The organism is Collinsella sp. AF28-5AC (assembly GCF_003457875.1).
Lineage (GTDB): Bacteria > Actinomycetota > Coriobacteriia > Coriobacteriales > Coriobacteriaceae > Collinsella.
In genome coordinates this window covers 1-57671 of the sequence record NZ_QRTA01000011.1, presented here as the reverse complement: position 1 = coordinate 57671, position 57671 = coordinate 1, and the positions used below count along the sequence as shown (strand labels likewise).

48 protein-coding genes, 1 tRNA gene, 1 other RNA gene and 1 pseudogene (1 of these 51 running past the window's edge) are annotated in these 57671 nt (G+C 59.3%); 36 read left to right on the top strand and 15 right to left on the bottom strand.

What is annotated here, in order from left to right; all coding sequences use genetic code 11:
* Window positions 1-353, bottom strand: partial view of an MBL fold metallo-hydrolase gene (locus DWZ01_RS07965; RefSeq protein WP_117848587.1) — the start only. It extends 457 nt beyond the left edge of the window; only the first 353 of its 810 coding nucleotides appear in the window; it begins with the start codon at window positions 351-353; the stop codon falls past the left edge of the window.
* Window positions 354-401: 48 nt separating this feature from the next.
* Between DWZ01_RS07965 and tilS the strand changes: the two genes are divergently transcribed.
* The 5 genes from tilS (at window position 402) to DWZ01_RS07940 (ending at window position 7140) form a co-directional block, all read left to right on the top strand.
* Window positions 402-1940, top strand: coding sequence for a tRNA lysidine(34) synthetase TilS (gene tilS, locus DWZ01_RS07960; RefSeq protein ID WP_199412419.1), 1539 nt, complete (start codon window positions 402-404; stop codon window positions 1938-1940).
* Between the two features lie 147 nt (window positions 1941-2087).
* Complete coding sequence (gene hpt, locus DWZ01_RS07955) at window positions 2088-2636, top strand: hypoxanthine phosphoribosyltransferase (protein WP_022093938.1); 549 nt, start codon at window positions 2088-2090, stop codon at window positions 2634-2636.
* 61 nt (window positions 2637-2697) lie between these two features.
* Window positions 2698-4779: an ATP-dependent zinc metalloprotease FtsH gene (ftsH, locus tag DWZ01_RS07950; RefSeq protein ID WP_226790708.1), complete on the top strand. Its 2082-nt coding sequence runs from the start codon at window positions 2698-2700 to the stop codon at window positions 4777-4779.
* Between the two features lie 189 nt (window positions 4780-4968).
* Window positions 4969-6153: a pyridoxal phosphate-dependent aminotransferase gene (locus tag DWZ01_RS07945; protein WP_117848583.1), complete on the top strand. Its 1185-nt coding sequence runs from the start codon at window positions 4969-4971 to the stop codon at window positions 6151-6153.
* Window positions 6154-6318: 165 nt separating this feature from the next.
* Window positions 6319-7140 carry a phosphatase gene (locus DWZ01_RS07940; RefSeq protein WP_117848582.1) on the top strand — a complete coding sequence of 274 codons (822 nt, stop codon included), beginning with the start codon at window positions 6319-6321 and terminating at the stop codon, window positions 7138-7140.
* Window positions 7141-7218: 78 nt separating this feature from the next.
* On the opposite strand, the gene rlmD is transcribed toward DWZ01_RS07940, so the two are convergent.
* Window positions 7219-8667 carry a 23S rRNA (uracil(1939)-C(5))-methyltransferase RlmD gene (rlmD, locus tag DWZ01_RS07935; RefSeq protein WP_117848581.1) on the bottom strand — a complete coding sequence of 483 codons (1449 nt, stop codon included), beginning with the start codon at window positions 8665-8667 and terminating at the stop codon, window positions 7219-7221.
* A gap of 338 nt (window positions 8668-9005) precedes the next feature.
* On the opposite strand from rlmD, the gene DWZ01_RS07930 reads away from it, so the two are divergent.
* The 12 genes from DWZ01_RS07930 (at window position 9006) to DWZ01_RS07875 (ending at window position 20396) form a co-directional block, all read left to right on the top strand.
* On the top strand, window positions 9006-9854 hold the full coding sequence (locus DWZ01_RS07930; RefSeq protein WP_199412418.1) for a transporter substrate-binding domain-containing protein: 849 nt from the start codon (window positions 9006-9008) through the stop codon (window positions 9852-9854).
* The gene (locus DWZ01_RS07925) at window positions 9854-10507 is read left to right on the top strand and encodes an amino acid ABC transporter permease (protein WP_117848580.1); all 654 of its coding nucleotides are present in this window, start codon (window positions 9854-9856) and stop codon (window positions 10505-10507) included. Before DWZ01_RS07930 ends, DWZ01_RS07925 begins: the two co-directional genes overlap by 1 nt.
* A complete protein-coding gene (locus tag DWZ01_RS07920) occupies window positions 10500-11264 on the top strand; it encodes an amino acid ABC transporter ATP-binding protein (RefSeq protein WP_117848579.1) in 765 nt (254 codons plus the stop codon). Before DWZ01_RS07925 ends, DWZ01_RS07920 begins: the two co-directional genes overlap by 8 nt.
* Before the next feature lie 310 nt (window positions 11265-11574).
* The gene (locus DWZ01_RS07915; protein WP_035138729.1) at window positions 11575-13650 is read left to right on the top strand and encodes a translation factor GTPase family protein; all 2076 of its coding nucleotides are present in this window, start codon (window positions 11575-11577) and stop codon (window positions 13648-13650) included.
* A 269-nt stretch (window positions 13651-13919) separates the two neighbouring features.
* Complete coding sequence (locus DWZ01_RS07910; protein ID WP_158557019.1) at window positions 13920-14576, top strand: HAD family phosphatase; 657 nt, start codon at window positions 13920-13922, stop codon at window positions 14574-14576.
* Between the two features lie 184 nt (window positions 14577-14760).
* Window positions 14761-15603 (top strand): class II aldolase, encoded by an 843-nt coding sequence (locus tag DWZ01_RS07905; protein ID WP_117848577.1) that lies wholly within the window; start codon window positions 14761-14763, stop codon window positions 15601-15603.
* A 15-nt stretch (window positions 15604-15618) separates the two neighbouring features.
* Window positions 15619-17109: a xylulokinase gene (locus DWZ01_RS07900; protein WP_117848576.1), complete on the top strand. Its 1491-nt coding sequence runs from the start codon at window positions 15619-15621 to the stop codon at window positions 17107-17109.
* A gap of 183 nt (window positions 17110-17292) precedes the next feature.
* A complete protein-coding gene (locus DWZ01_RS07895; RefSeq protein ID WP_117640464.1) occupies window positions 17293-17838 on the top strand; it encodes a PTS glucitol/sorbitol transporter subunit IIC in 546 nt (181 codons plus the stop codon).
* Between the two features lie 29 nt (window positions 17839-17867).
* The gene (locus DWZ01_RS07890) at window positions 17868-18887 is read left to right on the top strand and encodes a PTS glucitol/sorbitol transporter subunit IIB (RefSeq protein ID WP_117640463.1); all 1020 of its coding nucleotides are present in this window, start codon (window positions 17868-17870) and stop codon (window positions 18885-18887) included.
* A gap of 29 nt (window positions 18888-18916) precedes the next feature.
* Window positions 18917-19300: a transcriptional regulator GutM gene (locus DWZ01_RS07885; protein ID WP_117640462.1), complete on the top strand. Its 384-nt coding sequence runs from the start codon at window positions 18917-18919 to the stop codon at window positions 19298-19300.
* A gap of 19 nt (window positions 19301-19319) precedes the next feature.
* A complete protein-coding gene (locus tag DWZ01_RS07880) occupies window positions 19320-19673 on the top strand; it encodes a PTS glucitol/sorbitol transporter subunit IIA (protein ID WP_117640461.1) in 354 nt (117 codons plus the stop codon).
* Window positions 19674-19721: 48 nt separating this feature from the next.
* Window positions 19722-20396, top strand: coding sequence for a triose-phosphate isomerase (locus DWZ01_RS07875; RefSeq protein ID WP_117640460.1), 675 nt, complete (start codon window positions 19722-19724; stop codon window positions 20394-20396).
* Window positions 20397-20482: 86 nt separating this feature from the next.
* On the opposite strand, the gene DWZ01_RS07870 is transcribed toward DWZ01_RS07875, so the two are convergent.
* Together DWZ01_RS07870 and DWZ01_RS07865 are read right to left on the bottom strand one after the other, a co-directional pair.
* Window positions 20483-21241: a GntR family transcriptional regulator gene (locus tag DWZ01_RS07870; protein WP_199409608.1), complete on the bottom strand. Its 759-nt coding sequence runs from the start codon at window positions 21239-21241 to the stop codon at window positions 20483-20485.
* A 276-nt stretch (window positions 21242-21517) separates the two neighbouring features.
* Entirely contained in the window at window positions 21518-22486 is a 969-nt protein-coding gene (locus tag DWZ01_RS07865) for a DNA/RNA non-specific endonuclease (protein WP_117848575.1), read from the bottom strand.
* Window positions 22487-22956: 470 nt separating this feature from the next.
* On the opposite strand from DWZ01_RS07865, the gene DWZ01_RS07860 reads away from it, so the two are divergent.
* Window positions 22957-24657, top strand: coding sequence for an ATP-binding protein (locus DWZ01_RS07860; protein ID WP_117848574.1), 1701 nt, complete (start codon window positions 22957-22959; stop codon window positions 24655-24657).
* 119 nt (window positions 24658-24776) lie between these two features.
* Here DWZ01_RS07860 and DWZ01_RS07855 read toward each other — a convergent pair whose 3' ends face one another.
* Window positions 24777-25655: an ATP-dependent sacrificial sulfur transferase LarE gene (locus tag DWZ01_RS07855; protein WP_117848573.1), complete on the bottom strand. Its 879-nt coding sequence runs from the start codon at window positions 25653-25655 to the stop codon at window positions 24777-24779.
* 168 nt (window positions 25656-25823) lie between these two features.
* On the opposite strand from DWZ01_RS07855, the gene DWZ01_RS07850 reads away from it, so the two are divergent.
* A complete protein-coding gene (locus DWZ01_RS07850; RefSeq protein WP_158557018.1) occupies window positions 25824-26474 on the top strand; it encodes an HAD family phosphatase in 651 nt (216 codons plus the stop codon).
* A gap of 113 nt (window positions 26475-26587) precedes the next feature.
* Here the strand turns inward: DWZ01_RS07850 and DWZ01_RS07845 are convergent, their stop codons facing one another.
* Window positions 26588-27700, bottom strand: coding sequence for a LacI family DNA-binding transcriptional regulator (locus DWZ01_RS07845; RefSeq protein ID WP_233506196.1), 1113 nt, complete (start codon window positions 27698-27700; stop codon window positions 26588-26590).
* Between the two features lie 330 nt (window positions 27701-28030).
* Here DWZ01_RS07845 and glmS point away from each other — a divergent pair, with 330 nt between their 5' ends.
* Window positions 28031-29878: a glutamine--fructose-6-phosphate transaminase (isomerizing) gene (gene glmS / locus DWZ01_RS07840; RefSeq protein WP_117848571.1), complete on the top strand. Its 1848-nt coding sequence runs from the start codon at window positions 28031-28033 to the stop codon at window positions 29876-29878.
* Window positions 29879-29989: 111 nt separating this feature from the next.
* Here the strand turns inward: glmS and DWZ01_RS07835 are convergent, their stop codons facing one another.
* Window positions 29990-30691, bottom strand: coding sequence for a GntR family transcriptional regulator (locus DWZ01_RS07835; protein ID WP_117848570.1), 702 nt, complete (start codon window positions 30689-30691; stop codon window positions 29990-29992).
* A gap of 193 nt (window positions 30692-30884) precedes the next feature.
* On the opposite strand from DWZ01_RS07835, the gene DWZ01_RS07830 reads away from it, so the two are divergent.
* From DWZ01_RS07830 to DWZ01_RS07820, 3 genes are all read left to right on the top strand, one after another.
* Window positions 30885-31919, top strand: a complete 1035-nt coding sequence (locus tag DWZ01_RS07830) for a YeiH family protein (protein WP_117848569.1) — start codon at window positions 30885-30887, stop codon at window positions 31917-31919.
* 266 nt (window positions 31920-32185) lie between these two features.
* Complete coding sequence (locus DWZ01_RS07825; RefSeq protein ID WP_117848568.1) at window positions 32186-33403, top strand: helix-turn-helix domain-containing protein; 1218 nt, start codon at window positions 32186-32188, stop codon at window positions 33401-33403.
* A gap of 84 nt (window positions 33404-33487) precedes the next feature.
* Window positions 33488-34063, top strand: coding sequence for a hypothetical protein (locus DWZ01_RS07820; RefSeq protein WP_147332641.1), 576 nt, complete (start codon window positions 33488-33490; stop codon window positions 34061-34063).
* A 64-nt stretch (window positions 34064-34127) separates the two neighbouring features.
* Here the strand turns inward: DWZ01_RS07820 and DWZ01_RS07815 are convergent, their stop codons facing one another.
* Entirely contained in the window at window positions 34128-34649 is a 522-nt protein-coding gene (locus DWZ01_RS07815) for a nitroreductase family protein (protein WP_117848566.1), read from the bottom strand.
* A 294-nt stretch (window positions 34650-34943) separates the two neighbouring features.
* Between DWZ01_RS07815 and DWZ01_RS07810 the strand changes: the two genes are divergently transcribed.
* The 4 genes from DWZ01_RS07810 (at window position 34944) to DWZ01_RS07795 (ending at window position 39656) form a co-directional block, all read left to right on the top strand.
* Entirely contained in the window at window positions 34944-35234 is a 291-nt protein-coding gene (locus tag DWZ01_RS07810; protein ID WP_006235631.1) for a hypothetical protein, read from the top strand.
* A gap of 180 nt (window positions 35235-35414) precedes the next feature.
* Complete coding sequence (locus tag DWZ01_RS07805; protein WP_117848565.1) at window positions 35415-35915, top strand: MarR family winged helix-turn-helix transcriptional regulator; 501 nt, start codon at window positions 35415-35417, stop codon at window positions 35913-35915.
* Window positions 35915-37639 (top strand): ABC transporter ATP-binding protein, encoded by a 1725-nt coding sequence (locus DWZ01_RS07800; protein WP_117848564.1) that lies wholly within the window; start codon window positions 35915-35917, stop codon window positions 37637-37639. Before DWZ01_RS07805 ends, DWZ01_RS07800 begins: the two co-directional genes overlap by 1 nt.
* A gap of 1 nt (window position 37640) precedes the next feature.
* Complete coding sequence (locus DWZ01_RS07795; protein ID WP_117848563.1) at window positions 37641-39656, top strand: ABC transporter ATP-binding protein; 2016 nt, start codon at window positions 37641-37643, stop codon at window positions 39654-39656.
* A 110-nt stretch (window positions 39657-39766) separates the two neighbouring features.
* On the opposite strand, the gene cysE is transcribed toward DWZ01_RS07795, so the two are convergent.
* Window positions 39767-40471 carry a serine O-acetyltransferase gene (cysE, locus tag DWZ01_RS07790; RefSeq protein WP_035138740.1) on the bottom strand — a complete coding sequence of 235 codons (705 nt, stop codon included), beginning with the start codon at window positions 40469-40471 and terminating at the stop codon, window positions 39767-39769.
* A 223-nt stretch (window positions 40472-40694) separates the two neighbouring features.
* Here cysE and DWZ01_RS07785 point away from each other — a divergent pair, with 223 nt between their 5' ends.
* On the top strand, window positions 40695-41342 hold the full coding sequence (locus DWZ01_RS07785) for a DedA family protein (protein ID WP_117848562.1): 648 nt from the start codon (window positions 40695-40697) through the stop codon (window positions 41340-41342).
* Between the two features lie 289 nt (window positions 41343-41631).
* The gene (locus DWZ01_RS07780) at window positions 41632-42684 is read left to right on the top strand and encodes a branched-chain amino acid aminotransferase (protein WP_035138743.1); all 1053 of its coding nucleotides are present in this window, start codon (window positions 41632-41634) and stop codon (window positions 42682-42684) included.
* Between the two features lie 301 nt (window positions 42685-42985).
* On the opposite strand, the gene DWZ01_RS07775 is transcribed toward DWZ01_RS07780, so the two are convergent.
* Entirely contained in the window at window positions 42986-43537 is a 552-nt protein-coding gene (locus DWZ01_RS07775) for a LemA family protein (RefSeq protein ID WP_082421874.1), read from the bottom strand.
* Between the two features lie 211 nt (window positions 43538-43748).
* On the opposite strand from DWZ01_RS07775, the gene DWZ01_RS07770 reads away from it, so the two are divergent.
* Window positions 43749-44333, top strand: a complete 585-nt coding sequence (locus DWZ01_RS07770) for a TetR/AcrR family transcriptional regulator (protein ID WP_158557017.1) — start codon at window positions 43749-43751, stop codon at window positions 44331-44333.
* A gap of 3 nt (window positions 44334-44336) precedes the next feature.
* On the opposite strand, the gene DWZ01_RS07765 is transcribed toward DWZ01_RS07770, so the two are convergent.
* Window positions 44337-44426 (bottom strand) — tRNA-Ser (locus DWZ01_RS07765).
* A gap of 51 nt (window positions 44427-44477) precedes the next feature.
* Here DWZ01_RS07765 and tadA point away from each other — a divergent pair.
* Both tadA and ffs read left to right on the top strand, forming a co-directional pair.
* Window positions 44478-46259 carry a tRNA adenosine(34) deaminase TadA gene (gene tadA, locus DWZ01_RS07760; protein WP_117848561.1) on the top strand — a complete coding sequence of 594 codons (1782 nt, stop codon included), beginning with the start codon at window positions 44478-44480 and terminating at the stop codon, window positions 46257-46259.
* Between the two features lie 453 nt (window positions 46260-46712).
* An RNA gene (gene ffs, locus DWZ01_RS07755) (signal recognition particle sRNA small type) lies at window positions 46713-46808 on the top strand.
* Between the two features lie 350 nt (window positions 46809-47158).
* Here ffs and DWZ01_RS07750 read toward each other — a convergent pair.
* On the bottom strand, window positions 47159-48040 hold the full coding sequence (locus DWZ01_RS07750; RefSeq protein ID WP_147332640.1) for a hypothetical protein: 882 nt from the start codon (window positions 48038-48040) through the stop codon (window positions 47159-47161).
* Window positions 48041-48474: 434 nt separating this feature from the next.
* Complete coding sequence (locus tag DWZ01_RS07745; protein ID WP_199412416.1) at window positions 48475-49326, bottom strand: LPXTG cell wall anchor domain-containing protein; 852 nt, start codon at window positions 49324-49326, stop codon at window positions 48475-48477.
* A 433-nt stretch (window positions 49327-49759) separates the two neighbouring features.
* Between DWZ01_RS07745 and DWZ01_RS07740 the strand changes: the two genes are divergently transcribed.
* The 4 genes and pseudogenes from DWZ01_RS07740 to DWZ01_RS07725 form a co-directional block, all read left to right on the top strand.
* A complete protein-coding gene (locus DWZ01_RS07740) occupies window positions 49760-51604 on the top strand; it encodes an ABC transporter ATP-binding protein (RefSeq protein WP_117848558.1) in 1845 nt (614 codons plus the stop codon).
* Window positions 51605-53464, top strand: a complete 1860-nt coding sequence (locus DWZ01_RS07735; protein WP_117848557.1) for an ABC transporter ATP-binding protein — start codon at window positions 51605-51607, stop codon at window positions 53462-53464.
* Window positions 53465-53575: 111 nt separating this feature from the next.
* A complete protein-coding gene (bilS, locus tag DWZ01_RS07730; protein WP_117848556.1) occupies window positions 53576-54127 on the top strand; it encodes a flavodoxin family protein BilS in 552 nt (183 codons plus the stop codon).
* A gap of 534 nt (window positions 54128-54661) precedes the next feature.
* Window positions 54662-55366, top strand: a pseudogene (locus DWZ01_RS07725) (transposase); the annotation flags it as partial.
* A gap of 150 nt (window positions 55367-55516) precedes the next feature.
* Here DWZ01_RS07725 and istB read toward each other — a convergent pair.
* Both istB and istA read right to left on the bottom strand, forming a co-directional pair.
* Window positions 55517-56290, bottom strand: coding sequence for an IS21-like element helper ATPase IstB (gene istB, locus DWZ01_RS07720; protein WP_117821545.1), 774 nt, complete (start codon window positions 56288-56290; stop codon window positions 55517-55519).
* Window positions 56290-57522, bottom strand: coding sequence for an IS21 family transposase (istA, locus tag DWZ01_RS07715; protein WP_117848555.1), 1233 nt, complete (start codon window positions 57520-57522; stop codon window positions 56290-56292). The genes istB and istA overlap by 1 nt, the downstream gene beginning before the upstream one ends.
* Window positions 57523-57671: the final 149 nt, after the last annotated feature.

Below are 57671 nucleotides of genomic sequence, written 5' to 3'. Positions count from 1 at the left end.
GTTGAGTAGGTTTGCACGTGGATGCCGGCAATGGATAGGGTGTCACCGGGATCGAATTCCTCGACAGGCAGATGCGAAAGATTTTCTTTGTTCGAAAGAGTGCCCCTGCTGGCAAAGAGGGGGCCGTGCCAGTGCTTGCACCAGACATCGAGGCCCTTGATGTGATCGCTATGCTCATGAGTAATGAGAAGAGCCGAGACGTTGTCTGTCGAGAGCCCCAGTTCTGCCATGCGCTTTAATGTCTCGCGGCGAGACAGTCCGTCATCGACCATAATGAGCCCCTGCGGGCCCTCGATGAGTGCGCAGTTGCCTTTAGAACCACTGCCGAGGATATGAAGGTGCAGACGAGACATAAGATTCCAAAGGATACAATGGGTGCGGACGAATAGAGGAGGAAGCGAATGCCAACGGTATCACAGCATTATGGACACCATGCCGTGCCCGGGGCAGTCGATGAGACCCGAACGAGGCAGCAGGCTGCTCCTGTCGTGCTCATGGTATCAGGCGGCGCGGACTCGACGGCACTGCTTCTTATGGCGTGCACATCAAAGCTGGATATCCAAGACGGACGCGGTGTTGCCCCCATTGCTCGCGAGCGCCTGCATGTGCTGCATGTAAACCATCATCTGCGCGGCAAGGCGTCCGATGGCGACGAGGCCTTTGTGCGTGAGCTCTGCGCGAAATATGGTTTACCGCTGTGCGTGGAGCACGCTTATTTTGATGGGGAGTCGGGCAATATTGAGGCCGCGGCCCGCGAGGTGCGCTATGCCGCGGCGCGGAGGTATGTTCGCGAGCTCTGCGCCCAGACGGGGGCACCGCGAACGGCGGCTCGTATCTGCACCGCGCACACGTCTTCGGATCGCGCGGAAACGTTTTTGATGAACGCGATTAAGGGTTCAGGGCCCGCTGGCCTATCGAGCATTCCTCGCCGGAGGAATATCGTGGTGCGTCCCTTGCTCGACCTAACTCATGGCGAGCTCGTGGGCTATCTACAGGTACATGGTCAGCCGTGGCGTGAAGACGAGAGCAATGAGGATATCTCGTATCTGCGAAACTACGTGCGCCATCGAGTGATGCCGGTGGTGGCGCAGCGCAACGCGAGCGTCTGCAAGACGATTGGCGCCGCCTGCGAGATCTTAGGCGATGAGGACGCGTTTTTGTCTCAGCTTTCGGCACAGGCGTTTCGAAGCTGCCTGCGTAAGGAGGCGGCGGGCGCGCTGGTGCTCGATGCCAGGCGCCTTGCTGCGGCCGAGGTGGTAATCGCGCGGCGTATCGTGCGACTGGCAATTAAGCGCATCGATCCGGACGCTCGTCCAGAGATGCGACATGTGGAGCGAGTCCTTTCCTGCGTTGCCGAGGGCGCCGGCTCGGTCACGCTTCCGGCGGGGATTGACGCACGCATTGAGTTTGGCATGCTGGCGTTCAAGGCGCCGGCGGCTCGCGAGGGCCTGGTCGCGGACTGGGTTACCGTACCCGGTCGTTTGCCGTTGGGCGGGGGACGTATGCTGGTCACAGAACCGATGGCCGTTGAGCCGGGATGCGATATCGTGCGCCGCGCCCGTGAGCTTGCAGCTGCCGGGGAAGTGACAGCTTTGGTAGACGCGGCTGCTCTGGGTTTTGCCGACAGCGATAGTGAGCGGATCCTGGCGGGCTCGCGTGGCGAGATCCCTGCCGAGGCGCGATTGGCGCGCCTGTGGGTGGACGGTCCCGCACCGGGAGACGTGATGTGCCCGTTAGGGATGAGTGGTCGAAGCAAGAAAGTATCCGACTTGCTAGGTGAGGCTCGCATTCCCGTTTCCGAGCGCGCCGGCGTGCCCATGGTGAGGACGGCGCCGGGGGGCGCCGTGGTGTGGGTCGCCGGAGTTCGCGCGGACGAGCGTTTTAAGTGCACGGCCGCAACGCGCGTGGCATATCTGCTCCGCGTGGTCGATGCGGAATAGCGTCCCACGCCAGCTATTCTGTGCGACGTTGACGGTATTCCCGCGCTGATGGCGTACGGGCTGGAAAATATACCCCGTGCGCTGCTAAAATGTGAAGTTCGCGTCCATACGGCGGTGTGTGGGCGATAAGCACAAGAAAGGGTTGTCATGGCTTCTCAACATCCGGATATCGAGAAGGTTCTGTTCACGCAGGAGGATATCGACGGTATCGTCTCTCGCCTGGGCGAGGAGATTACTCGCGACTACGCGGGTAAGGATCTGGTGCTGATTGCGGTCCTGCGCGGCGCCGTGGTCTTTATGGGCGACCTGATGCGTAAGATCGAGCTGCCGACCAACATCGATTTCATGGCTGTTTCGAGCTATGGCGACGGTGTGAAGTCCTCGGGTATCGTGCGTATCATTAAGGACCTGGATATCGACATCCGCGGTCGCGACGTGCTGATCGTCGAGGACATTCTGGACTCGGGCCTGACGCTCAAGTATCTGATGAAGAACCTCGAGAGCCGCAAGCCCGCTTCTCTGGAGGTCGCCGCCTTCCTGTGGAAGGACGTTGAGGACCGCGTCTCGGCCATCACGCCCAAGTATGTTGGAACCCATTGCCCCGATGCCTTTGTGGTGGGCTACGGCCTCGACTATGCCGAGCGCTATCGTAACCTTCCGTATCTGGGCATTTTGAAACCGGAGGTTTATTCGTAAGATGCCCGACGACCGTAACGATAACAATTCCCAGACTCCCCGGGACCCAAAGATCCCGGGGATGCCCGGAGGCAAGAAGCCCACGCGTACGGGCTGGCTGTATTTTATTTTGGCTTGCGCGCTTCTGGGCTACGCCTTCTTTAACATGGGCTCCGGCTTTGCCAATTCCAGCAATACCGTTAAGCTCGCGACGAGCGAGATGGTGAGCGCCATCAAGCAGGATCGCGTCGAAGATCTGACCTATACGGTTCAAGACGGAAGCGTGACGGGTCATTACTGGAAGACGAAGAAGGACAAGGGCGATACGAGCGAGCTCAAGAGCTTCTCTTCGACCTATGTCGGCTCCGATTCGCTTGCCGAGCTCATGGCGGAGCACCCCGATACCAAGTACATCGTCAACACCAACGATCCCGATTTTTGGGGCGACTTGGCGATGAGTGTGCTTCCGACGATCGCCCTTATCGCCATCATGTTCTACTTTATGCGCCAGATGATGGGCGCCAACAACAGGAACATGCAGTTTGGCAAGACCAACGCCAAGACCAACGAGGCCACACGCCCCAAGGTCAAGTTTGAAGACGTTGCCGGCGTGGACGAGGCAGTCGAGGAGCTCGAGGAGATCCGTGACTTTTTGAGCGATCCGGATCGCTATCGCAAGCTGGGCGCCAAGATCCCGCGTGGCGTGTTGCTGGTTGGCCCTCCGGGCACCGGTAAAACGCTGCTGGCCAAGGCTGTTGCCGGCGAGGCGGGCGTGCCGTTCTTTAGCATCTCGGGTTCCGACTTTGTCGAGATGTTCGTAGGTGTCGGCGCCAGCCGTGTGCGTGACCTCTTTAAGGAGGCCAAGTCCCAGGCCCCGTCGATCATCTTCATCGATGAGATCGACGCCGTGGGACGTCAGCGCGGAGCCGGCTTGGGCGGCGGTCACGACGAGCGCGAGCAGACGCTCAACCAGCTGTTGGTCGAGATGGACGGTTTTGAGGAGAGCGAGTCGGTCATCCTGATCGCTGCGACCAACCGTCCTGACATCCTGGATCCGGCATTGCTGCGTCCCGGCCGTTTTGACCGTCAGGTTACGGTCGACCGTCCGGATGTGAAGGGCCGCGAGCAGATCTTGCGCGTGCATGCCGAGAACAAGCCGATGGACGAGGACGTTAAGTTTGAGAAGCTCGCCCAGATGACCGTTGGCTTTACCGGTGCCGATCTGGCAAATCTGCTCAACGAGTCTGCGCTGCTGGCTGCTCGCCGCCATCGTTCCGTGATCTCGATGGACGAGGTCGAGGAGTCGATGGAGCGCGTGATTGCCGGACCGCAGCGCAAGGGTCGCGTGATGACCGAAGCCGAGCGCACTACGATTGCCTACCACGAGAGCGGCCATGCCCTGGTGGGCCACATCCTGGAGCACTCCGATCCGGTTCACAAGATTTCGATTGTCAGCCGCGGCCAGGCTCTGGGTTACACGCTGCAGCTTCCGCAGGAGGATCACTTCCTCAAGACCAAGAACGAGATGCTCGACGAGCTTGCCGTGTTCTTGGGCGGTCGCGTTGCCGAGGAGCTCATGTGCGACGACATCACGTCGGGCGCGAGCAACGACCTGGAGCGCGCGACCAAGATGGCGCGCGAGATGGTCACGCGCCTGGGTATGAGCGAGGAGCTGGGCACGCAAGTGTTTGGCGAGGCGCAGCATCAGGTGTTCCTTGGTCGCGATTACGCCGATCACCAGGATTACTCCGAGGAGACGGCACGCCGCATCGATATCGAGGTTCAGCGCATCATGCGCGAAGCCCATCGTCGTGCGGTCGAGATTTTGGATGCCCGTCGCGATCAGCTCGATCTGATGGCGAAGGTGCTGCTTGAGCGCGAGACCGTCGAAGGCGACGCCGTGAACGCCCTGCTCGACAACGAGTGGGATGCGTACCTTGAGCGCGAGGGCGATATCCTGGCGGCCAAGGAGGAGCGCAATGCCAAGGCGGCCGGCATGCCGACCAAGAAGCGCGCGCCTCGCATGAGCGAGGAGGAGCTGGCGGCTGATGCCGCGGCCTTTGCGCAGGCGGCCATGCAGGAGGATGCCGAAGCCGCATCCGATGATGCTGACGATGACCATGCCGTCGTCGATGCCGATGCCGACACCGACGCCGACAAATAGTCTTTGTGGCGAAAGCCTCTGCGGGGAAACCTGCGGGGGCTTTTTCTTTTGAGCGATATGGGGCCGTCTGTTGATTGGGGACAGACTTAAATGAGCGTTTTCACGCATTTAAGTCTGTCCCCAATCAACATTGCTGCGGCACTTTGCTCGGCTAAAGCGTACAATAGCGCCTATGTGAAAGGGGAACAGATGATCAACGAAACTATGTATGCTCGCGGTGCGGAAAGCTCCATCATCCGTGAGATTTTTAGCTATGGCCTTGAGCGCAAGGCGCAGATCGGTGCGGAAAACGTATTCGATTTTTCGCTGGGCAACCCGAGTGTTCCGGCGCCCGCTGCCGTGGCTGAGTCGATTAAGAAGGCCCTGGAGCTGCCGAGCGACCAGCTGCACGGCTACACGCCCGCACCGGGCCTGCCGCAATGTCGTGCCGCTGTGGCCGAATCGCTCAACCGCCGCTTTGGCACGAGCTATGAGGGCAAAGACGTCTTTATGACGGTGGGTGCCGCGGCTTCGCTCACCTGCACGCTCAACGCCGTTACGAACCCGGGCGACGAGGTTATTGTTATCGCCCCGTACTTTCCGGAGTATCGCGTTTGGATTGAGAAGGCCGGCTGTACGTGTGTTGAGGCGCTCGCCGATGAAGATACGTTCCAGCTGAGCGTGGACAACGTGCTCAAGGCGATCAGCGATAAGACGGCGGCCGTCATCATCGACTCTCCCAACAATCCGACCGGTGCCGTATATACATGCGACACGCTGACGCGACTGGCCAACGTTCTGCGCGAGGCCAACGCTCAGCGCGATCCCGAGAATCCGATTATGCTCATCTCGGATGAGCCGTACCGCGAAATCGTGTACGGTGCCGAGGTGCCTTGGGTGCCCTCGATTTACGAGCACACCATCGTGTGCTACTCGTATTCCAAGTCGCTGTCGCTGCCGGGTGAGCGCGTGGGGTGGATCTTGGTTCCCAACACCAATCCGCAGGCCGCCCGTCTGATGCCGGCTGTTGCGGGTGCTGCCCGTACGCTGGGTTTTGTATGCGCACCGGCACTCTTCCAGCGCGTAATTATCGACTGCATCGATGAGCCGAGTGACGTTGAGGCCTATGCACGCAACCGCACCGCGCTTACCGACGCACTAGCGGAGTATGGCTACACCTATGTTGAGCCGGATGGCGCGTTCTACCTATGGGTGAAAGCGTTGGAGCCCGATGCGAATGCGTTTTGCGAGCGCGCAAAGAAGTATGAGTTGCTTGCGGTTCCCTCGGACAGCTTTGGTATGCCGGGTTGGTTCCGCCTGGGCTATTGCGTGAGTTACGAAACGATTGTCAATTCGCTACCCGCTTGGAAACAGTTGGCGGACGAGTATCGTTAAAAGCAAAGCGATCTGCCTACAATGTTTTACGTGAAACGGGGTTTGGTGTTAAGCCGGACCCCGTTGTCATGGACGTTGTGTCTTTGGGATGGAGTGGTTTTACGACTATCGAAGGCTATGCGTACAATGAATATAAGCGACGGCCGTGCCAGATAAGGAGACCTGATGCCCTACCTGCTTTCTTGTGACATTCATACCCATACGATGTTCTCTGCGCATGCATATTCGACCATTGAGGAGAATGTGTACTGGGCGGCAGAGCGTGGTCTGCAGGTGCTCGGATCTGCCGACCATTTGAGCTCTATGGTTACGGCTTGCCCCAATGACCTGCGCAGTTACCAGTTCTTTATCAACCAGGATATCTGGCCGCGCATTTGGAGCGGCGTGCTGGTGCTGCGTGGTGCCGAGGCCGATATCGTTTCGCTGGACGGAAGCCTGTTTGGCGAGGACACTCCTGTCACGCTCGATATTGCCGGCGATTCGTACAGCCGTCAGCATTCGCTGTTCGATTTGGTTACGCGTAATTTGGATTATTTGGTTGCGAGCGTGCATAATTCGCAGATTGCTGAAGGCGCGACGCTGGCCCAGACGACCGAGATGTATATCAATGCCCTGGAGCACCCCAAGGTGTTCATGCTGGGTCACACGGGGCGTTCGGGCGTGCCGTTCGATATCGACGAGGTGCTGTTGGCAGCTAAGGCCAAGCACAAGATTATCGAGATCAACAACCATAGTCTTGAACACGGTGTCGACACTGAGCATTGGGCCGTATGCCGCAAGATCGCCGAGCGCTGCGCCGAGCTGGGCGTGGGCATTGGCGTGTCAACCGATGCCCACATTGGCATGGCCATTGGCAAGCTCGATCACGCGCGCAAGATGCTCGACGAGATTCACTTCCCGCTGGATTTGATCGTGACGCGCGACCGCGAGACGCTGCTGCGCGAGATGGCGGCAGCCGGCGTGTGCGATCTGCGCAATGGGATGTAGCGGAGTTTATAAACCAAGCGAAGGGGGCGGCCCAGACGGGTCGCCCCCTTTCTTGTCCCAAAAATCTACTGAGGTTGGTTAGCGGCGTTCGAGGACCGCTACGGTTTCGGTGTGGTCGGTGTGAGGGAACATGTCGACGGGCGTGATCTTGAGCAGGCGATAGCCTCCGTCGAGGAGCTGGTGCAGGTCGCGCTCTTGGGTCACGGGGTTGCAGCTGATATAGGTGATGCGGCGCGGCTTAAGTGCGCAGGCAGCTTCGAGGAACTCGGGCGTGGAGCCGGCGCGCGGCGGGTCGATGGAAAGAACGTCGACGCGTTCGTTGTTGTCGGCGGCATCCAGGATGTAGTCGGTGGCGTCGTCGGCCATAAACCAAGCGCTGCGGGTGAGGCCGTTGAGCTCGGCATTGCGACGTGCGTCGGCAATGCCCGCCGGGTTGCGCTCAACGCCGAGCAGCATAATGCCGATACCCTTGTTCTGGGCATCTTTAGCTGCGCAAAGACCGATGGTACCGCTGCCACAGTAGGCGTCCATGAGCACATCGCCCTGGTGCAAATCCATGCCGTCGATAGCGAGCTGATAGAGCAGCTCGGTCTGTTGCGGGTTGGTCTGATAAAACGCGGTGGGGGAGATATCGAATTCGCAACCGAGCAGCTGGTCGCGCATGCACTCGGCGCCATATACAATGCGGGTTTCCTCGCCGAGGATGGCGTTGCCGGGACGTCCGTTGATGTTTTGGGCGACGGTGACGATGTGCGGATTGAGCGCGGCGACAGCCTCAAAGAACTCCTGCGCATGCGGTAAGTCACGCTGGGCGGTCACGAGCGTAACCATGACCTGGTCGGTACGCCAACCGCAGCGGACGACGGCATAGCGGAGCAAGCCCAGATGCTTGTCCTCATTAAAGGCGGGAATATGCAGCCGCTCAGCTTCGCGTGCGATGCCGTTGAGAATCTGACGGGCGCCCGGTGCCTCGACGGGGCATTCGGGTACGGCAACGATCTTGTGCGTGCCGCGCTCAAAGAAACCGCAACGGACGGCGTCCTCCTTACCGGGAGCAAAGGGAGTGGCAGCCTTATGACGAAAGCCACGCGGCGCAGGATATTTGCCCGGGTCGCCCAGGGTGACTCCCATACCGCGAATGGGGTCGACGCTGATACCCTCGCGCTCGCAAAGAGCAGCAAAAAGCTCCTCCATGGCGGCCTGCTTGGCGGCGAGCTGCTTCTTATAAGGACGATTGAGCGCCGTACACCCACCGCAATCTTTCATGATGGAACAAGGAGACTTGGAATCAACGGTCTTGCGCGCAGACGGAGCCGGATTCTTATACGGGCGCTTGGAGCGAGTCTGAGAAGCCTTATCCTCGCTCCGACGAGAGCCGGGACGCTTGGCCTTAGCCCTGTTCTTGGTCGATTTGCTTTTTGCAGCTTTAGAAGACTTGGATTTCGAAGAAGATTTCTCCTCCTTCGACCCCTCAACCGCCTCCACCAAAGCACGACGAGCCCTACGCTCCGCACGAGATTCTGCCATCAATAACTCCACTTATTCATGAATTAAAGCTGCAAGTATTGTACCGTGCCAAGCCAGCAGACGATATGCAAGCGGTTTATTCGTGTCAGTGATAAGCCCAACGACGGTTGCCCGCCGCGTGAGGGGTGTGGGGGTTAAGTTTATCGCGAGTTCCGCACGAACAGGAGGCCACTTAATGTGGCCTCCGTCGTGAGCAGGACTGTAGAGCAGGAAACTTAACCCCCACACCCCTCACGCGGCGGGCAAACTCGCCTTGTGCTCTATCACGCTAAAGTGTATGATTCTGAACGTTACATGACTCACTTTACCTAACTAAAGTGCTACCAAGGGGGAACACCATGAATACCGATATGTCTCGTCGTCAGTTTGTTGGTCTAGCCGGCTCGCTCGCCATGGTGCTTGGCCTTGGTCTTGTCGGTTGCGGCGGTGGTGCCGATAAGGGTTCCGCTGCAGCCAAGGACGTGAAGGGCGCTGCGGAGTCCAAGAAGCTCGTGGTGGGCTTTGATAAGTCCTATCCTCCGTACGGCTTTGTGGGCGACGATGGCGAGTACACCGGCTTTGATCTCGATCTGGCCAAGGCTGTTGCCGATAAGCAGGGCTGGGAGGTCAAATACGAGGCCATCGACTGGGACGCCAAGGATACGCTGCTTAACTCGGGCGCCATCAACTGCATCTGGAACGGCTTTACCATGGAGGGCCGTGAGGACGACTACACGTTCTCCGAGCCGTACATGCTCAACGAGCAGGTGCTGGTGGTAAAGAAAGATGCGGGCATCAAGGGCTGGGACGATCTTGCCGGCAAGACTGTGATTACCCAGACTGATTCCGCTGCGCAGGACGTGCTTGAGGGTGACCAGAAGGATCTGGCGGCGACGTTTGCCACGCTCGACACGATCGGCGAGTACAACACGGCCTTTATGCAGCTCGAGAGCGGCGCGGTCGATGCCGTGGCTTGCGACCTTTCGATTGCCCAGTATCAGCTTGCCGCCAAGCCCGATGCCTATACGCAGCTTGATGAGCCGCTGTCCAGCGAGCACTACGCCGTCGGCTTTAAGAAGGGCGACACCAAGTCGGCCGACGCCGTGACCGAGTCGCTCAAGGCGCTCTACGAGGACGGCACGGTTAAGGACCTGTGCGACAAGTATTCAAGCTATGGTCTATCTTTCGATAATTGGGTGCTCAAGTAATGTCTATTCAGGTCATGATACAGATGCTTGGCCAGGGTTTCTTGGTCAGTTTGCAGTTGTTTGTGCTGACGCTGTTGGGGTCGATTCCGCTGGGAATCCCCGTGGCGTTTATGCGCATGAGCAAAATCGCGCCGCTTCGCTGGATCGCGCGCATCTATATCTCGGTCATGCGCGGCACGCCGCTCATGCTGCAGATGTTTGCCATCTACTTTGCCCCGTACTACGTGTTTGGCATTTCGCTCACGCCCGATTCCAAGTGGACGGCGTGCGTCGTGGCGTTCATCATCAACTACGCCGGCTATTTTGCCGAGATCTATCGATCGGGCCTGCAGTCCATTCCGCGCGGTCAATATGAGGCCGCCGAGGTGCTGGGCTACTCGCGCATGCAGACGTTTCTGTATATCGTGATGCCGCAGGTCACCAAGCGTATTCTGCCGGCGATGGGCAACGAGATCATCACACTGGTCAAGGACACGTCGCTGGCGTTTGCCATTGGCGTGGGTGAGATGTTCTCGACGGCCAAGGCGCTGGTCGCCTCGCAGGTGAGCATGGTGCCGTTTGCAATCGCGGCGCTGATCTACTGGGTCTTTAACTTCGTCGTCGAGATGCTGCTGGGCGCTGCCGAGAAAAAATTGGATTACTACCATGATTAATTCGGTAATGAATATATCGAACGCGCGTAAGGCGTTTGGCGGCAATGAGGTGCTCAAGGATATCTCGCTTGAGGTGAAGCGTGGCGAGGTCGTGGCGATTATCGGACCTTCGGGTGGCGGCAAGTCCACGCTGCTGCGGTGTGCCACGCTGCTCGAGACACTCGACGGAGGCTCGCTCTCGTTTGGAGACCTTGCCGTTGCGACGGATGCGGGGCTGGGTGCGGTATATGCGAAAGGCGACGTGCCCAAACAGGCGCGCTCGCGATTTGGCCTGGTGTTTCAGAACTACAATCTGTTTCCGCACTATACCGTGATGAAAAACATCACCGATGCGCCGATTCGCGTGCTCAAGCGTCCGCGCGAGCAGGCGGAAGCCCGCGCCCACGAGCTGATTACGCAAATGGGGCTGACGGGCAACGAGAACAAGGTGCCGTGTGAGCTTTCGGGCGGTCAGCAGCAGCGCGTGAGTATTGCCCGCGCCCTAGCGCTCGACCCGGAGATCCTGTTCTTTGACGAGCCGACCTCGGCGCTCGACCCCGAGCTGACGGCCGAGGTGCTGCGTGTCATTAAGGACCTCGCTGCGCAGAATATGACGATGGTGATCGTGACCCACGCAATGCAGTTTGCGCGCGATGTTGCCGACCGCGTGGTCTTTATGGATGGCGGTCGTATTGTCGAGGAGGGTCCTGCCGAGCAGGTTATCGACCATCCGCGCGAGCAGCGCACGCGTGAGTTCTTGAGCCGTATCGAGGGATAGGCTCAGGTATTTACTCAACTATTAATTGAGGCGAAGCCGCCGCAGGTCTTACGGTCTGTGGCGGCTTTTTGTTTGCATCGACGGGGTTCAATAATCGCCTCACAAGCTTGTCTCTTCCTCTCGCCGCCTGTATTCATACGTGCGCCGAAAGGTATGCATGGACAGCCGCCCGTGAGGGTAGGGTGGTGGCATAGGACATTTGGAGGGTGAGTCGGCTCGGCTGCCGACCATGCTGCTCCCGGGATGGCACCGACCGCGAACTCTCCCCGTTGGCGTCGCGCATTGCGCGCGGCCCTGCAAGGAGGTCATCATGGGTGCTCCCAAGACCGGTAACGTAAGGAACGTGGTGCTCGTAGGCCAAGGCGGGGTGGGCAAGACTTCACTCGCCGAAGCCATGCTCCACCTTTCCGGCAAGACCGCCCGCCTGGGCGGCCACGACGGCACCAAGCCTACGCTCGACTATGACCCTGAAGAGGTCAAGCGTTCATTCTCCATCTCGACGACCATTGCGCCAATCGACTGGAAGGGCGCGCGCATCAATGTGCTCGATGCCCCGTGCTACCCCGATTTTATCGGCGACGCCTTTGCCGCGATGAGCGTCTGCGAGACGGCTCTGTTTGTGGTCGACGCCGAGGCCGGCCCGCAGCCTACGACGGTTAAGCTCTGGTATGCCGCCGAGGACCTGCGCCTGGCGCGTGCGGTGTTCGTAAACCGCCTGTCGCGCTCCGAGGCCAGCTTTGCGACCACGATGGACCTGCTGCAGGAGCGCTTTGGCACGCGCCTGGGCGCCGTGACCCTTCCCTGGGGCGAGGGCGAGGACTTTGACGGCATCATCGACCTGGTGCGCATGAAGGCGCGCCATTGCAACGGCACCGAAGCCGTTGAGTCGGAGATTCCCGAGGAGTATCGTGCCCAGGCCGAGGAGGCCCATGACCATCTGTGCGAGTTGGTGGCCGAGGCCGACGATGAGCTGATGATGAAGTACCTGGAAGGCGAGGAGACACTGACGCAGGAGGAGCTTGAGGGCTTGCTGTCGAAGGCGATTGCCGAGCGCATCTTTGTGCCGGTCTTTGCGGGCGATTGCATTAAGGAGCAGGGCGTCAACTCGCTGATGGACGACATCGCGACGTACTTCCCGGCGCCGACCGACTACGGCGAGATGCCGCTTATCGACGGCGATTCGCTCAAGATTTCGAGCGACGATGACCGTCCGGTGGCGTTTGTGTTTAAGACCCTGGCCGATCCGCAGCAGGGTCGCATCAGCTTTATCAAGGTGCTGACGGGTACGCTTGAGCCGGGTCTTGAGCTGATCAACGCGCGTACCCGCAAGGGCGACCGTCTGGCTCACCTGTATGTGATGTGCGGCCGCGACATGACCGAGGTCGGTCACGCCTATGCCGGCGACATTATCGTGGCACCCAAGCTGGCGGCCGAGACGGGCGATACGCTCTCGATTACCGGCAAGGTCGAGGCTGCGGCGTTTAAGTTCCCCAACTCGCAGTACCGCATTGCCATCGAGGCCGAGAATCGCGGCGACGAAGAGAAGCTCTACACGTTTATCGAGAAGGCCTGCAAGGCCGATCCGACCATGAGCATCGACCGCGACGAGGAGACCGGCCAGACCATTATCTCCGCCGTTGGTGAGGCGCAGGTTTCGGTGCTGCTCAATCGTTTGGAGGATCGCACCAAGGTCGTAGCCAAGAGCGTGCCGATCCGCATTCCGTATCGCGAGACCATTCGCCGTACGGCAAGTGCCCAGGGCCGCCATAAGAAGCAGACCGGCGGCGCCGGTCAGTACGGCGACTGCTGGCTGCGCGTGGAGCCGCTCATTGGGCCCGACGGCACGAGTGATGGCTATGAGTTTGTGGACGAGGTCGTGGGCGGCCGCATTCCGCGCTCGCTGATCCCCGCCGTGGACAAGGGCGTCCAGGAGACCATGAAGGACGGCATCATTGCCGGCTATCCGCTCACGGGCATTCGCGTGGCTGTGTACGACGGCTCGTATCACAGCGTCGACTCCAACGAGATGGCGTTCCGCGCGGCGGCTCGCATCGGCCTGCGCAAGGCATGTGCCGATGCCGACCCGGTGGTGCTGGAGCCCATCGAGGAAATCACGGTGACTATTCCCGAGAGCTACGCCGGCGCCGTGATGGGCGACATCTCGGCCTCGCGCGGTCGCGTGACAGGCATGGAGACCGATGAGCGCGGAGACACCGTGGTTATCGCGCAGGCACCTCTCGCCGAGCTGACGGATTACTCGACGCGCCTGCGCTCTATCACGCGCGGCACGGGTGACTTTACCATGAAGCCCGCCGGCTACGAGCAGGTGCCCTATGACGTTCAGGCCAAGCTGGTCGAGCGCTATGAGGAGGGTCGCGCCAAGTAGCGTGTGATTTTGCCTGCAATGTAGGTGCTGACGAAAAGGCCGCCCTGGGTAACCGGGGCGGCCCTTTTTGATCCCCGGGGCCGCGCTAAGTAAATCGACGTAAGGCAACCACCACGATGGGGACAGCCTCCATCGTGGTGTTTTTTGGCAGACGAGGCGCCTGTCGGCTTTTATTGGGACGGACTCCTTTTCATGCTGCCGTGAAAGAAAAAAAGACCTCCTTTGATAGAATATACGTATATAGACGTCTACTTGAACAAGGAGACAATATGTTCGAGGCGGTTATCTTCGATATGGACGGGCTCATGTTCGATACTGAGCCGATTTGGGCTTCCTGCTGGCCCAAAACCGCAATTGAGTTTGAGGTTGAATGCAAAGAGGGCCTTGCGGACGCCATGCGTGGCACCAATGGATCGGAAGCGGTGTCCATTATTCGCGAGTGGTATGGCGATGAGGTCGATTCTCAAGCGTTTGTTGACCGTTTTTACGAAATAGCGCATGAAGCGCTGGCTCAGGGCGCAGAGAAGAAACTCGGATTAGATCGGCTTCTCGACTATCTTCAGGCTGAGGGAATTCCGATGGCAGTTGCTTCATCATCGAGCAGAAAAATGATCGAGGCAAATTTGATAAGGGGAGGAATACTCCCTTATTTCGATTCGATCGTCTCTGGTGTTGAGGTCGAACACGCCAAGCCTTACCCAGACGTCTTTTTGAAAGCGGCGGATGAGCTAGGAGCTTCACCGCAGAAATCCCTCGTTTTAGAGGATTCCTATAACGGGGTGCGCGCGGGATTTGCAGGAGGATTTTGCACTGTCATGGTCCCCGATCTCTCTGAGCCAACAGATGAGATGGAAAGATTGGCCACGGCAATAGTTTCGAGCCTAAACGACGTTACCGATATGCTGGCAAATGGGGCGTTGGGGTAAGCATGCCAAATGAAAGGGGCTGTCGAGTGCTTCTCGGCAGCCCCTTTTTTCGATTCGAGGCATTTAGTGCTTTGCGCGTAAATCAAAAAGGTATATAGTCGTCTATAAACAGGTACATAGACGTCTATATAAGTATCTGGAACGAAAACTCAACTCGAATTGCCGTAACCCGGTTGGAGGAATCATGGCAGTTGTAACTTCGACTGAGCTGATCCAGATTGCACGCAAGAATGGATGGCTCCTTCCCGCATATAACACGACGAACATGGAGATGACCTTAGGTATCCTGGATGGATTGCAGAGGGCCGGCATGCCGGGCATCCTCCAGATCGCCCCTACCAACGTTAAGCTTTCCGATTACGGCATGATCGCCTCTATCGTTAAACGCGCGGCGGAGGACTATATCGTTCCCACGTGTCTGCATCTTGACCACGGCAAGACGCTCGAGGATGTTCGACAGGCGGTTCAGGCCGGCTTTACCTCCGTTATGATCGACGGTGCCGCGTTGCCCTTTGAGGAGAACATTCGCTTCTCGCGCCAGGCAGTTGACTACTGCCATTGCTACGGCGTGCCCGTTGAGGCTGAGCTCGGTGCCATCAAGGGCAAAGAAGACGATCATGTTTCCGAGGCGGATCTTAAGACCGACCCCGATCAGGTTTGCGAGTTTGTGGAGCGCACGGGCTGCGACCTGTTGGCCGTGTCTATCGGCAACGTTCACGGCCTTGAGGATACGCCGCGCATCGATTTGCCGCTGCTTGAGAAGCTTGCCGAGGTGTCTCCGTGTCCCCTCGTTCTTCATGGTGGCTCGGGCATTCCCTATGAGACCATCCACGCTATGCAGCCACACAAGATGTCCAAGATCAACATCGCAAGCGACCTGCGCAAGGCCTACATCACGACGGTTGGCAAGGCGTACGAGGCAAACAACAACGAGCATAATCTCGCCAAGGTACTGATTGATACACGTAAGGCAGTTGCGGACGTTGCTTACAAGACGACGCGCGCCATCAACGGCATCGCTGAGTAGCGCGGAATTACGAACATGGATGAGGCGATAATGGGTGCGCTCTACCTTGGTGTCGATGTGGGCACGTCATCGGTGAAGCTCACGTGCATTGATGAAGGCGGAAAAGTTGTCGCGACTGCGAGCGAGGCTTACGAGTGCTCTGAGCCTCATCCCGGTTGGCGGGAAATCAATCCCGAGACATGGTGGATCGCCATTTGCTCTGCATGCTCCCTGCTTGGAGAGAAAGTTGACCTGTCTCTAATAAAAGGCGTTGGCGCTACCGGGCAGATGCACACGACGGTCTTGATCGATGCCGATGGGGTGCCAACGTGTCCCGCCATAATGTGGAACGACCAGCGCACGATTGACGCCGTCTTTACCGAGAAGCAGTGGGCGCTGTCTGCGGGCTATCCTAGGGTCGCCAGCTTTCTTTCGACTGGGGTTCCGGCGATTAACCTTGCATGGATAGCTAAGAATAATCCTGAGGGCCTTTCAAAGAGCGAAGTGTTTCTTTCGGTTTCAGATTGGATTGCTCTCAAGTTTGGCGGGCGTGCTGGTACGGACTATTGCGGGGCTTCGACAACAGGGCTCTACGATAACGAGAGGCAAGCTTGGATCGGTGAGGTCTGCGAGCATTTCGGAATCCCCGAGTCGTTGCTTCCCGTTGTCGAGCCTTCTGATGCCGTAATTGGGACCGTGGTTGAGAGAGCTTCAAGCGAGACGGGAATTCCCGCAGGTGCCATGATCGTGAGGGGAACGGGCGACAATCCCGCGGCAGCGATCTGCACGGGATGCCTTTTGGAGGGCGTCCCCACCATCTCACTTGGAACAAGCGGCGTGCTGATGTATTCATCTGAGGGAGTTGACCTTCCGGCTGTTGGCAAGCCCGTGTTGTTCAAGTGGGGAAATACCCTTAAGACCCAAATTCAGCTGAGTATCAGATCGTGCGGCGGTGCCAAGGAATGGTGGTACGGGCAGATTCTAAGCAGTGAGTCCTACGATTTGGAGGACAAGGCCGTCGAGGACCCCTTCTACGACATGAGGGATCTCATGTTCTACCCCCATCTATCGGGAGAAAAAGTCCTGCACGGTTGCCCGTCGGTACGCGGTGCCTTTCTGGGGCTTGATCTTGACACGACTCGTTCCGAGCTCGAAAGGGCTCTGATGGAGGGCACGGCGTATGCCTTAAGGGAGCTCAAGGAGTCCGTGGACCATTCGGAAGAGTGGCGCAGCATCAGGCTCGTTGGAGGAGGGGCCAAGAACGATTTTTGGGCGCAAACGCTCTCCAACGTGTTGGGGGTCGATATGGTGCGGATGGAATCCTCCGGCGCCGGTCAGGGCACGGCGCTGCTGGCCCTCTCGGCTTCTTGCGGCCAAGACTTGACGGCGGTTGCCGCAGGGGTCTGCAGAAAACTCGATTCCATTGAAAAAAACGACAGGGCCCATGAGCTCTACGACGCGCGTTTTAGCAGGTATATGCGTATATTTGAGGCACTCCAAATTATCTATGAGCTAAATAGCGCGTAGCCGTTTGTCTTGTAAAATCTACCGTTCACCGAAAGGAATGCGAGAAGGTAACTCGAAGAGCGGTCCCTTTGTAAGATATAGACAACCGTAGACAACCATGAGCGTATATGGCTGATTGAAAAGGAGGAGGGGGCGCTCAGGTAGAACGATAGAAGTAGCGAACATTAACTAAGGAGAATGAAAATGGGAGCAGTAAACGATTTCCTTATCTTCCTTGCGGAGGGCTTTACCGGCCTGTTTAATGCGGCTGGTGATCAGTTTGCCTCGTTTATTACGGGCATGATCCCAATGCTGATCTGTCTGATCCTTACGATCAAGGCAGTCATCCAGCTGATCGGCGAGGAGCGTGTCTATGGGTTCATGAAGAAGTGCACCAAGTATGCAGTTCTCCGCTATACCCTCATCCCGTTCCTTTGCACTTTCTTCCTCTGCAATCCGATGGCATACACCTTTGGTGTGTTTGTCGAGGAGGACTACAAGCCCGCATTCTACGATGCGGTCGTGTCCATGATGCACCCCATCGTTGGCCTTTTCCCGCACGCTAACTCTTCCGAGCTCTTTGTTTGGCTTGGTATCTCGGCCGGCTACGAGGCACTGGGAAAGAACTCCTCCGAGCTTGCTATCCGCTTCCTCATTGTTGGTCTAATCGTCTGCCTGATCAAGGGCATTGTCACCGAGAAGCTGTACCTCATCATGAAGAAGCGCAACGAAGCTAAGCTTGCCGCCTAGTAGTTCAGCGCAAAAGGAGAGTCTAAATCATGAGTGAATTCAAAAGCGTAAAGGCGTCCCACGGCGGCAACGGTTGGGGCGGTCCCCTCATCATTACCCCCACGGCCGAGAAGCCTTATGTTCTGAGCGTGACCCTGGGTGGCATCAGCCCGGTCGCCCTTCGCATTGCGGAGCTTACCGGCGCCGAGGCGCACGACCAGTTTAAGGACCCGATCGAGACCGATCAGGCATGCGCCGTTGTCATCGACTGCGCCGGCGTGGCTCGCTGCGGCACCTATCCCAAGATGGGCCTTAAGACGCTGAACATCAAGCCCGGTTCTCCGTCTGGTCCTCTGGCCCAGTTCATCACCGAGGATCTCTTTGCATCTGACGTCAATCCCGATTGCATCGTCCTTGCCGATGCGGCCGATGTTCCCGCTGAGCCGGTAAAGGCCGAGAAGGCACACGAGGAGACGACGAAGGAAAACGTCCACGCCAAGATCGCTGAGGGACGTGCCGAGCTCGCATCCAAGGAGTCTAACGGCTTCATGGACGTTGTCTCCAAGATCGGCACCGGTGTCGGCCGCGTTATCAGCATCATCTACCAGGCTGCGCGCGATACCGTGAACGATGTTATCCGCAACATCATCCCCTTTATGGCGTTTGTCTCGGTGTTGATCGGCATTATTAACTACACGGGTTTCGCGAACGTTCTCGCCGGCGTTCTCACTCCGCTTGCGGGCTCGCTGCCCGGTATGCTGGCAATTGGCATGTTCTGCTCAATCCCGTTCCTTTCGCCTTTGATCTGCCCGGGCGCAATCATCGCTTCTGTGCTTTCTGTCCTTGTTGGCAACCAAATCGCCAACGGCACGATTCCCGCCAACTTTGCCCTTCCCGGCTTCTTTGCCGTCAACTGCCAGGTTGGTTCCGACTTTGCTCCCGTTGGCATGACTCTCATGGAGGCAAAGCCCGAGACGATCGAAATCGGTTACCCTGCATTCCTGTTTGGCAAGCTGATTACCACCCCGATTCAGATTATTCTTGCCTACGTACTGTCCTTTGGCCTGTAAACTGAAGCTTTAAGAGGGAAAGGCCCACTATGCTCAACGCGCTCATTACAATAGCCTTCTTTATTCTCGTATGGCTTGCAGGAACATTCACCCAGTATCGCTACTGGAAGAGGGTGCGCATTCTTATCCATGAGCGCGCTCGCGATCATGAGGGATACTTGGGCACGGGTATGTGCAAGGTGAGTTTTAGCCGAAAGGCGTTTGTGATGATTCTGACTGATCATGATGGCGTGATTAACGGTTGCTATGAGCTCAAAGGGCTTTCCCTCAAACCAGAGTTTTCGGAGATGAGCGAGATGCTGGGGCTGAATATCGAGACCGCCCTAGACCATCTGGCCAACGAAAGCTATCACGATGCTTTTGCCCAGGCTATTCGTGTTATCGACAGGTCAATGACTGCGCCTGCGGCGTAACAAAGATAGGAGAAATCAAATGTACAAGGTTAAGGTCACTGAGATCGGCTCGTTTGTTGAGGAACTTCTCAACGAGAAAATGGTGGTCCTGTTTGGCCCGACCGCTCCTGCAGAGTTGCGCGACATCTGCGTCGTTCACGATGGAACTCCCACGGAGGATAACGTGCTTGCTGAGGGCGGCACCATTTCCATCGGCGATCAGGTCTACACGATTAAGGAGTTTGGTGAAGCTGCGAACGAGAACATGGGAGGGCTCGGTCATCTAACCATTGCGTTCGATGACGAGCGAGAGCTGCTTCCTGGAACGGTTCTCGTGACACCAAGCGTGCTTCCCAAGCTGGAAACCGGCATCGAGATTAGCTTCAACGGCTAAATCGCTCGGTATGGCAGGCCATGTATTAGTCGGAAAGGACGTGTTCTCATGAAACGTTCCGATTTAAAACTGCCACTTTTCACGGTCAGTCCTAAGACCTATTTGCTTGCGGACGATTCAATTGCAGCGGCTCATCTTACGGATGAAATCGCAAAAGATCGAGATCATTCGATTTTTTGGACTGCTCCCGTTCCCGAGCTCTGCGCAGTTGCGAAGGATTTGAAATTTGCAATTCCCACAGCGCAGCATGCCGATCTTATCGGTGACGGAAAAGGAATGGGACTGACACCTCTTGAGTCGCTTAAGAGCGCGGGAGTTCAAGCTGTCTTTCTAAATCACACGGCACACCCCCTGACCGTTGATAAGTTGGCGGCAACGATCGATCGCGCTCGTGAGCTTGAGATTCTAACCATTGTTGCAGCCGATAGCGTGACTGAGTCCAAAGCGGTTGCGGCGATGGATCCGGACGTGATTCTTTGCGAGCCGAGCAGCCTTGTGGGAACCGGCCATACAAGCGGCGATGATTACATCGCAGAGACCATCGCTGCCGTACGGTCCATCAATCCCGACATCGTTATCATGGAGGGAGCGGGAATCAGGTGTGGAGGCGATGTTCGTCGCTTGATTGGACTTGGCGCGCAAGGCACCGGCATTTCGAGTGCCCTGGCGATTACGGATGACAGGGCAGCGTTGCTTACGGAGCTGTTTGACGCGCTGGACTAAAACCGTCTACAAAAAGGCGAACCCACGGGTTCGCCTTTTTGCGTTTTGGAATTATATTTGGCGTAATGCCGCCGCTCTCAAGAGCTTTAATGACGACGCTGAAAAACGGTGCCAAGCTGGAACCTGCTGGATTTAAGCCATACGCGCGCATATTCAATTGCAGAGTCATTGTCCAAGTAGACTGTTTGAAGCTGCTGAAGAAGCGGGGACTGCGTAGAGAGACCGAGCGCATCCGCGCGTTGGGTGTCCGCGAGCTTTGCCACAAAGGAGGTCTTTGAGTATTCGATCTGGTGGCCTGAGAGCCGCTCGATTATTGCAAAGAGACCTTCGTTAACAAAGTCGGCTGTTTCAATACCTGGGACAAGCGCCATATTGATGTTGTTTTCGATGAACATCACAGGTTCACCCTCAACGCTGCGCACTCGCTCGAGATGAAGGTAGTCAGAACCTTCGACAATACCGAGATGTCTGGAAATATCTTCGTCCGACTTACGAATTTCGCAATCGAGAATGTTTGTTTCGAAAGAAAGGCCTTGCTCGATTAGAGATTCGGAGAAAGAGATAAGACCCTCTGTAAGGGGGAAAGAGATGTCTTTTGACTTAACGTAAGTTCCCTTTCCCTGAATTTGCTCAAGCAGGCCCTCATCAACAAGCTTGGAAATGGCCTTTTTGATGCTGCCGCGGCTGACGCCGAGCGTACTCATGAGCTCGACTTCCGACGGGATTTTGGATGCTTGCTCCCAAGCTCCTGAGGCGATGTTCTCGCGCAGATAGTCGACCACCTGCATATAGATGGGGGTGGGACAATCCTTTTTAATATGTGAATTGTTGACGCGATTGGTCACAGTTTCTCCTGATTACTTTGAAGCAAAATTACCTTCATTTTACGTTGTTTTGCTTCGATTAACTTATCGAGATTGTGATTGCAAAGAATAAATCACGTATTTAATGTAGGGCTTCTGCTGCTTTGGCTGCCTGTCTGGCGTTTGCCTTCTACTCTTATCGACAATACGGGTATCTTGAAGAGATGGCCCCATGTCACTGAAATGCGCCGTAGGAGGCAAGAATTAGCCTCCCGTGCGCGTCGGTGACAAACGATGCGGGCGTGGCCCCGGTTGAACCTACTCTCCGGCGGCCTGGTTGCGGCCGGTGGCGTAGTCGATCTGCACATGCGGCTGCAGGTTGTAGCAGTATACGTGGAAGCACAGCGTCTTGCCGTGGTCCTCGACCGATTGCGCCTCAAGGCGCACGCCGCGGCAGACAAGTTCCTCTTCGTTATACATAGGCGTGACGCGGTAGAGCACGTGGTTGCCCGTTTCGCGGATGTAGTCGAGAATCTGCTCCTCAAACGGTAGCATGCCCGTCTCGTTGAGATAGCGCGTGCCGGTGAGGAGATCCTTGCGATTGGCGTTTTCGCCGCAGAGCGACCAGGCGATGAGGTGGCAGCGGTTGTAGAGGCTCTGGCCCGGAATAAAGTCGTAGCGCTGCTGATGCCATCCGGCGGGATGGATGCGCGAGATATCGCCGCGCTTGCCTTGACCGAGCGAGTCGGGGCCCACGCAGGCGAGCGCTTTGCGAGTGCGGCCCATACTGTCGAGCTTGGAGAATTTCTTAAAGCAGCCCTCTTCTGCAGCGCGTTCGTATTCATCGAGTGTGAATGACGGCATGCCGAGCGGGTGCGTGCTGTCGGCGCGAAGGGCGACGTAGGGATTGCCGGCGTAGTCTGGAATGCTGCTGAGATATACGCCGCGGGCGCGGTTGAGATCTGGGTTTTCCACTTCGTCGATGGGGGTGGCGGCACTGTCCGCGGAGGCAACGTTGCCGTTGGTGTTGGTCGCGGTGGATTCGGAGCCATCGCCGGAGTCCTCGGAGCTTGCTGTTCCCGATTCGAGCCGGGCAACCAGGTCTGCCTCGTCGTCGGTGCGGCTGGGACTCTCGTTTTGTTTTTCGGCCAGAGCCGTCGCCTGCTCATCGCTTTGCGGCGACAACAACTTGGGTGCTCCGTCGAGCGACCCTGTGAACAACGCAAACCCCAGCACCACGGCGGTGCCGATGGAAAGTACTTGCTTGTAGGCGGACTTGCGCGACATTGCGGCTCCTGGATGGACGGTTGGGAATCTACCAGTCTAGCAGGAGCCGGCAGGGGCCGTTCTGTCGAACAAATACTCAAGATTTGGGATAGACGTTACTGATTCATTTGCCTCATATGGAGCTGCGGCGGTTGTGTACATGGAATCAGTCGGCGTTTCTCCAGATAAAACCTGCCAAAATAAGCCTGTCCCTTTTTGGTAGGTTAATCGTGAGCTATTTCACCGCAACTTAGGGCACGGTTAGGATGTGTGCACTTTAAAAAGAAGAACCCATGATTAGAGAGGTCGCGCTCGTCTCTCTAAATGTCTCTATAAAGAGAAAGTCAGTTAAAGAGATAACATTGGGCAATCTAACAGTGAATTCGATACATCTCTCTAAATGTCTCTCTAAAATAAGGTGCTTATCTCTCTAAAGTTAGAGAGATATACTATACTTTAGAGAGATAAATCTATCGTTTTAGAGAGACGGAATGTCAATGCTGCTGGATGAACCCCTTGGCCTTATCGTTGAGCGCCTTCGCAGGCGAGGGACTGATGACGCATCGGTAGAAGTTAAAGCCTGCACGAATAAATTGAGCGCAGACGTATGGGAGACAGTGAGCGCTTTTGCGAACACTGCGGGTGGGCTCATTATTTTGGGCCTGAACGAAGCCGAAGGATTTGTTCCTTCGGCTAACTTTGCTATCGATAGGGTGCGCGATCAGTTTGTTTCGGGTATCGGAGACGGAGGCTCAGCGGCAGTGGTGACCCATGCGCCGCGGTACGAGCTTGATCGAGGCGAGGTCGACGGGCTCCAGGTGCTTCTGGTGCGCATCTTTGAACTTGAGCTTAAAGCGAAGCCTTGCTATATCGGCGCGCGCGGCGTGCAGAACGGTAGCTACAAGCGCGTGGATGATAAAGATATCAAGATGTCACCCGCTGAGCTATATGAGCTGCAGAGTGCGTTGCTTCCGAGCGATGCAGACGACACGGTGGTTTCGGAGGCAACGGTCGAGGATTTGGATCCAGATGTCGTGCGGTCTATTATCGCAAATCGCCGGCTGCAGACCCCGCGCGTTTTGCGCGGGGCCGATACGCTGGAAAAGCAGCTGGTCAGACTCAATATCACTACAAAGGATGGTGCCGTGAAGCTCGCGGGGCTTCTGTCGGCGGGAATTTACCCCCAGCAGTTCTATCCCAAACTGATGATCGATGTCGCCGTTCATTCCGATGTGGAAAAATCTGCACCCGGGCAACCCCGGTTTATTGACCGCCAGTTGTGCGATGGCCCGATTCCGGCTTGCATCGAAGATGCCCTTGCCGCGATTGGACGAAACTTGCGCAAAGCGGCGATAGTGCAAGGCGCTGGCAGAAGGGATGATTGGGAAGTTCCCCAGGAGGTTTTGCGCGAGGCCTTGGCAAATGCCTGCATCCATCGAGAATATTCGCCCATGTTTGTGGGGCAGGCCGTGAGTGTCGATATCTATCCAGACAGAATAGAGATCAAAAACCCTGGCGGGCTTTGGGGCGGAAAGACGGTGGACAATCTTGCAGACGGGGAATCGCGCTGCCGAAACTCAAAGCTCATGAGCCTAATGGGGGCGACGCCGTTAGAGCATGCCGAGGGGGCCGTTGCGGAAAGCCAGGGATCTGGTATCCCGGCTATGATTCGCGAGATGGAGTCTCGTTCGCTTGGCAGGCCGAAATTTATCGTTAAGGCCGATTCGTTTACGGTGCTGCTTTCCCGGCACGGGGCGGAGCTTGCTGAAAACCGCACGTGGATTCAGAGCCATGTGGGCACCGAGCTGACGGATCGCGAGGAAACACTGCTCATGTTTATGCGGGAGCATGGGTGCGTATGCGATGTTCAAAAAATACGAGAGGCCCTGAAGTGGGATTCGGATGACATTCGCCTGATCTGCGGGGACCTTGTGGATAAACATGTCCTGTCAAAATGCGGCAAAGACACGTATGAAATTATCGATATGAACAGAGAATCGTCAGCTTCGACGGCGGATAGGATCCTGGAGGCTCTCAGCGCCGAAGTGGATATGACGGCGCGAGAAATAGCGGTTGCATCGGGGGTCAGAATTTCGTCTGTCCGTTACCATCTGCCAAAAATGGCAGATAAAGGACTCATTGAGGTAATGGGTTCATCGACGAGCCACAATCGCCGATATCGGAAGAAGTAGATGCAGCCGGACCGCCCCTCTAGTGTCTCTCGAAGTTAGATGGGCGCTAGAGGGGCGACTGCCTCGCGATATTTCCCCAGATAAAACCTGCCAAAATAAACCTGTCCCTTTTTGGCAGGTTACTGATTCATGTTGCCGTGGATGTAGGGGGTGACCTCGGGGGAGATATGGTCGCAGCCCAGCTCGCGCAGCGCGGACTCGATGGCGGCGGGCAGCGGGGTCTTGCCCTCGGCATCGACGGTACTACCGCCTAGAGCGGCAATCTTGGTGATATCTGCGGGAACGGCCTCGATATGCATGCAGCCGCCGACCAAGCGCGCGCGAACCTGCGCCAGGTCAAGATCGTGCAGGTAGTCCTCGCAGGTACGGATTAAATCGATCTTATCGCGCGTAAGCTCCTCGCCCGTGGGGACGCGCGTGGCAAGACAGGCTCCCGCCGGCAGGTTCCAAACGGGATAGCCCCATACGCGCAGCAGCTCGCGCTCTTCGTCCTTGGTAAAGCCGACCTCCATGAGAGGGGAGCGTACGCCGAGCTCCTGGGCGGCGCGCATGCCGGGGCGATAATCGCCGCGGTCGCTTGCGTTGCTGCCATCGATGACGGTGAGAAAGCCGAGCGACTTGGCGTGGTTGACGATAGCGGTAAAGCCGGCATGCTTGCAGTGGTAGCAGCGATTGGCATCGTTGCAGGCTACTTGGGGGAGCTGCAGCTGATCGACCGAAAGATTGAGCACGGGGAGCTTAAAATGCGGCCCCTCATTGGCTTGTCCATCAACGGAGCGCTCAAACGAGGTCTGTTCGGGCGTGCCGATGAGCGGCGTGGTGAGGTGAACGAGAAGCGTGTCGGCGGGCATGATACGGGCGCAGACCGCGGCCAAAAAGCTGCTGTCGACGCCGCCGGAAAAGCCGATGGCGACGCGACCGTATGCCAAAAGCAGCTGCTCGAGCGCTGCGAGTTTGTCCTGAAGCTCCTTTGTGGACGCGGTGCTATCTGAAAACATGAAACGTTCCTTACCGTTGAGTACTCGGTCGAAAACTATAATCCTACCGAGCAGCTCGCCATAAGACTTCTATCTATGTAACGGAAGTTCAATATGCTATATACGTTATATACAAGTTTGTAAAGTGCGGTAGAGTGGCGGTAACGCAAGCCGATGAAGGGGACCGATATGATTAAGGCTGTTATTTTTGACATGGACGGAACGCTGGTCGATACCGAGCGTTTGGGCATTAAGGCATGGAAAGCGGGCGCTGCCGAGCTTGGGGTCGCGATTGATGATGCGCTGATCCATCAGTTTATCGGTCGCACGCTGCCCGATGTCATGGACATTCTTGAGGCGCATTACGGCAGCAGAGAAACCGCTGAGGCGATCTATCATCGCCACAAGGAGATTCGCGACGAGATAGTTAAGACCGATTTGGAGCTTAAGGCCGGTGCCGCCGAGTGCATAGACGAGCTGCTGGCTGCGGGCTATCACGTGGGCCTGGCGACGTCGTCGCGTCTCGTTACGGCCGAGCGCAACCTTAAGATGGTCGGTCTTTTTGACAAGTTTGAGACGGTGACCTGCGGCGAGGACGTCGTGCACGGTAAGCCCGACCCCGAGATGTATCTGCTCGCCTGCGAGCGCGCGGGCTTTGCTCCCGAGGAGTGTGCCGTGGTCGAGGATTCGCGCAACGGCTGCGTCTCGGGCATTACGGCCGGTTGCCACGTCTGTGTCGTCCCCGATATCGTGCCGCTGCCGCAGGACGTGGTGGACGGCTGCGAGGCCGTGCTCGATACGCTGTTCGATCTGACGGCGGTGGTCAAGGCCGTGCGCTAGACAATTGCGGTGTTGAAACGAGCAATTACCCACGTTTGCGCTTAAGCAAAAGGGGCCCGGCAATGGTCGGGCCCCTTTTGCTTAAGCGGCGACTTAGCATACTTGCGGGCGTGCTATAGATACGCGCCGAGGTTGATGGCCGTGGCGTCGGTCTGGGTGCTTGCCTGGGTGCTGGCGCGCTCCAGTAGGAACGGACGTACCAGTTCTTGGCGGTTGATATTCTCGGTGGCCGTGACTGCGGTGACGGTGCGCGCTGCAGAGCCGACGCGGATATGCTTGGTCTTTGCCGGGGCCTTGTTCTCGATTTGCTCCATCAGCAGTTGGACGCCCTTGCGGCCAATTTCGTAGCCCGGGGGCGCTACCGTAGTGAGCGGGACCGATCCGCTCCAAGCGAGCGGGTTACCATCGCAGCCTGCTACGCGTACTTGCCCGGGGACAGAGATGCCCTTGTCGACCAGTGCCGAAACGACGCCAGAGGCCAGCACGTCGGTTAGACCGACGACAAAATCGGGGCGTTCGTCGGCGGGACGCTCGGCGATTTGGTTGCCGATACCATAGCCGTCGGCCGCCGTGTTCCACTCGCCGGCGTCAATGACTTCGATCTTGATGTCGGGATGTAGGGCGAGCGCCTTGTGAATGCCAAGGACGCGCAGGGTGAGTTGCATAAATGCTGCTCGGCCGACGACGACAATATGGCGCGCGCCACGGGCGATGGCGAGTTCGGCAATGATGCGACCCTGGGCCTCGTTGTCGGCCGCTACGTAGTAGCCGGGCTCGGAGCAATGGATGTCCAGATGGACGATCGGCACGGGCATCTTGGTCATGGCGGGGTGCCAGTCGGGGGATGCCATGGGCTGAACCATAACGCCGGACATCTGGGTGCCCATAAAATAGCGCAGGTAATGGTCCTGGAGAATATCGTCGTTATCGGCGTTGGCGATGAGCAGGTCGTAGCCGTGCTTGCGGGCCTCGTTGTGGGCGCCGCTGGCGATTTGGAGCGAAAAACCGTGATCGAGACGGGGGAGCACCAGGCCAAAGGACTTGGTGGCACCGCCCGCGAGCTGACGAGCGCTTTGGTTGGGCAGGTAGCCCAGTCGATTGATGGTTTCGTTAATGAGCTTGAGGGTCTCGGGACGCAACTTTTCGGGATGGTTGAGCGCGTTGGAAACTGTGCCCAACGAAACCCCGGCTTCGCGCGCGACGTCGCTGATTTTAACCTTTGCCATAGCGGCCCCTTTGATGCGTTTCAAGTACAAGCCAGATTGTAGCATCGCCCGCCCCTGGGGTGGCAAAACCTGCCAATTAGGGACAGGTTTATTTTGGCAGGTTTTATCTGGGGAAACGATGCTGCCAGACCAAGCCACCACAAAGGTGCCTGTTCCCATTGTGGTGGTTTGGACCGGCTGGACGTGTGTGCATCGGGTGGTATCTAAGTTGGGATACCACTTCTGGTATATCAGCTTGCGTCTGCGTGAGTACAATACTCGAACGTTATACGTCTCAGCGCCCCATGTGCGTGGACGTTTTGCAGTCACGCGGACGAAGGGATTTATCCTATGTGCGGAATCGTCGGCTACACCGGCTCTGATATTGCAAAGAACATCCTGGTCACGGGTCTTAAACGTATGGAGTATCGCGGCTATGACTCCTCGGGCGTCGCACTCGAGGTGGGCGAGGGCGCCGCGGCGCACCTCGACGTCATCCGTCGCGTGGGCAAGGTCGCGGGCCTGGAGAGCGAGCTTTCCAACATCGACAGCGACGCTACCTGCGGCATCGGTCACACCCGCTGGGCTACCCACGGCAAGCCTTCCGTCGTTAACGCCCATCCCCACACCAGCTGCGATGGCCGTATCGCCATCGTCCACAACGGCATCATCGAGAACTTCGCCGAGCTGCGCGAAGAGCTGGAGGGCCGCGGCCATCACTTTAAGAGCGAGACCGATACCGAGGTCTTCGCGCATCTGATCGAAGAGGCCTATGCCGAGACGCACGACCTGATGGCTTCCGTGCGCGAGGCCTGCACCCACGTGGTGGGCGCCTATGGCTTGGCCGCCGTGTGCGCCGACGAGCCCGGCGTGATCGCCGTGGCCCGCAAGGATTCCCCGATCGTAGTCGGCGCGGGCGAAACCGGCTCTTATGTTGCTTCCGATGTCATCGCGCTCATCGACGCAACCCGCGACGTCGTGGTGCTCGAGGACGGCCAGTTTGCCAAGCTCACGCCCGCAGGCGTCGAGTATACCGACGAGGCCGGCAATGTGATTGAGCCTAAGGTTACCCATATCGACTGGGATCTGGACATGGCCGAAAAGGGCGGCTACCCCGACTTTATGCTCAAGGAGATTCACGAGCAGCCGCGCGTCGTGCGCGATACCCTGGTGGGCCGCATGACCCCCGCCGGTGAGCTTGATATCGATGAGCTGGGCCTTTCGCTCGAGGAACTCAACGATATCGACCGCGTCTACGTGATCGCTTGCGGCACCAGCTACCATGCCGGTCTCATTGCCAAGAACCTTATCGAGGGCTGGGCTCGCATCCCTACTGAGGTTGAGGCGGCCAGCGAGTTCCGCTATCGCAATCCCATCATTACGCCGACGACGCTTGTCGTTGCCGTGTCCCAGTCGGGCGAGACGGCCGATACCCTTGCCGCCATTCGTGACGCGCGCATCAAGGGCGCCAAGGTCTTCGGCATCACCAACGTGGTGGGCAGCCCGGTGGCGCGTGAGAGCGACGGCGTTATCTACACCAAGGCCAACAAGGAGATCGCGGTCGCCTCGACCAAGAGCTTTATCGGCCAGGTCGTGAGCCTGACGCTTTTGGCTCTGCTGTTGGCGCAGGTCAAGTACCGCTTGACCACCAAGCAGGCGCGTATGCTGTTCCGCGAGCTTTCCGATACGGCCGAGCAGATCCAGTGGATTTTGGATACCCAGACCGAGTCCGTGCATGAGGCCGCCCTGCTGTGCAAGGACGCGCAGTCGGCGCTGTTCGTGGGCCGTGGCATGGGTGCCGCTATCTCCTACGAGGGCGCGCTCAAGCTCAAAGAGGTCAGCTACCTGCACGCCGAGGCCTACGCCGCCGGTGAGATGAAGCACGGCCCCATCGCGCTGATTGACCCGGGCTTCCCTGTCATCGCTGTGGCCACCAAGAGCGCAACGTACGATAAGACGGTGTCGAACCTTATGGAGTGCAAGGCGCGCGGCGCCAAGGTTATCGTCGTTGCAACCAAGGGCGACGAGGAAATCAACAAGATCGCTGACTGCATCATTCGCGTGCCGGCCGTCCGCGACGTGTTCAGTCCCATCACGGCGAGCGTTCCGCTGCAGCTGCTCGCCCGCGAGGTGGCCATCCTGCGCGGTTGCGACGTCGACCAGCCCCGTAACCTGGCAAAGAGCGTCACGGTAGAGTAGTTGGTTCCGCCGTTCTAACGACCAAGGCCCGGCTCCACATCAAGCGGAGTCGGGCCTTTTGCGTTTGGCCAGATAAAGCCTGCCAAAATAAACCTGTCCCTTTTTGGCAGGTTAGCGGAGCTTGCTGGTCTCGAAGTACTTGGGATATTGGTCCAGGACCTCGGTCTGGTTGCGGAACATCATGTGCAGGTGCTTGCTGACTAAAAAGCTCGCTTCGATAGGGTCGCGACCGGCGATAGCGCGGCGAATCTGCTTGTGCTCGTTCACGATGTCCTGATTGTCGAGAACCTGCGTGGCAGCGCGCAGCCAGCGAAAGCGCTCAAGGTCGGCATTGGTCTCTTCGAGCCACGACCACACGGTGCTGCGACATGCGATGCTAAAAATCATGTGATGCATGAGGTTGTCGCTCAAAAAGAAGCCGATGCGGTCCTCTTCGGCCATGGCCTTTTCCTGCAGCGCGATGGCGCGGTCGAGCTGCTCGATGCCTGCCGAGGTGGCACGGGCGCAGCACTCTACAATCACCTGTTTTTCCAGGTGCTCGCGAATGTAGCAGGCACTCTCGGCAAGGGTGAGGTTGATGGGCGAGACATAGGTGCCGCTTTGGGGCACGGTGCGCACCAGGCCTTCCTGCGCCAAGCGAACCAAAGCCTCGCGCACGGGCGTGCGACCCATGTCCAGGTCGTCGCAAAGCTGTTTGACGCCGAGCTTTTCGCCCGGCTTGTAGTCCAGGTAGACGATTTTGCGCCGAATGGTGTGGTAGGACTGGTCCTGTAGGCTCGTCTCCTGCTCGCCAACGTGCATCGATTCTTCCATAGCGCCTCGCAACTGTTCTATCACACTCATATGTCAGTTGTTAATTATGCCGCGAATCAGCTTTCCGTGGTGGGTGATTCGGCTGTTGCCTGAGAACTATTGCGGCGTCTTAGTCGTTGTTTACGCAAGGTTGCACTCAATGTTGCCTTATCATAAACCGTCGCAAACGTGAAATAGAAAGAAGGAATCCCATATGCAACTGGCGAATATCGTACGCGAGCGCTGGAAGGGTGTCTTGTTCTGCCTGATCATCGCTATCCCCGCGACGCTGCTCGGCAAACAAATTGAGGTGGTCGGTGGACCGGTATTTGCCATCCTCTTTGGCATGGTCCTGGCGCTCGTCTTTCCCAAGAATCGTCGCGAACAGCTCGCCGCCGGCGTCACCTATACGTCCAAAAAAGTCTTGCAGTACGCGGTTATCCTGCTTGGCTTTGGCATGAACCTCTCCCAGATTTTGTCCAAGGGCGCCCAGTCGCTGCCGATTATCGTGGCGACGATCTCGACCTCGCTTGTCATCGCCTTTGTGCTCTGCCGCGTTATGAACGTGCCGAGCAAGATCGCGACGCTTGTGGGTGTGGGTTCGTCGATTTGCGGCGGTTCCGCCATCGCCGCGACCGCACCCGTCATCGATGCCGACGATCGCGAGATTGCCCAGGCTATTTCGGTCATCTTCCTGTTTAACGTCATCGCGGCGCTCGTGTTTCCGACGCTCGGTGGCATGCTTGGGCTGACCAACGAGGGCTTTGGCCTGTTTGCCGGCACCGCCATCAACGACACCTCGTCCGTAACGGCTGCGGCGAGCGCTTGGGACAGCATGCATCCCGGTGCCAATGTGCTCGAGAGCGCCACGGTGGTCAAGCTCACCAGGACGCTGGCCATCATTCCCATCACGTTGGTCCTAGCATGCTGGCAGATGCATCTGGCGCGGAAGGCCGGCGGCGACGCCAAAAGCACGTTCTCGCTTAAACGCGCGTTTCCCATGTTTGTGCTGTTCTTTGTGCTGGCGAGCGTGATCACCACGGTGCTTCAGCTTCCCGCGTCCTTTACGGCGCCCATCAAGGAACTGTCGAAGTTCTTTATTGTGATGGCCATGGCGGCTATTGGTTTTAATACCGATATCGTCGAGCTGGTCAAAAAGGGCGGCAAGCCCATCGCGCTGGGCTTTTGCTGCTGGATTGGCATTGCGTGCATGAGTTTGGGAATGCAGCACGTGCTGGGAATCTGGTAGAGAAGTAGCTTATTTGCGTGCTGCGTGCTGGTGAGCGCATTCTCACGGTGGAGCGATAGGAGCTCTTGCGGGTATGGCTTGTCCGCAGGTTTATAAGTCCCGAAGAGCTCTTATCGCCCCGCCAGGATGGCGATGCGGGGCAACACCTATACTCGCAGGACGGCGCTTTCTGCCCTATAGTGTTTGGTGAGCAATATCGTTCAATTTTGAAACACTCGGTCGTGCGACCGTCGGCGGCTGCATGTCGCCGCGGACAGGGGCAAATCATGGATAGCGATGCCAAGCTGAACATCTTGACCGAGGCCCTGGCTGCTGCCGGGGCCTCGGCATTGGCAATCGATGCGCGTGGGGACGTCGCGATCTCGACCATGAATGACGCGGCGCTTGAGCGGGATGTGGCGGCTTTTGTTGCTGAGCGCCTCGACCGTATAGGAGACGGCGCGCGTCTGGTTATGGGGCGTGCGGGTACGCGCCTGAGCCTGGCCGTTCGCCCCACCGACAAAGAGGGCGGGGGCCTTTGGGTCGTCGTGGTCCGCGAGGTGCGCGGCGCCGCGGCGCATGCGGGCATCGAATGGCTCAACGCCGACGAAGTTGAGGCCCGCTACGAATCGAGCGCGTACGGCATCGTTGAAGGCGCTGCTGCGGTAGCTGCACCGGTTGCCGAGAGCTATGCGCGCGGCGTGCCCCTTATGCTCGAGGGCGAGCTTGGCGCAGGTCAGGTCGAGATTGCCAAGCGCCTCTATCTGGACGGTCCTTTTGCCGATCAGCCCTTTGTTTCCGTCGCGCTCGATGAGCTCACCGAGCGCGGTTGGCGCCATGTGCTCAAAAGCGCCGAATCGCCGTTGTTCCAAACGGAGCTGACCCTTTGCATTGAGGGCTGGAACGCGGTTGGCCCCCAGCGCCTCCGCGAGCTGGTCTCCACGATGGCCGACACCGCGTTGGCGACGCGCTGCCATGTGGTGCTGACGGCGAATGACATGCCGGGCGGCAGCGAAAGTGATCAAGCCGCCTTTGTGACCGAGCGCTTCGCCTGTGCGGTGAGCGTGGCGCCGGCAATCGCCGAGCAGGGAGCCGCGTCGACGAAGGTTGCGCGCTATTTGGAATATCTCGCTGACGCATTTGGGACGGCAGCGCCCACGCTGTCTGCCGCGGCGACGAAGACGCTCGATGCTTACCGCTGGCCGCGCAATTATCTGCAGCTCCGCGAGGTCTCGGAACGACTGTATATATTGGTGGGGGCGGGCACGGTGGACCGCGCTGTGGCGGAGGAAGTGCTCGCCCAAGAGGACGTGATTAAGACCGCAACCTTTGGCGCCCCGACACTCGAAAGCGACCTGTATATCCTGCGACCGCTGGCCGATACCGAGCGAGATATCGCGCATCTGGTTGTAGATCATCTCCACGGCAATCGAACCCGTGCGGCGGAGGTGCTGGGCATAAGCCGTACAACGCTGTGGCGCTTGCTGAAGGACGATGACCGTTGAGCGAGGCGTCCGTGACCGCGCGCGACGCGTGTGCTACAGTCCAAAGCGTTATTGTTTCGATTTGGTTACGGCGTGCGAGGGCATATGGCTGAGACTTCAAAACCGAGCCGCAGAAGGCGGAGCGCCGCGCCGGTCAACCGACGCACGACATCGGTGACGTGGGGCAAACACGCCTCGGGGTTTGATGGCTCGTTCAAGCGCACTAAATATGGCTATCCTTCGGCAAGCGCCCGCTTGGCCATGCAGGCAGAGTCCTCGCTGTGGGGCCGCAAACGCGTGGTGGGCTCAAAGCTCAAGCACGACGGAACGCTCGGTTACATCAGCCGAGGGGCGGCTCGCCGCAGCGGACTCAATCCGGCTGGTTGGCATCGTTATGTTCCGATCGCGGTCGTCGTTGCGGTGATCGTCATCGCACTCGCTGCGCTTGGCTACGCCGGCGGTGGCGCCAACTTGGACGCAGTGTTTAAATCGCCCGAGCTCGCGCATGCAGGCACAGAAGTTGTCGAGGGCGCTCAGACCCAGACGGGCGTCGCACCCCAGCGCGGCATCGTTGCGGCGGCCTCCACCATCGCCGATGCTCAAAAGGACGAGGGCGAACAAGGCAGCGAAGCCGAAACGACTCACACGAACGAAACGACGACAACGGCGACGTCAATATAAGTTGCGAGTGGGGTAGCTAAAATAGCCCCGTCCAAAATTAGCTACCCCCGCTGACGCTCCTGGGTTACCTTACGTACACCACGTTGTCGCGGCGCGGCTTTGCCTCGGGTAGCGCGTCCTCGGCGTAGCCAAGAATGCAGTTACCGACACCGCGCAGGCTGCCGTCGGCGGGCAGGCCCCAGCTGGCCAGCAGCTCCAAGCCCTCGGGCGAGTCAAAGACCTCATGCGCGCGGTGAATCCAGCACGAATCGACACCCAGTGCATAGGCGGCGTTGAGCAAGTTGCCCATGGCGAGCGAGCCGTCTTCCAGATGTGTGGGCACGCTGCGGTCAACCAGCACCACCACAACGGTCTTGGCGCCATAGAAGGGGTCGCTGTTGCTGTCCATGACCTGGGCGTTGAGCTGTGAGAGACGCTTGACGGTCGCGGGGTCGGTGACGGCGACAAACGTCACCGGCTGGCGGCCCATGCCGCTCGGTGCATATTGGCCGGCTTCAATAATACGTGCAAGCTTTTCGGCCTCGACGGGACGATCGCTGTAGTTGCGGCAGCTGCGGCGGTGAATGAGTGCTTCGATAGTCTCCATGGTGTCTCCTTGCGGTGGCGTTGCAGATGCCCCGTTCATACCCGTCGGGCTTAAACGATAGACGGTCAATTGCCCGGCCAAAAGGATAGATTCCAATTGGGAAAGTAGGTTTGCATAAAAGTACCTTCAGAATGTGACAAACAAATGGGATGGTTAAACGTTTTATCCCGTCTACCCTGCGGTTTTTTACCACTTGCCTAAATGACGAACGCATAACCTCTGATAAAGGTTTTACTAAAGGAGTACCAACGTTTATCAATGCGCCGTGGTGGCGCCGGGCCAGGAGGTAACATCATGTTCCAGGCTGGAGATGTCGTCGAGACCGATTTCGAAGGATTTCTGAAGCTGCTGCGTTCCAAGACGCGCGCTTTCGTGTCGATCAACGATCACGAGTACTACATCACGCACACCGATGGCTATTGGCGTGTTCAGGATTGCGAGGCCCTCAACGACAAGGGCCACTTTACTGACTGCTCTGAGTTGGTCAACACGGTCTGCGAGGTCGTCGAGCTGCCGTGGATTGCCGGCAAGAGCCTGCATGACAGCTTCTCGGGCGCTACGGTCTATGAGGCCGTCGCCGCTTAACAGGCAATAAAACCCGATTTTCACGTGACCGCTGGCGCCGCCCCCGCGCCGGCGGTCTTTTTCTGCCGATAGGCCATAAAATGCGCGCATTTGCGGAGAGCCTGTTGACGATAGTCAAAACTCGGACTAATCTAGAGACACAAAATTGGTCAAAAATCGGACAATCGAATGGTGGGATAGATGAATAGTGCGGTTACGCTGGTCGACTTCGATCGGTTGCTCAATGGACTCGACCATATCTATTCGGAGTTCTCGCGCGCCTGCGGCCTTTCGGACTGCGCCTATTGGATGCTCGTCGACACCAGCACGGCGGGCGGCAGTATTGCCGTAAGCCGTCTGACAAGCGAATGGTTCTACAGCAAGCAGACCATCAACTCGGCAATTAAAACCTTGACGGCGCGGGGCTTCGCAACGTTGGAGTTTGCCGAAGGCAGTCGTAAGAGCAAGGTTGTGAGCCTGACCGAAGAGGGCAGGCGATTTGCCGAGCGTTATGCGTTGCCGGCACTCAAGGCCGAACAGCGAGCCTTTGGCGCGCTTGAGCCATGTGAGCAGCGCGAGATTATGCGCTTGATCGGCAAATTCTCTCAGGTGCTCGGCGATGAGTGCGATGCCTTTAAGCAGCATATCGCTGCCGAGAGCCAAGCCGAGAATCAAGGTGAGGGGGAGTCGTGCGACTGTTAATGAGGTTTCTAAAGCCATATCGAGGGCTTGTCGCAGTGACGCTGCTGGTGCTGCTGGTGGATAACGTCGGTACGCTGTTGGTTCCCACGATGCTGGCGAACATGGTCAACACCGGTATTACCACGGGCGATGTCGACTACATTTTACGCAACGGCCTATACATGTTTATCGCAACCAGCATGGCTAGCGGCGGCACGGTGCTGGGCTGCTATCTTTCGGCGCGCCTGGCCGCCAACGTGGCTTGCGATATTCGCAATGCCGTGTACGACAAATCGCTCGAGCTCGCGGCCAGCGATTTTGAGCGCTTTGGCACCGGATCGATGATCACGCGCTCGCTCAACGACATCAACGTGATTCAGCAGGCGATTCTGCAGACGATTCAGCTGGTGCTGCCCGTGCCGTTTTTGGCTGTGGCGGGCATCATCTTCGCCTGGTTTATCGATCCCGCCATGGGCACGCTTCTGGGCGTAGTCGTTGCGATTGTGCTGGTGGCGGCGGTCTTTACGGTTGCCAACGCGGCGCCGATTTTTATGCGCCTACAGGGCTTTATCGACCGCATGAACGTGGTGCTGCGCGAGAATATTGTGGGCGTGCGCGTCATCCGTGCGTTTAACAAGGAGCGCCACGAGGAACGGCGTCTGGACGAGGTGTTTAGCGAATACGCCGCCAACGCCATCAAAGTCAACCACCTGTTTGTGGGCCTCGACAGCTCAAGCTTCTTTTTGATGAACATCGCCGAGGTGGCGGTGCTGTGGGTGGGCGGCAACCGCGTAGGCGCCCACGCCATGCAGATTGCGAGTATCTCGGCGGTGCTGGAGTATGCAATTCTGATCCTGTTCTTTGTGATGATGGCCCAGATGGTGGTGCTGACGCTTCCGCGTGCTGCCGCGTGCCTGAACCGTGCGCAGCAGGTGTTGGAGATTGAGCCGAGCATCGTCGATGGCGAGCGCACGCTGGATGACGGGGCGCGCGAGCCCCAAGACGAAGCCGATGCGGTGGCCGTGTTCGACCACATGTCGTTTCGCTTTGACGATGCCGACGAGGACACCCTGTGCGACCTGAGCTTTGCCTGCCGTCGCGGTCAGACGACTGCGATCGTTGGCTCGACAGGCTCGGGCAAATCGACGGTGGCAAAGCTTCTGCTGCGCTTCCACGATGCCACCAAGGGCTCCATTCGCCTGAATGGTGTGGACCTGCGCGAGCTTACGCAAGACGAAATCCGCGGGCGCATTGCCTATGTGCCGCAGAAGGCGTGGCTGTTCTCGGGCACGGTAGCGAGCAACCTTCGCTTTGGTAACGAAGGCGCGACCGAGGGCGACATGCTTCACGCGCTTGAGGTTGCCCAGAGCACCTTTGTACTCGACCAACCGCAGGGGCTCGATACCCCGGTTGCCCAGGGCGGTACGAACTTTTCGGGCGGCCAGCGCCAGCGCCTGGCCATTGCTCGCGCGCTCATGAAGCAGGCCGATTTGTACATCTTCGATGACAGTTTTTCGGCCCTGGACTTTAAGACCGATGCGGCCCTGCGCCATGCATTGCAAGACGAGACGCGCGATGCCGCGGTGCTCATCATCGCGCAGCGCATCTCGACGATTCTGCATGCCGACCAGATTGTCGTGCTCAAGGATGGCGAGGTTGTGGGCTTGGGCACGCATGGCGAGCTTATGGAAACCTGCGAGGTGTACCGCGCCATCGCGGAATCGCAGATGAAGGGAGGTGAGTAGCATGACCGAGGAGCTCAAGAAGCAGGGCGGCCTTGTCGATGCCGCCGCTGCGGACGCTGCCGAGGAAGCGGTCGAGCGGGCTGCCATGTCGACCGAGCTGGATGACGCCGCCAAGGCTGCAGCCGAGCGCGAGGCTCGCCGCCAAGCGCTCTACGAGGAAAACGAGCGCGCCGAGGACGAGCGCGCCCGCGCTGAGGCAGAGCGCATGCGCGATGTGGACGACGAGGACGAGGACGAGAAACCCCGCGACACCTGGGCGACGGTGCGCCGCCTGTGGAGCGAGGCTGCCGGCGACCATTGGCGCTTCTATATCGTGTTCGCGAGCATTGTGTTCTATGCCATCTTTAACACCGCTGCGCCGGCATATAGCGCCCGTGTGATCGATGAGCTGTGGGGCCACATTCAGGTGGCGTTTGCCAACGATACCACCTTCAGCATCACCTGGGAGAACTGCGGCAGGACCATCTTCATCTACTTTATGATTTGGACGGCCGCCGCCTCGTTCTACGCACTCCAGAGCTTTTTGATGTCGAGCGTTGCCGAGCGCCTCAACCTGCGCCTACGCAACCGCATCGCACAAAAGCTCAACCGTCTGCCGCTTGCCTTTTTTGACGCACATCGTCCCGGTGAGGTCGTCAGCCGTGCGACCAACGACTTGGACAAGATGTCCGAGAGCATGCAGCGCGGCTTGCTGCAGCTTCTGGTGTCGATCGGTACCGTGGTGGGTGCCGTGAGCGTGATGTTCGTGTTTAGCGTGCCGCTCACGCTCGTCTTTTTGTTCTTTACGGCGCTTTCGCTGCTGGTGACGAAGGTCGTTTCGCGCCGCACGCACGATGTGACGGGCGAGCGCCAGGAGTGGGTGTCCAAGATTACGAGCGCGGTCGAGGAAGGCTACTCGGGCCGTCTGGTAATCCGTGCGTTCAACCGCGAGCGCCAGAGCTCTGCCGAGGTGCACGAGGCTTCGAAGGAGCTGGCGCGCGTGAGCACCAAGGCCGACTTTATGATCAATGCCGTCGGCCCTGCGGTGCGCTTTATCGGCCGTTTGGCGCAAATCGTGATTGCGCTTGTGGGCTGCAGCATGTTGGTTGCCGGACATATGACCGTCGGCGTGTTCCAGGCGTTCTTCCAGTTTATCTACGAGGCATCCGAGCCCATGACGCAGCTGTCGTTTACCTTTAACTCGCTGCAGAGCGCGCTGGCAAGCGCGGAGCGCGTGTTCGACCTGCTCGACGAGTCCGAGATGGAAGCCGATCCGTTGCCGGCGGTCGCCGCCAAGCTGCCGGGCAAGGTGGAGGGCCACGTCGCCTTTGAGCATGTGCGCTTTGGCTACGCGCCCGACAAGCCGCTCATGCGCGACGTGTCGTTTACCGCCGAGCCGGGCCAGAAGATTGCCGTGGTGGGAACCACGGGCGCAGGCAAGACGACGCTCATCAACCTGCTCATGCGCTTCTACGAGATTGACGGCGGGCGTATTACGCTCGACGGCGTGGATACGAGCCGCATGGACCGCGGCGAGCTACGGCAGCAGTTTGGCATGGTGCTGCAGGACGCCTGGCTGTTCGATGGCACGATTGCCGAAAACATCGCCTACGGCTGCCCCGAGGCGACGCGCGAGGAGATTGTCGCGGCCGCTCGTGCCGCGCAGGTCGACTTCTTTGTGCGCACCATGCCGCAGGGCTACGACACGCGCGTGGCCAACGATGCCGAGAGCATCAGCCAGGGCCAGCGTCAGCTGCTGACCATCGCACGCGTGCTGCTCAATAACCCGGCGATTCTCATCCTGGACGAGGCGACCTCAAGCGTGGACACGCGCACCGAGCTTGCCATCGGCCGCGCCATGGACGCGCTCATGCGCGGGCGCACCAGCTTTGTGATCGCGCATCGCCTGTCGACGATCGTGGACGCCGACCTGATCTTGGTCATGGACCACGGCAACATCATCGAGCAGGGCACGCATAAGGAGCTGCTCGCAGCCGAGGGTGCCTACGCCGACCTCTATCTGAGCCAGTTCGCATAATGTGACAAAGGGACAGTCTCTTTGCCACATCACAAATAAGGCGCGCCGGGGGTGAATTCCCTGGCGCGCCTTTGCGTTGATGCCGATGTCGTTTTGTGCCGCTTGCGTTCCTAGCGTTCGTCCACGAGCTTGGCGACGAGGGCCTTGAGCTCGGCCACCTCTCGCTCGAGTTCCTTGACGCGGCGGGCATTCTCGGTGATGCCCTGGCGGTTGAGGGCGGACTGCTCGGCGGCGTCATCGGGCATGTACTCGCGATGCTGCTTGGCGTCGAAACTCTCCTCGAACACACGGCAGCCGTTGCGCTTGATGATGCGTCCCGGCACGCCCACGACGGTGCAGTTGTCGGGGACGTCCTTAACGACGACCGAGTTGCCGCCGATCTTGACGTTGTTGCCGATGCGGATGTTGCCGAGCACCTTGGCGCCCGTGCCCACCGTGACATTGTTGCCCAGGGTGGGGTGACGCTTGCCGGTCTCGTTGCCGGTGCCGCCGAGCGTGACGCCCTGGTAGAGCACACAGTTGTCGCCCACAATGGTGGTCTCGCCGATGACGACGCCCATGGCGTGGTCGATAAAGAAATGCTTGCCGATCTGTGCCGCGGGGTGAATCTCGACGCCGGTGATGTGGCGGGTGATTTGCGAGAGCACGCGGGCGAGCGAGCGATGTCCATGCTCCCACAGCCAGTGCTCGGGCACGTGGTTCCACTTGGCGTGCAGGCCAGGATAGGAAAGGAAGATGACCAGACCGTTTTGCGCGGCGGGGTCCTGCGCTTGGACGGTCTTGATGTCCTCGCGAATGGTATTGATAAAGCTCACCGGCCGCCCTCCCTTAGCGCCATGGCAATGCGATTCAATAAAGTATAGCGATTCGCTAGGGATTAGGAAGGACAATCTTGGCGGCATTGCGCGACAGGTGTCAGTTATGCAAACTTGCTGGTAATGGAGTCATGCTTTTGTGGGGTTGCGCACGAGGGGGCACCGCAACCGTATACTGGTCAACTTGGACGTATCCGCGCCCACAACTGAGAGGTTTTACTTCATGGGTTTCATCAATTTTATTGCCGAGCTGCTTAAGGACCCGCGCACCGCGATCGCCAGCTGGATCGCCGCCGGCCCGCTTATGGCCTACGGCTGCGTGTTCCTGATCATCTTTATCGAGACGGGCGTGGTGTTCTTCCCGTTCCTTCCCGGTGATTCGCTGCTGTTCGCCTCGGGTTTCTTTGCCCACAATGGCGGCTTTAACATTGTGGCGCTTCTGGCCACCGCATGGGCCGCTGCCATTTTGGGCGATCAGTGCAACTTTATGATCGGTCACTTCTTTGGCAAAAAGATCATCGCTTCGGGCAAGGTCAAGGCTATGACGCCCGAGCGCATCAAAAAGTCCGAGGATTTCTTGGACAAGTGGGGCCACCTGGCCATCTTCCTGGGTCGCTTCTTCCCGTTTATCCGCACCTTTGTGCCCTTTATTGCCGGTATGGGCGGCATGCACTGGCGCAACTTTGTCATCTTTAACGTGCTGGGTGGCATTACCTGGTCAACGCTCTTTACACTGCTGGGCTACTTCTTTGGTGGCATTCCCTTTGTACAGGAGCACTTTGAGCTGCTAATCGTTGGCATCGTTGCCGTGTCGATCATCCCGACCGTGGTCGGTCTGGTCAAGGCTAAGCTGGGCAAAAAGAACGCATAGCTCGAGCCAACGCGCAAACCGTGCAGTTGAGGCCCGTCCCCGTTTACGGTGGCGGGCCTCTTCAGCTTCGGTCAAATGAAAATACTTTACTTAGTTAAAGAAAAGCGTTTTATCAGACGCGTACGGGGAGTACAATCTCGTGCATGCGAATCGACGTGCCATCGGCTTTGGCGCTGTTCGCGTGTCCCGTCCGGCTCTACGCTCCGGGCGTGCGACGTTGCGACGCGGCCGGCCTCGGTCCTTGCGTGCGGGTTCGCGAGTTTGCAACTGTGTATGTAAGGAGCGACATATGACTGTCGAGAAGAAGGATATCGATTGGGGTAGCCTCGGCTTTGGCTACATGAAGACCGATTACAGCTACGAGGCCCATTGGAAGGACGGCGAGTGGGACGAAGGCGGCCTGACCACCGACCACACCCTGCATGTCTCCGAGTGCGGCGGCATCTTCCATTACTGCCAGGAGGTCTTTGAGGGCCTGAAGGCCTACACCGCCGAGGACGGCAGCATCGTCTGCTTCCGCCCCGATATGAACGCCGAGCGTATGTACAACTCTGCGCAGCGCCTCGAGATGCCCCCGTTCCCCAAGGACAAGTTCGTTGAGGCCGTCAAGCAGGTCGTTTCTGCCAACGCCGCCTGGGTTCCGCCCTTCGGTTCCGGCGCGACCCTGTACGTGCGTCCGTTTATGATCGGCTCCGGTGACGTGATCGGCGTGGCTCCCGCTCCTGAGTACACGTTCCGCATTCTCGTGACCCCGGTCGGTCCGTACTTTAAGGGTGGCCTCAAGCCCGTTAAACTGCGCGTTTCCGAGTACGACCGCGCCGCGCCGCACGGCACCGGCAACATCAAGGCCGGCCTGAACTACGCCATGTCCCTCAAGCCCACGATGGAGGCTCACCGCGAGGGCTATGCCGAGAACCTGTATCTCGACTCCGAGTCCCGCACCTATGTCGAGGAGACCGGCGGTGCCAACGTCCTGTTCGTGAAGGAGGACGGCACGCTCGTCGTTCCGCAGTCGCACACTGACTCCATCCTGCCCTCTATCACCCGTCGTTCGCTCGTTCAGGTTGCTCAGGACCTGGGCATGACCGTTGACCAGCGTCCCGTCGAGTGGGCCGAGGTCAAGGCCGGCACCTTTGTGGAGTGCGGCCTGTGCGGCACCGCTGCCGTCATCTCCCCGGTTGGCGAGATCGACAACAAGGTTTACGGCGCCGACGAGACTGTGACCTTCCCGGCTGGCTACACCGAGATTGGCCCTGTGATGAAGAAGCTCCGCGAGACCCTGACTGGTATCCAGTCTGGTGCTGTCGAGGATAAGCACAACTGGGTTTACACCGTCGCGTAAGCTGTCTTACCTATCCGGGCAGAGAGCAAGTTCCCCCCCGGCGCGTCCTCGGACATGCAAGAAGCCCTCGCTGCGCACTTCGTGCGGCGAGGGCTTCTTGCGTCCTGCGGAGTGCGCCGGGGGGGGGGACTTGCTCTCTGCCCTGCGGGTTCGGCGATGTCACAACGGGCAATGATTAATCTGAAAAAAGATGATGCGCGGTCTATTGGCCGCGCGTTGTGCGTGGATAAGAAAAGGGCCCAAGGTTTGTGCCTTGGACCCTAAAGGGTTGATGAACTGGCTTAAGACTCGGCCGTGATTGTTAGAACTTGACGGTCGGGGCCTGGCGGGCTGCTTCGGCGGCCTCGAAGCCCTGGCGCTCCTTAAACTGGAAGATGCCGGCAAAGATGACAGCCGGGAACGTCTGAATGGCGTTGTTGTAGCTGAGCACGCAGTCGTTGTAGCTCTGGCGTGCATAGCTAATCTTGTTCTCGGTATCCTCGAGCGATGCCTGCAGCTGCGTAAAGTTGGTGTTTGCCTTAAGATCGGGATAGGCCTCGGCTACGGCGAAGAGCTGGCGCAGCGCACCGGTCAGCACGTTGTCGGCTTCCATCTTGGCCTCGGGCGTGGTGGCCTTGACGGCGGTGTTACGCGCGCTGATCACGGCGGAGAGCGTCTCCTGCTCGTGCTTGGCGTAGCCCTTGACGGTCTCGACCAGGTTGGGGATCAGGTCGTTGCGGCGCTGCAGCTGCGTATCGATGTTCTGCCAGGCGTTATCGATGCGGTTACGCTTGGTGACCATGTTGTTGTAGATGCCGGCGATGGCGCAGACAATCACAATGACAACAACGATGCCGATGATGACGGTAATCATGATGTCTCCGTTTCGAATGGCCGCGGCGGCATGCGCCAGCTGCCGTTGGTATAACGCTACTAGTATACCCGCAACGTTTTGCCGTGCCGAACTTTCCGGTAAGCGTTGTGTTTTCGGCGGGGCCGGCACCGGGGCAAAGCGCGCGAGGTACAGGTGTAAGATATGCGACAGATTGACGAGTGTTGTCTTTGCCCTGAGGATGGCGATACCAGTGGACCTTCGCATTAAGAAAACCTACCGCGCCCTTTTCGATGCCTTCACCGAGCTTCTCGAGGAGCATCGTTTTGAGGACCTGACGGTTGCCATGCTGTGCGACCGGGCCATGATTCGCCGCACGACGTTCTACAAGCACTTTCGCGACAAGAACGATTACTTTGCCTTTTATATCGATGAGCTCATGTCGGGCTTGCCGCAAAAACAGCCCGATGAGGCCGGCGCAGTGTCTGCCGAGGACGTGCGCGCGCTTCGGCACGCGATTTTGGACGATGCCATGGATTTGATTCTGACGCACGAGCGGCTCATGGATAACATTTTGGCAAGCAGCATGTCGGGCATGTTGACCAACGTTATTTGCGACCGCATTGCCCGCTCCATCCGCGAGCGTGTGATGAACGTGCTTGCCGAGGATGCCCTGGCCCCCGTGTCACTCGAGACGACGTCTGAGTTTGTCGCCGGCGGTATTATTCGACTTTTCACGATATGGTGGGAATCGGGCCACGATCTTGAGCGTCGACCTGAGATAGCCGACGTGGTCGATGCGTTGTTTGAGCGGACCATGACACCGGTGCATCACTAGGAGTGGCGGAGAGAGGGGGATTCGAACCCCCGGAACGCTCTCGCGCTCAACGGTTTTCAAGACCGCCGCATTCAACCGCTCTGCCATCTCTCCGTGAGTCGTAATGATAGCATCGTTTTGAATTTGCAACAGGGAAGGCGAACGATGACGATCACCGAAATCGACGAGAAGTTCATGCGCGAGGCGTTGGCGGAGGCGCGCGCCGCTGCTGCGGTGGGCGAGGTGCCCATCGGAGCCGTAGTGGTGCGCGACGGTGAGATCGTCGCGAGGGCGCACAATCGGCGCGAACTCGACCAGGACCCTTCGGCTCATGCCGAGTTTGCGGCCGTGTGCGCCGCTGCCCAGGCGCTTGGCCGCTGGCGCCTTTTCGACTGTACGGTTTATGTGACGTTGGAACCCTGCTGCATGTGCGCGGGCCTTATGGTCAACGCGCGCGTGGGGCGCTGCGTGTATGGCGCGAGTGATGCCAAGGCGGGCGCGCTGGGTTCGCTGTATGACCTGAATGCCGACTCGCGCCTGAATCATCGGTTTAACGTGACGGCTGGGGTCCTGGCGGATGAATGCCGCGAGCTGCTGAGTAGCTATTTTGGCGGTCTGCGCGGAGCGGGCGGCGCTGATTGCGGTTGTGGGGCCGATCTTGAAGCACACGCCGCTCACGCCGCAGCGCTTGCAGGTGCCGGTGAGGATGCTGGCACGGCGGTTGACTTTGGTCCTGCGTGCCGCCGACCCCGCCGTGTGCTGTTGGCGATCGACTCCTTTAAGGGCAGCGTTTCGAGCGCGCAGGCGGAGGCGGCGGTTGCCGAAGGCGTGCGCCGCGTTTGGCCCGATGCCGAGGTGCGCGCATTGCCGCTGGCAGATGGTGGCGAGGGAACGCTCGATGCCGTTGCCGCCTGCGGTGGCGAGCTCTCAACCTGCGAGGTCGCAGGGCCCTTGGGCGACCGCGTGTCTGCCCGGATGCTGGTTGATGTCGAGCACAAGTCCGCGGTCATCGAGATGGCCGAGGCGGCCGGCATTGGGTATTCGCCTTGTACGGAGTCGGCGGTGTTGGCGGCCACAACCTATGGCGTGGGCGAGCTCATGCTTCGCGCGGTTCGCATGGGCGCAAAGACACTCTATATTGGTCTGGGCGGCAGCGCCACCAACGACGGTGGCGCCGGCATGCTGCAGGCGCTGGGCGCGCGTGTGGTCGATGATCAGGACTGCGATGTCGCCCCCGGTCTTGCCGGCCTTGAGCAGGTGGCGAGCGTTGATTTGGCGCCCGCGCTGCAGGCTTTGGATGATGCTCGCATCGTTGTGCTTTCGGATGTCGAGAATCCGCTCGTGGGGCGTCGAGGCGCACTGGCGGTGTTTGGCGGGCAGAAGGGCCTGCCGGCGGATGATGTCGAGGTGCTGCGCAGATACGACGGCTGGATGGTCGGCTACGGTCGCTTGCTCGATGCGGCGATTGCCAGAGCTCGAGCCCAGGGGTTGTTGCGCACACCCGAGGGCGCACGGACATTTGGCTCGGTGCTCGGTGTACCCGGCGCGGGCGCTGCCGGTGGCTTGGGCGCGGCGTTGCTGGCGCTCGGCGCGGAGCTACGCTCGGGTGTGGAGACGGTGCTCGACCTCGTGGGGTTTGACGAGCGCGTGCGCGATGTCGACCTGGTCATAACGGGCGAGGGCAATATGGACGAGCAATCCGCCGCCGGTAAGGCACCGGTGGGTGTGGCTCGTCGTGCGAAGCGATATGGCAAGCCGGTGGTCGCCGTCGTGGGCGGTCGCGCCGTCAACCTGGACGCGGTATATGGGCAGGGTATTGACTTGGTTTTGCCGATTTGCCGCAAGCCCATGGACCTGGAACGGGCACTCGATTCGCAAGAAGCCACAACCAACCTCATCTGTGCCGGCGAGGCAGCCGCCCAATCCTACGACCTCGCTCGCCTCTAAGGCCTATCTCCCTATAAGTTGCGGTGAAATACGGAGTGTTTTTGCCTTTAAGGTGCCAATTCAGTCCGTATTCCACCGCAACTTCGAGAATGTCCATTCGAGGTTGGCTGCCTTGTGCCTTGGGTCGGACCGCCTGCCACGAAACGTGGCCATCTACTACGTTAAACCGGCCACCCTCGACCATTCCGGAATTTGCAAAACAAAACCGCAGGTAGAAAGCTTGCCGATTTTCGAAAAAGTCGGCTATGGTTGACCTCTGTGGCCTAAACGTAGTAGATGGGCCCTTTCTGTGGTGCGGCACCAAGCCGGTCATTTTGGGATGGGACTATTTTGACTACTCATTGGCTGCTCTGGCAATCGGGCTGCAAAAGTAGTCAAAAAAGCTCCGTCCCAAATTAGCTACCTTGCTCTGGCGGGCGGGAGCAGGTAAGATATACCGAGCGCCTAGCGCGTTCGATGGGTTCGGATGACGACATGTTCCGAATCTGGTCAGGTCCGGAAGGAAGCAGCCATAAGGAGCCTCTGTCGGGCATCCGAATCCATCGAGCGCACGGGCGTTTTTTGGTGCCGCGACATGGCCCGGCCGGCGGCGAGGTATTTGGTGTCTCGCTGGTCCTCGGCTTCGCCTGCGGGATCGCTCGACTACCAAACACCTCGCCGCCGGTCGGGCCCCGTCGTTCAAAAATCACCCGTAAAGGCGCGTTTATCTAATTAAATCTATCCCTTGCGGAATGCGGCTTGCTGGTGTTGTCTGGGCATTGAAGGCTATGTGGTTCAAGAGGCGGCGGTGCTGTTGCTTGAATTTTTACAGTTAAAGAGGCCCGTTTCCCTGGGTTGGGGAAACGGGCCTCTTTTTGTCTCTGGGTTTGTGGATTGGCGAAGGTAGTATGCTTTGGCGGCTATTTTGAGTTCTTGAGGCGGCGTGTGGCTGTGGCGGTTATTCCGAGGCCTGCGGCGGCGACTGCTGCGAGTGCGATTGCGCTCGGCGCTGCATCGCCCGTGTTCGCGAGCTTGCCGGCGGTCGTATCTGCTTGCTTGCCGCTGCTCGAGTTCGCCTGCTTGGTGGAGCTTGGCGGGGTATTTTTGCCGGTCGCGGACGAGCCGGTGGGCTGTGTCGTCTCGGTCGGTTGCGCTGAGCCGGAGGGAGGTGTTGTCTCGGTGGGTTTTGTTATCTCGGGTGAGGCGGCCTTATCTGCTGCGGCTTTTGCCTCTTCGTATGCCTTGCAGGCATCGTCATAGGCCGTTTGCGCCTTTTTCAAATCGTCGAGGAGCGCATCTCGCTTGGCTATGTCCTCATCGATGTGGGCTTTAGCTTCCTCCGCCTCACTTTCGGAATCCTGAACCTGTCTTTCCTGGCTTTCGAGCCGGCGTCGGTAGGAGTGAAGATCATCTTCACAAGATTTCTCTCGCCTTTCTGCCGACATGATCTCACGTCGCAACTGCTTAATATGCTCTTTAGTAGCTGTGCTGGGCTCCTCGTCGCCGAGTGCTTCAAGTGCCTTATCTAATTCTGCCTGAAGGCCGCTTGTCCGGCTGTGGGCCTCATCGTATTTGGCTTGGGCTGCATCGACGTTCGCTTGCATGGCGGGAAGGCGTTCCCTCCGTTTGGCGGCTTCCGTCACCACCATGTCGTAGATCTCTTGAAAAGCGGCAATGTCATCATCGATTGCCGCAAGTTTCTCGGGACTTGCGGCAACTTTTGCGGCCTCGAGGGTTTTGAGCGCTTCCTGCATGGCTGCATACGCTTTTTCTTTTGCGGCGGCCGCATCTTCCGTCTGCAAGGAAACTGCACCGGTGGGGGAACTGGTTTCTGCCGCGATCGCCGTTACGGGGGGGCGATTCCCGCGACAAGCGCCGCGGAAAGGGCGATGCCCACAGTTGCTCGTCTTGCTCTTCTTGCGAGAATGTCGTTCATCTCGGCACCTCATTTCAAGGGTCGGCGACTAACTTGGTAGCACTAATGTAAGTATATCAGGCAGTTTGCCCGCCATTGATCGGGTGTGCGCGTATACCCCTTGATTAACAGCCATTAAATCTATCCCTTAAGGAACGCGGCTTGCTAGTGTTGTCTGGGCATTGATGGCTGCGTGGTACAAGAGACGGCGGCATTACCATTTGTTTTTTCAAGTAAAGAGGTCCGTTTCCCTGGGTTGGGGAAACGGACCTCTTTTTGTCTCTTGGCTTGTGGATTGGCGAAGACAATAACCGCTGGCAGCTATTTTGAGTTCTTGATGCGGCGCGTGGCTGCGGCGGTTATTCCGAGGCCTGCGGCGGCGATTCCTGCGAGCGCGATTGCGCTCGGCGCTGCGTCGCCCGTGTTCGCGAGCTTGCCGGCGGTCGTATCTGCTTGCTTGCCGCTGCTCGAGTTCGCCTGCTTGGTGGAGCTCGGCGGGGTATTTTTGCCGGTCGCGGACGAGCCGGTGGGCTGTGTCGCCTCGGCCGGTTGCGCCGAGTTGGAGGGAGGCGTCGTCTCGGTCGGTTGCGTTATCTCGGGCGAGGTGGCCTTGTCTGCCGCGGCCTTTGCCTCTTCGTATGCCTTGCAGGCGTCGTCATAGGCCGTTTGCGCTTTTTTCAAATTGTCGAGGAGCGCATCTCGCCAGGCTATGAACCGGTCGATATGGGCTTTATACTTCTCTGCAGCACGCTCACAGTCATTAACTTGTCTTTCCTGCCTTTTGAGGCGGTCCTGGGCCTCGCGGAGCTCCATTTCGCAGAAGTCAACTCGCGCTTTTGCCGTTACGATCTCTTGGCGCAACGACTTTATTTGCTGTTTAATAGTTTCGGCAAGCTCCTCGTCGCCGAGTGCTTCGACTGCCTTAAGCTCCTCAAGCTTCATGTCTAATTTTTCCTGGAGCTTGCTTACCCGGTTGATGGCCTCGTCGGTTTTGGCTTGGGCTGCATCGATGTCCGCTTGCATGGTGGGGAGGGATTCCCTCAATTCGGCGGCTTGCGCCGCCATCTTGTCGCGGAGCTCTTGAAAACGGGCAATGTCATCATTGAATCTCGCAATTTTCTCGGGACTTGCGGCGTCTTTTGCGGCCTCGAGGTTTTTGAGCGCTTCCTGCATGGCTGCATACGCTTTTTCCTTTGCGGCGGCCGCATCTTCCGTCTGCAGGGCGCCCGAATTGCCGTTGGCGGCGCTCGTCTGCGAAACGGCCGCACCGGTGGGGGCGCTGGTTTCTGCCGCGATCGCCGTTACGGGGGGGGGCGATTCCCGCGACAAGCGCCGCGGAAAGGGCGATGCCCACAGTTGCTCGTCTTGCTCTTCTTGCGAGAATGTCGTTCATCTCGGCACCTCATTTCAAGGGTCGGCGGCTCGGCTGGTAGCACTACTGTAAGTATACCAAGCGATTGGCGCGCCGCTGACCGGGCATGCGCACCCCTCCGCTTCTCTGGAAACCGAATCCCATTAGAAATGACGAGTTGTTTACGCTTCTTTTGGGCTAACCGTACTATCATGGTTCGAATTGAGTGTGAGTGATGATAGGGAGCGCCTATACATGATTGAGTTGCTCAGGCGTTTTGGTGGCAAGTTTCGCCGGTATATGGTGATCGGCCCAGCGTGCAAGCTGATCGAAGTGATCTTTGACCTGCTGACGCCGCTGGTGATTGCCCAGATGATCGATAAAGGTATCGGTGCGCACGACGTGAGTGCCGTCGTCCACTATGGCATGGTACTTGGCGCCATGGCTGTGATCGGTATCTCGTTTACGCTCGTCTGCCAAAAGATGGCGGCGCTGACCTCGCAGGGCATGGGTACTGATATCCGCGGCGCGCTCTACCAGCACATCAACAAGCTGAGCTATGCCGAACTCGACCGCTTCGGCACGCCGTCGCTCATCACGCGCATTACCAACGACATCAACCAGGTTCAGCTCGCCGTGGCGCTGGGCGTGCGCATGCTCATCCGCTGGCCCTTCCTGGCGGTGGGCTCTATGGTCGCAGCCCTTGCCATCGACCTTAAGCTCGGCATCATCTTTTTGATTTGCACGCCCGCCATCGGCCTGGTGTTCTGGTTTGTCATGGCACGCTGCATTCCGTACTACAAGCAGCTGCAGGCAAAGCTCGACCGCATTGCACTCATTTGCCGCGAAGGCCTTTCGGGCGCTCGCGTGGTCCGTGCGTTTGTGCGTGAAGATCACGAGCGCGAGCGCTTTGCCCAGGCCGCCGATGACCAGGCCAATACTGCCATCGCGGTGGGCAAGCTCTCGTCGATTCTCAACCCCGTCACGTTTCTTGTGATGAACCTGGGCGTGTGTGCCATCCTGTGGGTGGGCGGCATCCAGGTCAACGTGGGCGAGCTCACGCAGGGCCAGGTCATGGCGTTCGTCAACTACATGACGCAGACCCTGACCTCCATCGTGTACGTCGCCAACCTGGTCGTGGTCTTTACCAAGGCGAGCGCCAGTGCGTCACGTATCAACGAGGTGCTCAATTGCGTGCCGAGCATCACCGACGAGGGCAACCAGCCGGTCGCGCTGCCCGAGCCGGGCAATGTCGCTCCGACCTCCGCGCTGAGCTTTGACCATGCGAGTTTTTCGTTTGGCGCAGGCGCCGCCAACGCCGTCAATGACGTGACCCTGGAACTGCCGCTGGGCAAGACGCTTGGCATTATCGGCGGCACGGGCAGCGGCAAGTCCACGCTCGTCTCGCTTATCCCGCGCCTGTACGATGCGGGCGTCGGCAGCGTGAGCGTGATGGGCGCCGATGTGCGCGCCTGGCCGCTCGACCAGCTGCGCCATGTGGTCGCGACTGTCCCACAGCGTGCGTCGCTGGTGAGCGGCACCATCCGCAGTAACCTGACCTGGCGCGACGAGGCGGCGACCGACGAGGAGCTTTGGGCGGCGCTCGATATGGCGCAGGCCAGCGAATTCGTGCGCAACAAGCCCCAAGGCCTGGATGCCCCGGTCGAGGCGGGCGGCAAGAACTTTAGCGGTGGCCAGCGCCAGCGCCTGACCATCGCACGTGCCCTGGTGGGCTCTCCACAGGTCCTAATCATGGATGACTCCGCCTCGGCGCTCGACTTTAAGACCGACGCGGCGCTTCGCCATGCCATCCGCGAGCGCAGCGTGCGCGGTGCCGCCGAGGGCGGGCTGCCGCTGACGACCGTCATCGTGAGCCAGCGCGTCTCGACCGTGCGCGATGCCGACATGATCTGCGTGCTCGACCACGGCTCGGTCGCGGGCCTGGGCACGCACGATGAGCTGTACGCAAGCTGCCAACTCTACCGCGAGATCTGCCAGTCGCAGCTGCGCCGCGAGGAGCTCGAGGGTCGGCGGGGGAGTGCGGCGCCCGCGTCCACCCCAACCGTCCCCGCATCCGTCTGCGCAAAGGAGGGCTGCTAGATGAATCCGTACACTTCTTCCGGTTCGGTCGCCACGATGACGGCCAATGTGTCCGGCAACGACAAGCTCAACGACCTGGGTGACGGCCCACGCCAGCCCGGCGATCCCGAGCGCTATCCCGTGGGCGCGGTGACCCGCCGCCTGATGGGTTATGTTCGCCCGCACCGCGTCTCGTTTGCGGCGTCGTTTGTGAGTGCCGCCATCTCCGTTATCTTGCAGCTCTACACACCTATTCTCATTGGCGAGGGCATCGACCTGATTGTTGCCGCGAGCCAGGTGGATTTCGATGCACTGCTGCCGCTCGTCACCAAACTCGCGCTCGTTGTGGTGGGAGCCGCGGCCTTCCAGTGGTTGCAGGGCTATTGCGTCAACCGCCTGTCCTACGAGACGGTGCGCGACATGCGGGTGGAGGCAAGCGACAAGCTCAGCCGTATGCCGCTCAGCTTTATCGACAGCCACGCCCACGGCGACCTTATGAGCCGCGTGGTCAACGACGTCGATCAGGTGGGCGACGGTCTGCTGCAGGGCTTCACGCAGCTCTTCACCGGTGTTATTACCATCGTGGGCACGCTTGCGTTTATGCTCTCCATTAACCTGACCATGACGCTCGTGGTGGTGCTCGTCACGCCGCTTTCCATCTTTGCCGCCGGTGCCATTGCCAAGCTCTCCAACAAGAGCTTCACGGCACAGCAGCGCATTCAAGGGCAGCTCGGTGGTCATATCGAGGAGTACGTAGGCGAGCAAAAGCTCGTGGACGCCTTTGCCTACGGCCCAAACGCGCAGCAGCGCTTCGATGCCCTCAATGCTGAGCTCTACACCGCGGGCGAGCGCGCGCAGTTTATGGGTTCGCTCTCCAACCCCGGCACGCGCTTTATCAACAACATCATCTATGCCGTGGTCGCTGTGATCGGCTGCGTGGGCGTGATCACGGGCGTGCCGGCGGCGCTCACGGTGGGTGGCGTGCAGATCTTTTTGTCCTATGCCAACCAGTACACCAAGCCGTTCAACGAGGTCACCAACGTCATTACGCAGATCCAGACCGCGTACGCCTCGGCGCGCCGCATGCTTGCGCTGCTCGATGCGCGCGAGCAGGAGCCCGACGCGCCAGATGCCGTGGAGCTTGCTGCTCCTCAGGGCGAGGTGATCTTTGAGCATGTGGACTTTAGCTATGTGCCCGACCGCAAGCTGCTGCAGGATATCTGCATCGAGGCTAAACCCGGCATGCGCTTTGCCCTGGTCGGCCCCACGGGCTGCGGCAAGACGACGCTCATCAACCTGCTGCTGCGCTTTTACGATATCGATGCCGGACGCATCATGGTCGATGGCAAGTCCTCGCGTGACTACACGCGCTCGAGCTTGCGCCGTGCCTTTGGCATGGTGCTGCAGGACACCTGGCTGTTCGAGGGCACGGTGGCCGAAAACATTGCCTATGGTTGCCCGGATGCCACGCGCGAGCAGATTGTCGAGGCCGCCAAGCGCGCTCATGCGCATAAGTTTATCGTGCAGCTGCCAGGCGGCTACGATACGGTGATCGGCGAGGACGGCGGCACGTTTAGCCAAGGTCAAAAACAGCTGCTGTGCATCGCGCGCGTCATGCTCACCGATCCGGCGATTCTGCTGCTGGACGAGGCAACGTCGAGCATCGATACGCGTACCGAGCTGCAGGTGCAGGCGGCATTCGACGAGCTCATGGCTGGCCGCACGAGCTTTGTGGTGGCGCACCGCCTGTCGACGATCCGCAATGCCGACTGCATTCTGGTTATGCGCGACGGCCAGATTATCGAGCGCGGCACGCACGACGAGTTGCTAGCGGCAGGCGGCTTCTACGCCGAGCTCTACCGCAGCCAGTTTGCCCAGTAGGGGCTGCCGATTAGCGGCAGATGGTTTACATCTGCGTCGTTAGTACTAAGATATGCTTTTAACAAATTGCATTAATGGCTCGAGTTTCGGGGGAAACGAGGCAACGTGACTATGACATGCTCTATGGTGGTTAACAGCAAGAGCGGTAATACCAGGATGGTTTCGGGGGCGATCAAGCGCGCCCTGCAGGCTGCAGACGTCGAGTTTATCCATGCCGCCGCGCTGAGCGATGATGCAGATCCGGAGCAGGTCGCGCACGAGGCAGAGGGTGCCTGCGCTGCCGATACGGTGCTTGTCGGTTTTTGGTGCGACAAGGGTGCCAGCACGCCCTCGGTGGCGGCGTTGCTCTCCGCCTTGCACGGCAAGCGCGTGTTCCTGTTTGGCACCTGCGGCTTTGGGGCCGACCAGAGCTATTACCAGCAGATTGTCGACCGCGTAACTTCCAATCTGGCCGAGGATGCCGAGCTTGCGGGCTGGGCGATGTGCCAGGGCAAGATGGGTCCCGCGGTTAAGCAGCGCTACGAGGCCATGCTCGAGCAAGATCCCGAAAACGCCCGATTTAAGATGCTGCTCGACAACTGGGTTGCCGCGAAGGATCACCCCACCAAGGAGGATTTGGACAACATGGCTGCAGCTGCAAAGAAGGCCGTGCTGGGCGAGTAGCTTCGCCGTTCGCGGTCCTTCGTGCAAAACAATACAAATGTGAAAGCCTCGAAGTTCTCGAGGCTTTTTTCTTAACACGGGGTTGCGGAAGCTGAGTCCCGGAATTTGCCTCTGGAATGGGATGTGGTTTCCGGTTGAGGGGTCTGGCGGAAAGCGCGACCCGGAATTTACGGCCGAAGTGGGATGTGGCTTCCCAACGGGGCCACAAGCGGAAACCGCATCCCGTTTCGCAAGCGAATTTTGGGACACGGTTTTCAGAGGGTTATGGGCTGCGAATTAGATGGGGCTGTCATAAAGCTGCAAAAAGAGGGTTAAAAATAAACGGTACTTCCAGCAGTTTATTTTTAATGTGGGGGGGGGGGTACGATATCTTGGTTTTTCAAAATATTTAACCCTCTATGGACGAATTGCATAGGGGGTTAGGGTAGCGCACAGAGATGTGGTGTAAGAGGCGGGGCATGCCCTGCCTCCGCCCTTTCTTGAAAGGGAGGGGACACCGCCTAGAATTCGTCGTTGGAGTAACGAAGGTGACGAATGGAAGGAAAGGCGATGCCCCAAGAAGAGAGTGTACTGCGCCTCGGCCGCGACGAGGCCCTCGAGGCGGCGAGGCTTTGGCAGGAGTGCGGCGACGCGCGCGAGTTCGCGTGCAGGGTGCTGGGCAGCGTGATGAACGCGCTGATGGACTCCGAGGCCCAGCAGATGTGCGGCGCGAGCCGCAACGAGCGCAGCGACGGCAGGGAGAACAGCCGCAACGGCTACCGCCCCAGGTCGCTCAAGACCGCCGTGGGCGACGTGGAGCTCGAGATACCCAAGCTCAGGCACGGCACCTACTACCCCGAGGGCATGCTCGCGCGATGGTCGCGCGTCGACACCTCGGTGGCCGCCATCGTGCAGGAGATGTACGTATGCGGCGTGTCCACCCGCAAGGTCGAGCGCGTGGCGTCCAAGCTGGGCATATCCTCGCTGTCGAGCTCGGAGGTCTCGAGCCTCTGCTCCGACCTCGACGCCGAGGTGGCGGAGTTCCGCCGCCGCGACCTGTCGGGCACGCCGTGCTGCTACCTGTGGCTCGACGCCACCTACATGAGCTGCAGGGTCGGCTCGTCGGTCGTCTCGCAGGGCGTCGTGACCGCGATCGGGCTGGGCGCCGACGGGCGCAAGCACTTCCTGGGCTGCGACGTGGTCGACACCGAGAGCGAGGACTCCTGGGCGGCATTCCTCGGCGGGCTGCGCGAGCGCGGGCTGGCCGGCGTTCGCCTCGTGGTCTCCGACAGCCACGCCGGGCTCGTGGTGTTAGCGTCAATCTATTTTTCACCAGTTTCGCTAAACAGGCGCGCCGTTCGCGCAAAGGCGGTTTCACCGGTTGCGCTAACGTATTTTCACCGATTCCGGTCACGGCTTGACGGGGCCGTCCCTCGGCAGGTCCTTCAGCCTGTAGGACCTGCCGGTTATCTTGACCAGGTGGCAGTGGTGGCACACCCTGTCCGCGATCGCGCTCGCCGCCACGTCGTCCCCGAACACCCTGCCCCAGCCGCTGATCCCCACGTTGGTGGTGATGATCGTCGAGCGCTGCTCGTAGCGCGTCGATATCAGCTGGAACAGCAGGTCCGCGCCCGCGCTGCCGACGTCGAGGTAGCCGAGCTCGTCGATGATCAGCAGCCTCGAGTGGGCGTAGTACTTGAGCCTCTTCTTGAGGATGCCGCGCGACGAGGCGTCCTCCAGGTCCTCGACGAGCCGGGCGCAGTCCACGAACCTGACCTCGCGCCCCGCCCTGACGGCCTCGATGCCCAGCGCGACGGCGAGGTGCGTCTTGCCCACGCCGGGGCTCCCCACGAGCAGGACGTTCTCGGCCCGCTCGACGAACCTCAGGGTCGCGAGCTCCTCGATCTCTGCGCGCGGGACCGACGGCTGGAAGTCCCAGTCGAAGTCCGCCAGCCCCTTGACGTAGGGGAACCCCGACGAACGTATGCGCTGGTTGGTGATCCTGACCTCCCGGGCGGCGACCTCGACGCGCGTCATCTCCTCGAGGGCGGAGGCGAAGCCCCGCTCGCCCGCGGCGACCATCCTCACGTAGTCGGGCAGGGACGCCGCCATCTCGTGCAGCCCGAGCGCGGAGAGGTTCGCCTGCGCCCTGATCGAGGGGCTGCCCTCCGCGACGGCGCCCATCACGCCCCTCCGAGCGAGTCGAGCAGCGCGAGGTTGGCGCGCGCGGCCTCGGCGATGTCCGCGTCGGCCAGGCCCCGCTTCCCCTCGAGGGCCTGCCCATAGTGGTCGGGGTCGTAGTTGATGGGCCTCGACGGCCCGGACGCGGCGTCGTGGACGGCGACCTCCTCGCCGGCCATCCTCACAACGACCTGGCCGCCGGGCATCGCTATGACGCTCACGCGCCGGCCGATGCAGCGCCTGGGCACGGACCACTCCCTGCCGGCGGCCCTGACGAGCATGGTCGGCGGGACGGTCTGGACGCTCACGTCGCCCACCATCGACTCGAGGAGCCGGAGGTTCCCGATGGGCCGCAGGCTCTCCTTCTCCCGCATGAACAGCGCGTCGGGCGGCAGGCCGGTGGTGCGGTTCGGCTCCGAGTTGGCCTGGGCCTCGACCCGGGCCACCGCCTCGGCGAGGCCGCTCCACCCGGTGAACTCGCCGCCGTAGGCGAGCAGGCGGTTCAGGAAGCGGTTGGCCGACTCGTCCTTGCCCTTGGTCTGCGGCGAGCGCGGCGCGCAGAGTCTGAGCTCGAAGCCGGCCTCCCGCGCGAACCGCCACGCCCTCTCCTGCCTGGTCCTCCTGCGGCCCGAGACGGTCACCAGGCACGACATGTTGTCCGTGATGCACTCCTCCGGGACGCCGCCGAGGCGGGTGAAGGTGGCGAGCAGGCAGGACAGCAGGTCGTCGAGCGTGCGGCTCCTGACCGGTATGAAGCGGTGCTTCCGGGAGTAGCCGAGCGTCGCGGTGAACACGCTGAACTCGAAGACCTCGCCCTCCGAGTCGACGAGCCTCATGCCCTCCTTCCAGTCGAACTGCAGCTGCCTGCCCGGGGGCGTCTCGAACCGCGGGTGCGGCTCGCGGCCGCCCGCGCCCCCGAAGGGCACGTCGCGGGCCCGGCACCACGCGGTGAAGGCGCCGTACCCGGGCAGCCCCTCCCCGCGGCCCTCGCGCAGGAACGCGTAGACTGCCATCTTGGTCATCCCGGGCAGCTGGGCCTTCGCGCGGATCACCTCCTCGAGCGGGTCGAAGGCGCTGCCCCTCGCGGACCTCCCGTCGGCGGCGGACTCGCCCTCCCGCCAGTACTTGGCGACCGTGTGCCGGTCCATGCCGTGCCTCCTCGCGATCTCGCTGAAGTTCGGCTTCGCGCCGGACCCCCTGTAGACGTTCAGCTCTCCCATTACGTTTCGCTCCATATCCCGCTCCTCCCGGGTCGGATACCCGATCGGAGCATAGTTCCGTTAGCGCAGTTGGTGAAAGTACGTTAGCGGGGTCGGCGAAAGCGCGTTAGCGCATTCGGCGAGATGCGTTTGCGAAAGTGGTTAATTTTAGATTAGCGCTAACA

What these genes read in the sequence shown, in the direction of transcription:
- DWZ01_RS07940 (WP_117848582.1), top strand. Translation starts at nt 6,319, where the DNA reads ATGCCCTACCTGCTTTCTTGTGACATTCATACCCATACGATGTTCTCT.
- DWZ01_RS07775 (WP_082421874.1), bottom strand. Translation starts at nt 43,537, where the DNA reads ATGATTACCGTCATCATCGGCATCGTTGTTGTCATTGTGATTGTCTGC.
- DWZ01_RS07740 (WP_117848558.1), top strand. Translation starts at nt 49,760, where the DNA reads ATGATTGAGTTGCTCAGGCGTTTTGGTGGCAAGTTTCGCCGGTATATG.
- DWZ01_RS07845 (WP_233506196.1), bottom strand. Translation starts at nt 27,700, where the DNA reads ATGGCAAAGGTTAAAATCAGCGACGTCGCGCGCGAAGCCGGGGTTTCG.
- DWZ01_RS07900 (WP_117848576.1), top strand. Translation starts at nt 15,619, where the DNA reads ATGGATGAGGCGATAATGGGTGCGCTCTACCTTGGTGTCGATGTGGGC.
- DWZ01_RS07865 (WP_117848575.1), bottom strand. Translation starts at nt 22,486, where the DNA reads ATGTCGCGCAAGTCCGCCTACAAGCAAGTACTTTCCATCGGCACCGCC.
- DWZ01_RS07735 (WP_117848557.1), top strand. Translation starts at nt 51,605, where the DNA reads ATGAATCCGTACACTTCTTCCGGTTCGGTCGCCACGATGACGGCCAAT.
- DWZ01_RS07905 (WP_117848577.1), top strand. Translation starts at nt 14,761, where the DNA reads ATGGCAGTTGTAACTTCGACTGAGCTGATCCAGATTGCACGCAAGAAT.
- DWZ01_RS07780 (WP_035138743.1), top strand. Translation starts at nt 41,632, where the DNA reads ATGACTGTCGAGAAGAAGGATATCGATTGGGGTAGCCTCGGCTTTGGC.
- hpt (WP_022093938.1), top strand. Translation starts at nt 2,088, where the DNA reads ATGGCTTCTCAACATCCGGATATCGAGAAGGTTCTGTTCACGCAGGAG.
- DWZ01_RS07810 (WP_006235631.1), top strand. Translation starts at nt 34,944, where the DNA reads ATGTTCCAGGCTGGAGATGTCGTCGAGACCGATTTCGAAGGATTTCTG.
- DWZ01_RS07820 (WP_147332641.1), top strand. Translation starts at nt 33,488, where the DNA reads ATGGCTGAGACTTCAAAACCGAGCCGCAGAAGGCGGAGCGCCGCGCCG.
- DWZ01_RS07915 (WP_035138729.1), top strand. Translation starts at nt 11,575, where the DNA reads ATGGGTGCTCCCAAGACCGGTAACGTAAGGAACGTGGTGCTCGTAGGC.
- DWZ01_RS07815 (WP_117848566.1), bottom strand. Translation starts at nt 34,649, where the DNA reads ATGGAGACTATCGAAGCACTCATTCACCGCCGCAGCTGCCGCAACTAC.
- ftsH (WP_226790708.1), top strand. Translation starts at nt 2,698, where the DNA reads ATGCCCGGAGGCAAGAAGCCCACGCGTACGGGCTGGCTGTATTTTATT.
- DWZ01_RS07795 (WP_117848563.1), top strand. Translation starts at nt 37,641, where the DNA reads ATGACCGAGGAGCTCAAGAAGCAGGGCGGCCTTGTCGATGCCGCCGCT.
- rlmD (WP_117848581.1), bottom strand. Translation starts at nt 8,667, where the DNA reads ATGGCAGAATCTCGTGCGGAGCGTAGGGCTCGTCGTGCTTTGGTGGAG.
- DWZ01_RS07785 (WP_117848562.1), top strand. Translation starts at nt 40,695, where the DNA reads ATGGGTTTCATCAATTTTATTGCCGAGCTGCTTAAGGACCCGCGCACC.
- DWZ01_RS07930 (WP_199412418.1), top strand. Translation starts at nt 9,006, where the DNA reads ATGAATACCGATATGTCTCGTCGTCAGTTTGTTGGTCTAGCCGGCTCG.
- DWZ01_RS07885 (WP_117640462.1), top strand. Translation starts at nt 18,917, where the DNA reads ATGCTCAACGCGCTCATTACAATAGCCTTCTTTATTCTCGTATGGCTT.
- DWZ01_RS07945 (WP_117848583.1), top strand. Translation starts at nt 4,969, where the DNA reads ATGATCAACGAAACTATGTATGCTCGCGGTGCGGAAAGCTCCATCATC.
- DWZ01_RS07825 (WP_117848568.1), top strand. Translation starts at nt 32,186, where the DNA reads ATGGATAGCGATGCCAAGCTGAACATCTTGACCGAGGCCCTGGCTGCT.
- DWZ01_RS07920 (WP_117848579.1), top strand. Translation starts at nt 10,500, where the DNA reads ATGATTAATTCGGTAATGAATATATCGAACGCGCGTAAGGCGTTTGGC.
- DWZ01_RS07910 (WP_158557019.1), top strand. Translation starts at nt 13,920, where the DNA reads ATGTTCGAGGCGGTTATCTTCGATATGGACGGGCTCATGTTCGATACT.
- bilS (WP_117848556.1), top strand. Translation starts at nt 53,576, where the DNA reads ATGACATGCTCTATGGTGGTTAACAGCAAGAGCGGTAATACCAGGATG.
- DWZ01_RS07800 (WP_117848564.1), top strand. Translation starts at nt 35,915, where the DNA reads ATGAGGTTTCTAAAGCCATATCGAGGGCTTGTCGCAGTGACGCTGCTG.
- DWZ01_RS07880 (WP_117640461.1), top strand. Translation starts at nt 19,320, where the DNA reads ATGTACAAGGTTAAGGTCACTGAGATCGGCTCGTTTGTTGAGGAACTT.
- DWZ01_RS07895 (WP_117640464.1), top strand. Translation starts at nt 17,293, where the DNA reads ATGGGAGCAGTAAACGATTTCCTTATCTTCCTTGCGGAGGGCTTTACC.
- DWZ01_RS07745 (WP_199412416.1), bottom strand. Translation starts at nt 49,326, where the DNA reads ATGCAGGAAGCGCTCAAAAACCTCGAGGCCGCAAAAGACGCCGCAAGT.
- glmS (WP_117848571.1), top strand. Translation starts at nt 28,031, where the DNA reads ATGTGCGGAATCGTCGGCTACACCGGCTCTGATATTGCAAAGAACATC.
- tadA (WP_117848561.1), top strand. Translation starts at nt 44,478, where the DNA reads ATGACGATCACCGAAATCGACGAGAAGTTCATGCGCGAGGCGTTGGCG.
- DWZ01_RS07850 (WP_158557018.1), top strand. Translation starts at nt 25,824, where the DNA reads ATGATTAAGGCTGTTATTTTTGACATGGACGGAACGCTGGTCGATACC.
- istB (WP_117821545.1), bottom strand. Translation starts at nt 56,290, where the DNA reads ATGGGCGCCGTCGCGGAGGGCAGCCCCTCGATCAGGGCGCAGGCGAAC.
- istA (WP_117848555.1), bottom strand. Translation starts at nt 57,522, where the DNA reads ATGGAGCGAAACGTAATGGGAGAGCTGAACGTCTACAGGGGGTCCGGC.
- DWZ01_RS07855 (WP_117848573.1), bottom strand. Translation starts at nt 25,655, where the DNA reads ATGTTTTCAGATAGCACCGCGTCCACAAAGGAGCTTCAGGACAAACTC.
- DWZ01_RS07830 (WP_117848569.1), top strand. Translation starts at nt 30,885, where the DNA reads ATGCAACTGGCGAATATCGTACGCGAGCGCTGGAAGGGTGTCTTGTTC.
- tilS (WP_199412419.1), top strand. Translation starts at nt 402, where the DNA reads ATGCCAACGGTATCACAGCATTATGGACACCATGCCGTGCCCGGGGCA.
- DWZ01_RS07890 (WP_117640463.1), top strand. Translation starts at nt 17,868, where the DNA reads ATGAGTGAATTCAAAAGCGTAAAGGCGTCCCACGGCGGCAACGGTTGG.
- DWZ01_RS07805 (WP_117848565.1), top strand. Translation starts at nt 35,415, where the DNA reads ATGAATAGTGCGGTTACGCTGGTCGACTTCGATCGGTTGCTCAATGGA.
- DWZ01_RS07835 (WP_117848570.1), bottom strand. Translation starts at nt 30,691, where the DNA reads ATGGAAGAATCGATGCACGTTGGCGAGCAGGAGACGAGCCTACAGGAC.
- DWZ01_RS07925 (WP_117848580.1), top strand. Translation starts at nt 9,854, where the DNA reads ATGTCTATTCAGGTCATGATACAGATGCTTGGCCAGGGTTTCTTGGTC.
- DWZ01_RS07860 (WP_117848574.1), top strand. Translation starts at nt 22,957, where the DNA reads ATGTCAATGCTGCTGGATGAACCCCTTGGCCTTATCGTTGAGCGCCTT.
- DWZ01_RS07875 (WP_117640460.1), top strand. Translation starts at nt 19,722, where the DNA reads ATGAAACGTTCCGATTTAAAACTGCCACTTTTCACGGTCAGTCCTAAG.